This window comes from Methylobacterium sp. J-048, from assembly GCF_022829515.1.
Taxonomy (GTDB): Bacteria; Pseudomonadota; Alphaproteobacteria; order Rhizobiales; family Beijerinckiaceae; genus Methylobacterium.
Window position 1 is genome coordinate 1 of the sequence record NZ_JAKSYL010000077.1, and the last position, 56,810, is coordinate 56,810.

General features: G+C 68.7%; 48 protein-coding genes and 1 pseudogene (1 of these 49 running past the window's edge). 27 read left to right on the plus strand and 22 right to left on the minus strand.

Annotated features, from left to right (window positions below; all coding sequences use genetic code 11):
- Positions 1-234, minus strand: a pseudogene (locus MKL09_RS04450) (hypothetical protein); the annotation flags it as partial.
- Positions 235-280: 46 nt separating this feature from the next.
- Between MKL09_RS04450 and thrB the strand changes: the two are divergent.
- On the plus strand, positions 281-1,246 hold the full coding sequence (gene thrB, locus MKL09_RS04455) for a homoserine kinase (RefSeq protein WP_244018316.1): 966 nt from the start codon (positions 281-283) through the stop codon (positions 1,244-1,246).
- 7 nt (positions 1,247-1,253) lie between these two features.
- Positions 1,254-1,727 (plus strand): ribonuclease HI, encoded by a 474-nt coding sequence (gene rnhA / locus MKL09_RS04460; RefSeq protein WP_244018318.1) that lies wholly within the window; start codon positions 1,254-1,256, stop codon positions 1,725-1,727.
- Between the two features lie 23 nt (positions 1,728-1,750).
- Here rnhA and MKL09_RS04465 read toward each other — a convergent pair whose 3' ends face one another.
- The 8 genes from MKL09_RS04465 to MKL09_RS04500 form a co-directional block, all read right to left on the minus strand.
- Positions 1,751-2,038 (minus strand): type II toxin-antitoxin system RelE/ParE family toxin, encoded by a 288-nt coding sequence (locus MKL09_RS04465; RefSeq protein WP_244018320.1) that lies wholly within the window; start codon positions 2,036-2,038, stop codon positions 1,751-1,753.
- The gene (locus MKL09_RS04470; protein WP_244018322.1) at positions 2,035-2,322 is read right to left on the minus strand and encodes a CopG family ribbon-helix-helix protein; all 288 of its coding nucleotides are present in this window, start codon (positions 2,320-2,322) and stop codon (positions 2,035-2,037) included. Before MKL09_RS04470 ends, MKL09_RS04465 begins: the two co-directional genes overlap by 4 nt.
- Positions 2,323-2,445: 123 nt before the next feature.
- The gene (gene zwf / locus MKL09_RS04475; RefSeq protein ID WP_244018324.1) at positions 2,446-3,972 is read right to left on the minus strand and encodes a glucose-6-phosphate dehydrogenase; all 1,527 of its coding nucleotides are present in this window, start codon (positions 3,970-3,972) and stop codon (positions 2,446-2,448) included.
- 151 nt (positions 3,973-4,123) lie between these two features.
- Positions 4,124-5,617, minus strand: a complete 1,494-nt coding sequence (locus tag MKL09_RS04480; protein ID WP_244018508.1) for an efflux transporter outer membrane subunit — start codon at positions 5,615-5,617, stop codon at positions 4,124-4,126.
- Positions 5,618-5,862: 245 nt separating this feature from the next.
- Positions 5,863-9,297 carry an efflux RND transporter permease subunit gene (locus tag MKL09_RS04485; protein ID WP_244018326.1) on the minus strand — a complete coding sequence of 1,145 codons (3,435 nt, stop codon included), beginning with the start codon at positions 9,295-9,297 and terminating at the stop codon, positions 5,863-5,865.
- Positions 9,294-12,419 (minus strand): MdtB/MuxB family multidrug efflux RND transporter permease subunit, encoded by a 3,126-nt coding sequence (locus tag MKL09_RS04490; RefSeq protein ID WP_244018328.1) that lies wholly within the window; start codon positions 12,417-12,419, stop codon positions 9,294-9,296. Before MKL09_RS04490 ends, MKL09_RS04485 begins: the two co-directional genes overlap by 4 nt.
- 22 nt (positions 12,420-12,441) lie before the next feature.
- Positions 12,442-13,836 carry an MdtA/MuxA family multidrug efflux RND transporter periplasmic adaptor subunit gene (locus MKL09_RS04495; RefSeq protein ID WP_244018330.1) on the minus strand — a complete coding sequence of 465 codons (1,395 nt, stop codon included), beginning with the start codon at positions 13,834-13,836 and terminating at the stop codon, positions 12,442-12,444.
- 212 nt (positions 13,837-14,048) lie between these two features.
- On the minus strand, positions 14,049-14,228 hold the full coding sequence (locus MKL09_RS04500) for a hypothetical protein (RefSeq protein ID WP_244018332.1): 180 nt from the start codon (positions 14,226-14,228) through the stop codon (positions 14,049-14,051).
- Between the two features lie 332 nt (positions 14,229-14,560).
- Between MKL09_RS04500 and MKL09_RS04505 the strand changes: the two genes are divergently transcribed.
- The 5 genes from MKL09_RS04505 to MKL09_RS04525 all read left to right on the plus strand — a co-directional run bounded on the left by MKL09_RS04505 (position 14,561) and on the right by MKL09_RS04525 (position 21,794).
- Positions 14,561-15,715 (plus strand): aminotransferase, encoded by a 1,155-nt coding sequence (locus tag MKL09_RS04505; RefSeq protein WP_244018510.1) that lies wholly within the window; start codon positions 14,561-14,563, stop codon positions 15,713-15,715.
- A gap of 81 nt (positions 15,716-15,796) precedes the next feature.
- Positions 15,797-16,303 (plus strand): DUF4112 domain-containing protein, encoded by a 507-nt coding sequence (locus MKL09_RS04510; RefSeq protein ID WP_244018334.1) that lies wholly within the window; start codon positions 15,797-15,799, stop codon positions 16,301-16,303.
- Positions 16,304-16,652: 349 nt separating this feature from the next.
- Positions 16,653-17,861, plus strand: coding sequence for an ABC transporter permease (locus MKL09_RS04515; protein ID WP_244018336.1), 1,209 nt, complete (start codon positions 16,653-16,655; stop codon positions 17,859-17,861).
- Positions 17,862-18,250: 389 nt separating this feature from the next.
- Entirely contained in the window at positions 18,251-18,802 is a 552-nt protein-coding gene (locus tag MKL09_RS04520) for a MucR family transcriptional regulator (RefSeq protein ID WP_244018338.1), read from the plus strand.
- A gap of 208 nt (positions 18,803-19,010) precedes the next feature.
- Complete coding sequence (locus MKL09_RS04525; RefSeq protein ID WP_244018339.1) at positions 19,011-21,794, plus strand: EAL domain-containing protein; 2,784 nt, start codon at positions 19,011-19,013, stop codon at positions 21,792-21,794.
- 72 nt (positions 21,795-21,866) lie between these two features.
- Here the strand turns inward: MKL09_RS04525 and MKL09_RS04530 are convergent, their stop codons facing one another.
- On the minus strand, positions 21,867-23,309 hold the full coding sequence (locus MKL09_RS04530; protein WP_244018341.1) for an FAD-linked oxidase C-terminal domain-containing protein: 1,443 nt from the start codon (positions 23,307-23,309) through the stop codon (positions 21,867-21,869).
- Positions 23,310-23,510: 201 nt separating this feature from the next.
- Between MKL09_RS04530 and MKL09_RS04535 the strand changes: the two genes are divergently transcribed.
- Complete coding sequence (locus MKL09_RS04535; RefSeq protein ID WP_244018343.1) at positions 23,511-24,536, plus strand: SIS domain-containing protein; 1,026 nt, start codon at positions 23,511-23,513, stop codon at positions 24,534-24,536.
- A 216-nt stretch (positions 24,537-24,752) separates the two neighbouring features.
- Here the strand turns inward: MKL09_RS04535 and MKL09_RS04540 are convergent, their stop codons facing one another.
- Both MKL09_RS04540 and MKL09_RS04545 read right to left on the minus strand, forming a co-directional pair.
- Positions 24,753-25,541 carry an SHOCT domain-containing protein gene (locus MKL09_RS04540; protein WP_244018345.1) on the minus strand — a complete coding sequence of 263 codons (789 nt, stop codon included), beginning with the start codon at positions 25,539-25,541 and terminating at the stop codon, positions 24,753-24,755.
- 99 nt (positions 25,542-25,640) lie between these two features.
- The gene (locus tag MKL09_RS04545; protein WP_244018347.1) at positions 25,641-26,240 is read right to left on the minus strand and encodes a nitroreductase family protein; all 600 of its coding nucleotides are present in this window, start codon (positions 26,238-26,240) and stop codon (positions 25,641-25,643) included.
- A gap of 520 nt (positions 26,241-26,760) precedes the next feature.
- On the opposite strand from MKL09_RS04545, the gene MKL09_RS04550 reads away from it, so the two are divergent.
- A complete protein-coding gene (locus MKL09_RS04550; RefSeq protein WP_244018349.1) occupies positions 26,761-27,828 on the plus strand; it encodes a glycosyltransferase family 61 protein in 1,068 nt (355 codons plus the stop codon).
- Positions 27,829-28,015: 187 nt separating this feature from the next.
- Here the strand turns inward: MKL09_RS04550 and MKL09_RS04555 are convergent, their stop codons facing one another.
- Together MKL09_RS04555 and MKL09_RS04560 are read right to left on the minus strand one after the other, a co-directional pair.
- Complete coding sequence (locus MKL09_RS04555) at positions 28,016-28,966, minus strand: UDP-glucuronic acid decarboxylase family protein (protein WP_244018351.1); 951 nt, start codon at positions 28,964-28,966, stop codon at positions 28,016-28,018.
- A 243-nt stretch (positions 28,967-29,209) separates the two neighbouring features.
- On the minus strand, positions 29,210-30,277 hold the full coding sequence (locus MKL09_RS04560; RefSeq protein WP_244018353.1) for a GSCFA domain-containing protein: 1,068 nt from the start codon (positions 30,275-30,277) through the stop codon (positions 29,210-29,212).
- Positions 30,278-30,367: 90 nt separating this feature from the next.
- Between MKL09_RS04560 and MKL09_RS04565 the strand changes: the two genes are divergently transcribed.
- Positions 30,368-31,402 carry a WcbI family polysaccharide biosynthesis putative acetyltransferase gene (locus MKL09_RS04565; RefSeq protein WP_244018355.1) on the plus strand — a complete coding sequence of 345 codons (1,035 nt, stop codon included), beginning with the start codon at positions 30,368-30,370 and terminating at the stop codon, positions 31,400-31,402.
- A gap of 113 nt (positions 31,403-31,515) precedes the next feature.
- On the opposite strand, the gene MKL09_RS04570 is transcribed toward MKL09_RS04565, so the two are convergent.
- Positions 31,516-31,908 carry a response regulator gene (locus MKL09_RS04570; protein WP_244018357.1) on the minus strand — a complete coding sequence of 131 codons (393 nt, stop codon included), beginning with the start codon at positions 31,906-31,908 and terminating at the stop codon, positions 31,516-31,518.
- Between the two features lie 424 nt (positions 31,909-32,332).
- Between MKL09_RS04570 and pal the strand changes: the two genes are divergently transcribed.
- The 6 genes from pal (at position 32,333) to glmM (ending at position 39,828) form a co-directional block, all read left to right on the plus strand.
- Positions 32,333-32,827, plus strand: coding sequence for a peptidoglycan-associated lipoprotein Pal (gene pal, locus MKL09_RS04575; protein ID WP_244018359.1), 495 nt, complete (start codon positions 32,333-32,335; stop codon positions 32,825-32,827).
- Between the two features lie 172 nt (positions 32,828-32,999).
- Positions 33,000-34,004 carry a tol-pal system protein YbgF gene (ybgF, locus tag MKL09_RS04580; RefSeq protein WP_244018361.1) on the plus strand — a complete coding sequence of 335 codons (1,005 nt, stop codon included), beginning with the start codon at positions 33,000-33,002 and terminating at the stop codon, positions 34,002-34,004.
- Positions 34,005-34,110: 106 nt separating this feature from the next.
- Positions 34,111-35,133 (plus strand): tRNA lysidine(34) synthetase TilS, encoded by a 1,023-nt coding sequence (gene tilS, locus MKL09_RS04585; protein WP_244018363.1) that lies wholly within the window; start codon positions 34,111-34,113, stop codon positions 35,131-35,133.
- 147 nt (positions 35,134-35,280) lie between these two features.
- A complete protein-coding gene (ftsH, locus tag MKL09_RS04590; RefSeq protein ID WP_244018365.1) occupies positions 35,281-37,203 on the plus strand; it encodes an ATP-dependent zinc metalloprotease FtsH in 1,923 nt (640 codons plus the stop codon).
- Positions 37,204-37,615: 412 nt separating this feature from the next.
- Entirely contained in the window at positions 37,616-38,362 is a 747-nt protein-coding gene (locus tag MKL09_RS04595) for a sulfite exporter TauE/SafE family protein (RefSeq protein ID WP_244018367.1), read from the plus strand.
- Positions 38,363-38,484: 122 nt separating this feature from the next.
- Positions 38,485-39,828, plus strand: a complete 1,344-nt coding sequence (gene glmM, locus MKL09_RS04600; RefSeq protein ID WP_058192390.1) for a phosphoglucosamine mutase — start codon at positions 38,485-38,487, stop codon at positions 39,826-39,828.
- A 70-nt stretch (positions 39,829-39,898) separates the two neighbouring features.
- Here glmM and MKL09_RS04605 read toward each other — a convergent pair whose 3' ends face one another.
- The gene (locus MKL09_RS04605) at positions 39,899-40,231 is read right to left on the minus strand and encodes an MmcQ/YjbR family DNA-binding protein (protein WP_244018369.1); all 333 of its coding nucleotides are present in this window, start codon (positions 40,229-40,231) and stop codon (positions 39,899-39,901) included.
- Between the two features lie 223 nt (positions 40,232-40,454).
- On the opposite strand from MKL09_RS04605, the gene MKL09_RS04610 reads away from it, so the two are divergent.
- The 3 genes from MKL09_RS04610 (at position 40,455) to MKL09_RS04620 (ending at position 42,823) form a co-directional block, all read left to right on the plus strand.
- The gene (locus MKL09_RS04610) at positions 40,455-41,441 is read left to right on the plus strand and encodes an outer membrane protein (RefSeq protein ID WP_244018371.1); all 987 of its coding nucleotides are present in this window, start codon (positions 40,455-40,457) and stop codon (positions 41,439-41,441) included.
- 252 nt (positions 41,442-41,693) lie between these two features.
- Complete coding sequence (locus MKL09_RS04615; RefSeq protein ID WP_244018373.1) at positions 41,694-42,551, plus strand: outer membrane protein; 858 nt, start codon at positions 41,694-41,696, stop codon at positions 42,549-42,551.
- A gap of 26 nt (positions 42,552-42,577) precedes the next feature.
- Positions 42,578-42,823 carry a hypothetical protein gene (locus MKL09_RS04620; RefSeq protein WP_244018375.1) on the plus strand — a complete coding sequence of 82 codons (246 nt, stop codon included), beginning with the start codon at positions 42,578-42,580 and terminating at the stop codon, positions 42,821-42,823.
- A 93-nt stretch (positions 42,824-42,916) separates the two neighbouring features.
- Here the strand turns inward: MKL09_RS04620 and MKL09_RS04625 are convergent, their stop codons facing one another.
- The 3 genes from MKL09_RS04625 to MKL09_RS04635 all read right to left on the minus strand — a co-directional run bounded on the left by MKL09_RS04625 (position 42,917) and on the right by MKL09_RS04635 (position 44,491).
- On the minus strand, positions 42,917-43,525 hold the full coding sequence (locus MKL09_RS04625; RefSeq protein WP_244018376.1) for a hypothetical protein: 609 nt from the start codon (positions 43,523-43,525) through the stop codon (positions 42,917-42,919).
- On the minus strand, positions 43,510-43,839 hold the full coding sequence (locus MKL09_RS04630; RefSeq protein ID WP_244018378.1) for a hypothetical protein: 330 nt from the start codon (positions 43,837-43,839) through the stop codon (positions 43,510-43,512). The genes MKL09_RS04625 and MKL09_RS04630 overlap by 16 nt, the downstream gene beginning before the upstream one ends.
- Before the next feature lie 103 nt (positions 43,840-43,942).
- Positions 43,943-44,491: an HNH endonuclease gene (locus tag MKL09_RS04635; RefSeq protein WP_244018380.1), complete on the minus strand. Its 549-nt coding sequence runs from the start codon at positions 44,489-44,491 to the stop codon at positions 43,943-43,945.
- 613 nt (positions 44,492-45,104) lie between these two features.
- Between MKL09_RS04635 and MKL09_RS04640 the strand changes: the two genes are divergently transcribed.
- Both MKL09_RS04640 and MKL09_RS04645 read left to right on the plus strand, forming a co-directional pair.
- Positions 45,105-47,774 (plus strand): DUF3772 domain-containing protein, encoded by a 2,670-nt coding sequence (locus MKL09_RS04640; RefSeq protein ID WP_244018382.1) that lies wholly within the window; start codon positions 45,105-45,107, stop codon positions 47,772-47,774.
- A gap of 89 nt (positions 47,775-47,863) precedes the next feature.
- Entirely contained in the window at positions 47,864-48,373 is a 510-nt protein-coding gene (locus MKL09_RS04645; protein WP_244018384.1) for a CAP domain-containing protein, read from the plus strand.
- A gap of 99 nt (positions 48,374-48,472) precedes the next feature.
- On the opposite strand, the gene MKL09_RS04650 is transcribed toward MKL09_RS04645, so the two are convergent.
- Both MKL09_RS04650 and MKL09_RS04655 read right to left on the minus strand, forming a co-directional pair.
- Positions 48,473-49,306, minus strand: a complete 834-nt coding sequence (locus tag MKL09_RS04650) for a flagellar motor protein MotB (protein WP_244018386.1) — start codon at positions 49,304-49,306, stop codon at positions 48,473-48,475.
- 1 nt (position 49,307) lies between these two features.
- A complete protein-coding gene (locus MKL09_RS04655; RefSeq protein ID WP_244018388.1) occupies positions 49,308-50,081 on the minus strand; it encodes a motility protein A in 774 nt (257 codons plus the stop codon).
- Between the two features lie 281 nt (positions 50,082-50,362).
- On the opposite strand from MKL09_RS04655, the gene MKL09_RS04660 reads away from it, so the two are divergent.
- From MKL09_RS04660 to MKL09_RS04685, 6 genes are all read left to right on the plus strand, one after another.
- Positions 50,363-52,141 (plus strand): glucan ABC transporter ATP-binding protein/ permease, encoded by a 1,779-nt coding sequence (locus MKL09_RS04660; protein ID WP_244018512.1) that lies wholly within the window; start codon positions 50,363-50,365, stop codon positions 52,139-52,141.
- Positions 52,142-52,291: 150 nt separating this feature from the next.
- Positions 52,292-53,008 (plus strand): DNA polymerase III subunit epsilon, encoded by a 717-nt coding sequence (dnaQ, locus tag MKL09_RS04665; protein ID WP_244018390.1) that lies wholly within the window; start codon positions 52,292-52,294, stop codon positions 53,006-53,008.
- A 109-nt stretch (positions 53,009-53,117) separates the two neighbouring features.
- A complete protein-coding gene (locus MKL09_RS04670; protein WP_244018392.1) occupies positions 53,118-54,425 on the plus strand; it encodes an alpha/beta hydrolase family esterase in 1,308 nt (435 codons plus the stop codon).
- Between the two features lie 95 nt (positions 54,426-54,520).
- Positions 54,521-55,402 (plus strand): TIGR01459 family HAD-type hydrolase, encoded by an 882-nt coding sequence (locus tag MKL09_RS04675; protein ID WP_244018394.1) that lies wholly within the window; start codon positions 54,521-54,523, stop codon positions 55,400-55,402.
- A gap of 34 nt (positions 55,403-55,436) precedes the next feature.
- Entirely contained in the window at positions 55,437-56,261 is an 825-nt protein-coding gene (locus tag MKL09_RS04680; protein WP_244018396.1) for a 2-keto-4-pentenoate hydratase, read from the plus strand.
- A gap of 218 nt (positions 56,262-56,479) precedes the next feature.
- The gene (locus MKL09_RS04685) at positions 56,480-56,734 is read left to right on the plus strand and encodes a hypothetical protein (protein ID WP_244018398.1); all 255 of its coding nucleotides are present in this window, start codon (positions 56,480-56,482) and stop codon (positions 56,732-56,734) included.
- Between the two features lie 9 nt (positions 56,735-56,743).
- Here the strand turns inward: MKL09_RS04685 and MKL09_RS04690 are convergent, their stop codons facing one another.
- A protein-coding gene (locus MKL09_RS04690) for a response regulator (protein WP_244018400.1) crosses the window boundary here: on the minus strand, positions 56,744-56,810 show its final stretch. It continues 638 nt past the right edge of the window; 67 of the gene's 705 nt are visible here — the last part of the coding sequence; its start codon lies off the right edge, out of view; the stop codon is at positions 56,744-56,746.

The window sequence follows — 56,810 nt, forward strand, 5'->3', positions numbered from 1 at the left end:
CCCGCTTCCGCGCGAGCTGCGCAGCGAAGCCGCCGAGTAGGTTCTTCCAACCCACACCCTCATCCTGAGGTGCCCGGAGATCGAAGATCGGCGGGCCTCGAAGGAGGGCTCCAGATCCCGCCCCGATCCCTGGAAGCCTCCTTCGAGGCTGCGCGATCGAGGATCGCGCAGCACCTCAGGATGAGGGGCATGGGTGGGAAGCCTGGGATCGACGTCGGCTTCGCCGACGTTCATCGGCGATCCCAACGCCCAGAAGAATCCCGAACCCGAGCGCGAACACGTGGCCGTCTACACCGAGGTATCCGACGCGGCGCTCTCCGAGTTTTTGTCCGCCTACGACATCGGCAGCCTGCTCTCTTTCAAGGGCATCGCCGAGGGCGTCGAGAATTCCAACTTCTTCCTCCACACCACCCAGGGCTCCTATATCCTGACCCTCTACGAGAAGCGGGTGCGGGCGGGCGACCTGCCGTTCTTCATCGGGCTGATGGAGCACCTCTCGGCCCGCGGCCTCGCCTGCCCGCAGCCGGTGCGGGATCGGGCCGGCACGGCGCTCGGCCAGCTCTGCGGGCGGCCGGCCGCCATCGTCAGCTTCCTGGAGGGCGTCTCGGTCAAGACACCCGGCGTCGGGCATTGCCGGGAACTGGGCCGGGCGCTGGCCGAACTCCACGCCGCCGGCGCCGATTTCGGGATGATGCGCGCAAACAGCCTCTCAGTGGAATCCTGGCGCCCGCTCTTCGCGCAGGCCGAGGCCCAGGCCGATTCGGTCGAGCCCGGGCTGGCGGAGCGGACCCGCGCCGACCTCGCGCTCCTCGAAGCCTCCTGGCCCAAAAACCTGCCGGGCGGGGTGATCCACGCGGACCTGTTCACCGACAACGTGTTCTTCATCGGCGACGCCCTCTCGGGCCTGATCGACTTCTACTTCGCCTGCACGGACGCCTTCGCGTACGACCTCGCGGTGTGCCTCAACGCCTGGTGCTTCGAGGCCGACGGCCGCTTCCACCGGGACATGGCGGCGGCGCTGATCGCCGGCTACGAGGCGGTGCGGCCGCTGGAGCCCGCGGAGGTCGCGGCGCTGCCGATCCTGTGCCGGGGCGCGGCTTTGCGCTTCATGCTGACCCGCCTGGTCGATTGGCTGAACGTACCGCCCGGCGCCCTGGTGAAGCCCAAGGACCCGCGGGAGTTCGATCGCCGGCTCACCTTCCACCGCCAGGCGCGGGACGCGCGCGATTACGGGCGGCAGGCTTGAGGATGGAATGAGCGACGACGTGACCGAGACCGCGGCCGAGCCGACGCGGGTGAAGATCTACACGGACGGCGCCTGCTCGGGGAATCCCGGCCCGGGCGGCTGGGGCGCGATCCTGATCTTCGGCGACACCCAGAAGGAACTGTCGGGCGGCGAAGCCTTCACCACCAACAACCGCATGGAGATCCTGGCGGCGATCGAGTCCCTGGAGGCGCTCAAGCGCCCCTGCCGGGTCGACCTGTTCACGGACTCGCAGTACCTGCGCCAGGGCGTCACCAGCTGGATCCACAATTGGAAGGCCCGGGGCTGGCGCACCGCCGACAAGAAGCCGGTGAAGAACGAGGACCTCTGGCGCCGGATCGACGCCGCCCGCGAGCGCCACGAGGTGGCTTGGCACTGGGTCAAGGGCCATGCCAGCGACCCGCTGAACAACCGGGTCGACGCGCTCGCCGTGGCGGCGATGCTGCCGTTCAAGCGGCGCTGAGATCAGTTTGGAGATCCCGGAACTCAGCTCGACCGGGGCGGCCATTGCAAGGCGGCGTGCAAGACCCGAAGCATCCGCACGGAGACATCATCGACGTCGTAGACGATGATGTACCTGCGGTGGACGATCAACTCCCGAGTGCCTGCGACACGTCCCGGCCGGCCGAGTGCGGGATGCTTCACCGAGCGGGCGGACGTCTCGGTGAACCGCTTATCGAACGCGATGGCAGCCGCTGGATTGTCGGCCTCAATGTAATCGTAGACGGCGTCGCGGTCCTGAAGCGCTTCAAGCGTCCAGATCAACGCCTTCATTTCGAGGCATCGAGCCGTCGCTGTGTGGTTGCCCGCCTGGCCGCGAACCGCGCTTCGACCTCTTCGGCGGCGATCACACGGCCGCTATTGGCGGACTTCAACCCGATCTGAACTTGCCGGCGAAACCACGCGTCGTGCTCGGTTTCGTCCCGCTGCTGTTGGACGTAGGCTTGCATGAAGTCACGCAACAGCTGGGCGCCGTTACGGTCGCGATCTTGTGCGACCTGAGAGAACTCGTTCTTCAGTGTCTCATCGACCTGAAAGGTGAACGTCGCTTCGCCCAAAGTCGCCGTCCCTCTGCTCGACGGGATCTCTCCAAGATAGCCGGAGGCTAGCACGACACGATCGGTCGGAAAACGGCCGGATCCGACCACATGATCGTCAGATCCGGCATGGCTCTCCGATTCTCAATCCGTCTTCCCGTCGAGGCCCAGCCAGTGGCGGCCGTCCCGGGCCAGGAGCTCGTCGGCTTCCTTCGGCCCGGTGCTGCCGGCCGGATAGGGCTTCACGTCCGCCTGCGGCCAGCCCTTGAGCAACGGATCGACCGCCGCCCAGCCGGCCTCGATGTTGTCGGCCCGCTGGAACAGGGTCGCGTCGCCGATCATGCAATCGTACAGCAGGGTCTCGTAGCCGACATTCGGCTGGTCGGCGAAGAAGTCCTTGTAGCGGAACGCCGCGCTCACCCGGCCGATCTTCATCTCCGGGCCCGGGACCTTCACGTTGAATTCGGTGCCGACCCCGTGGTCCGGGTCGATCATGATCCGCATCACCGTGGGGCCGAGATCGGCGTTGGGCGTGTCCTCGAACATCTTGAACGGGGCCGGCTTGAACAGCACGGCGATCTCGGTGCGCCGCCCGGTCATGCGCTTGCCGGTGCGGACGTAGAACGGCACCCCGGCCCAGCGCCAGTTCTCGATGTTGAGCTTCAGGGCGATGTAGGTCTCGGTGACTGAATCCTTGGCGACATGCGGCTCGTCGCGGTAGCCCGGGACGTCGCGCCCCTCCGACGTGCCGGCTTTGTACTGGCCGCGCACCGCGTCCTCCGGGGGGATCGGCCGGACGGCCTCGGCGAGCTTGGCCTTCTCCGAGCGCACCGCCTCGGCGTCGAAGGAGTTCGGCGGCTCCATGGCGACCATGCAGAGCAGCTGGAACATGTGGTTGGGCACCATGTCCCGGAGCGCCCCGGTCGGCTCGTAGAAGCCGCCGCGCTCCTCGACGCCCACGGTCTCGGCCGCGGTGATCTGGACGCTGTCAATGTATTCCCGCCGCCAGACCGGCTCCAGCAGGCCGTTGGCGAAGCGGAACGCCATGATCGACTGGACCGTCTCCTTCCCGAGGAAGTGGTCGATCCGGTAGAACTGCGTCTCGTCGCCCTGCTTCAGGATCCGGGCATTGAGCTCCCGGGCGGAGGCGAGGTCGGAGCCGAACGGTTTTTCGATCACCACCCGGCGGAAATCGCCGTTCTCCTGTTTGAGCAGCCCGGCCTGGCCGAGCCCGTCGACGATCGTGCCGAAGAACCGGGCCGCCACCGCGCAGTAGAACACCGCGCTGCCGCTGACCTTCTCCTTGACCGCCGCAAAGGTCTCGGGCTTCTCGAAATCGCCCTTTAGGTAGTGCAGCCGGTCGCGGATGAAGCCCCAGCTCTTCGGGTCGATGTGGTCGGCGTGGAATTCCGAGGTCGGGTCCTTGCTGAACGCCTCCATGGTCTTGGTGAGGCTGTCCCGCAGGGACTCGTCGGTGCCGTCCGAATGGTCGACGCCCAGGATCGAAAAACCCTCCGGCAGGAGCCCGGCTCCCGCGAGGTTGTAGAGTGAGGGCATCAGCAGGCGCTTGGTCAGGTCGCCGCCCGCCCCGAAGATCACCAGCGTGCAGGGCGGGGCCGGCTTGGTGCCGCTGGCCGCATCGTCCTTGAGGGCTATCGTCTGCTCGGCCATTCCTGGCTCCCATCCGGCTGCGGTGCAGCAAATCGGCGTGACAACCCGCCGTAGCAATGCCCGTTCCGGCTCCAGGGGGGAGCCCGGCCCGAAATCGGGATCCCAAAGGGCTCGGCCCTTTGGCGGGGCCTCGGGGCGGAGCCTCGATAAGCTACTCGTCCACGCGGACGGCCTGGCCGCCCTGGTCGATCGGCAGGGTCGGGCCCTTCAACTCGGCATCGCTCGGCAGGGAGCGCACGTCCCAGCCGCCGCCGAGCGCCCGGATCAGCGTGACCGCCGCGGTGAAGCGGTTGAGCCGGACCTGGAGGGCGTTGATCTCGTTGGAGACGAGCAGGCCCTGCGCGGTCACCACGGTGGTGAAGTTCTGCGTGCCGGCCCGGTACTCGTTCAGCGTGATCTCCACGGCCTTACGTGAGGACTCGACGGCGGCGTCCTGGGCGCCTTGTTGCAGGCCCAGGATGCGCAGGGCCGCCATCTGATTCTCGACCTCCGCCAGGGCGGCGAGCACCACCTGCCGGTAATTGGCCACCGCGGCGTCGTAGCCGGCCTCGGCCGAGCGGACGGCCGCCGTGCGGGCACCGCCGTCGAACAGGACCTCGGTTCCCGCCGCCGTCGTCGACCAGACCTGGTTGGCGGCCGAGAACAGGCCATTGCGGGTCAGCCCGGACACGCCGCCCTGGGCCGAGATCGTCACCGTGGGGAAGAAGGCCGCCACGGCCACGCCGATCCGTTCGCTCTGCCCCTGCACCAGGCGCTCGGCCTGGGCCACGTCCGGACGCCGCTCGAGCAGGTCGGACGGGATCCCGACCGGCACGGGCGGCGGGTTGCGGGCAATGCCGGCCACCGGGATCGAGACCTCCGAGGGCGGGCGCCCGATCAGGGTGGCGATGGCGTTGACGTACTGGACCCGGGTCAGCCGGATCGCGATGGCCTGGGCCTCGATGGTCTGGACCTGGGTCTGCGCGGTGATCACGTCGGAGCGGGCCGCCACCCCGGCCGCGTACTGGTTCTCGGTGATGCCGAGCGTCTTCTTGAAGTTCGCGACGTTCTCGTCGAGCACCTTCTGGAGGGCGTCGGCGTAGCGGACGGTGAGATAATCGGCGGCGATTTCGGCCTGGATGGTCAGGCGGGTCGAGGCGATCGTGGCGGCGTCGGCCTGGGCCAGCGCCGCCTCGCTCTCGATGTTCCGGCGGGTGCCGCCGAACAGGTCGAGCTCCCAGCTCGCCTGGCCGAGCAGCGAAGCACTGGTGCGCACGGTGCTGCCGCTGCCGGTCCGGGTGATGCTCGGGGCTCCGACCACCGTCGGGTACAGGGCGGCCTGGGCCGAGGCGACCAGGGCCCGCGCCTGCCGGTAATTCGCCACCGCCTGCCGGAGGGACTGGTTGTCGACATCGACAAGGCGGATCAGGCGATCGAGGGTCGGGTCCCTGAACACGCGCCACCAGTCGCCGCGCTCGACCGCGTCGTTGGGCCGGGCCTCGCGCCAGCCCTTTTTCCGCGCCACCACGACGGCCGGGCTGTCCTCGCGCTGGCCGCCTTCCTTGTAGGCGAGCGGCGTCTCCACGGAGGGGCGGGTGTAGTCGGGGCCGACCACGCAGCCCGTCAAGGCGGGGATGAGGGGGAGGAGGAGGAAGGCGCGACGCAGCCCTCGCGCGCCTCTCCCTCCCCCCTCTGCGGGGGAGGGTGGGCCGGCCGTCAGGCCGGGTCGGGAGAGGGGAGCGACGGTGCCGAAGAGGTCGCGACGGGCGACACGTCCTGAACCGTCGCGCTGCCCCTCTCGCGGGACTTCGTCCCGGCCCCCCCTGCTGCGCAGGGTACCCTCCCCCGCAGAGGGGGGAGGGAAAATTGTGCGCGCGGGTGCCGCCGGTGTTTCACGTGAAAACGGACGCATCACTCTCCGGCCGGCAGTGCCGCTGCGCCGCCGGGCCCGGCGCCGCGGCGGCGGGCGAGCACCCGGTGCCGGAGGCGGTCGAGGGTCAGGTAGACGACGGGGGTGGTGTACAGGGTCAGGAACTGGCTCACGATCAATCCGCCCACGATGGCGATGCCGAGGGGCCGGCGCAGCTCGGCCCCCTCGCCGGTGGCCAGGATCAGCGGCACGGCGCCGAGCATCGCGGCCAGCGTGGTCATCATGATCGGCCGGAAGCGCACGAGACAGGCCTCGCGGATCGCGTCCACGGGATTCGCGCCCCGGGTCCGCTCCGCATCGATCGCCACGTCGATCATCATGATCGCGTTCTTCTTCACGATGCCGATCAGCAGGAACACCGCGATCAGCGCGATGATCGTGAATTCGGTGCCGGTGACCAGCAGGGCCAGCACCGCGCCGACGCCGGCCGACGGGAGGGTCGAGAGGATCGTCAGCGGGTGCACGAAGCTCTCGTATAGGATGCCGAGCACCGCGTAGACCGCCAGGATCGCGGCCAGGATCAGGAGCGGCTGGCGCGAGGCCGAGGCCACGTAGTTCTTGGCCGCGCCGGCATACTCGCCGTGGATCGTGGCCGGCAGCCGCAGGGATGACGTCGCCCGGTCGATCGCCTCGGTGGCGTCCGACAGGCTCTTGCCCGGCGCGAGGTTGAACGAGATCGTCGTGGCGACGAACAGGCCCTGGTGGCTCACCTGCACGGGGGCGCTGCCGGGCTCGATCCGCGCGAAGGCCGAGAGCGGGATCATGGTCTCCTTGGCGGCCGAGACCGGCGCGCTCGAGGAGGCGCCGCCCTTGCTCGCCGCGATGGCGTTGGAGGAGGCGTTGCGCGCGGAATCGGACGCGATCGCGGCGGCGTTCGAGGACGCATCGGCCGTGCTGGTGGCGGCCGCCGCGGCGGCACCGGTCGACGCACCGCCGACCGCCCCCGTGGCGGTGGTGGCCCCCGTCGGGGCTGCGGCGGCGCTCCCCGGGCTGCTGGTGCCAGTGGCCGCGTTGGTGTTGACGCCGCCCGCCGCCGCCACGGTGCCGGCTACCGCGTTGGTGGTGGCCGAGCCCGGGGCGTTGCCCCCGGAGGTCGAGACGAAGATCTGCTTCAGCGTCTCGGGGGATTCCAGGTAGCGCGGGGCGATCTCCATCACGACGTGGTACTGGTTCAGGGGGTTGTAGATGGTCGAGACCTGGCGCTGCCCGAAGGCGTCGTAGAGGGTGTTGTCGATCTTGTTCGGGGTGATGCCGTAGCGGAACGCGGTGGCGCGGTCGATCACCACCCGGGTCTCCAGCCCGCCCTCTTGCTGGTCCGAGGTGACGTCCGCGAAGGTCGGATCCTTCTGCAGGGCGGTGACCAGCTTCGGGGCGGCGGCGAACAGCTCCTCGGCGGTGTCGCCCTGGAGGGTGTACTGGTACTGGGCGAAGCTCTGGCGGCCACCCATCTGCAGGTCCTGGCGCGGGAAGACGTAGAGCCGCGCGCCCGCGACTTGGGCCAGCTTCGGACGCAGCCGCGCCATCACCTCCGAGATCGGCGCCCGCTCGCCGATCGGCTTCAACCCGATGAACACGTTGGCCGAGTTGGTGCCGCGCCCGCCCGTGAATCCGACGACGCTCTCCACCGCCGGATCCGCGCCCACGATGGTGGTGGCCTGCCGGAGCTTGGCCTCCATCGACTGGAACGAGATGCGCTGGTCGGCCTGGATGCCGCCCATCATCTGCCCGGTATCCTGCTCGGGGAAGAAGCCCTTCGGCACGATGACGTAGAGGTAGACGTTGAGCCCCACCGTGGCGAGCAGGCTCAGCAGCACCATGCGCGGATGGGCCAGCGCCACGGAGAGCGTCCGGGCATAGCCGTCGAGCAGCCAGGAGAAGCTGCCTTCGAGGCCGCGGATCAAAACGTTCGGCCGGCGTCCCGCCGGGCGCCCGTGCCCCTCGGCCCGTAGCAGCCGCGCACACATCATCGGTGTCGTCGTGAGCGACAACACCAGCGAGATCAGGATCGACAGCGACAGGGTGACGGAGAATTCCTGGAAGATCCGGCCGATCAGGCCGCCCATCAGCAGGATCGGCAGGAACACCGCGATGAGCGAGAGGCTCATCGAGATCACCGTGAAGCCGACCTCCCGGGCGCCGATCAGGGCCGCCTGCAGCCGCGGCTTGCCCTCCTCGATGTGGCGCTGGACGTTCTCCAGCACCACGATGGCGTCGTCGACCACGAAGCCGGTGCCGATGATCAGGGCGGTGAGCGACAGGATGTTGAGCGAATAGCCGAGCAGGTACATCGCCGAGAAGGTGCCGATGATCGAGATCGGCACCGCCACCGCGGGGATCAGGGTCGCCCGGCCGGAGCGCAGGAAGCCGAACACCACCAGGATCACGAGGCCGACCGCCACCAGCAGCGTCTCCTCGGTGGCCGCGAGCGACGCCCGGATCGTGGCGCTGCGGTCGCCGGTGAGCTTGATGTCGATGCCGCCCGGCAGGGCCGCGGTGAGCTGCGGCAGCGCCTTCTTCACGGCGTCGATGGTCTCGACCACGTTGGCGCCGGGCTGCTTGTAGACGAACAGCAGCACCCCGGCCTTGCCGTTGACGATGCCGAGGTTGCGCTTGTCCTCGACGCCGTCGAGCACCTGGCCCACATCCGTGAGCTTCACCGCGGCGCCGTTGCGGTAGGCCACGATGATGTCGCGGTAATCCTCGGCCTTGCGGCCCTGGTCGTTGGCGTAGAGCTGGTAGCGCCGGCCCCCGGCATCGATCTCGCCCTTGGGCGAGTTGGCGTTGGCCGAGGCGAGCGCCGCCCGGATGCCCTCCAGGCCGATGCCGTAGTTGAACAGGGCGGTGGGATCGAGCTCGACCCGCACCGCCGGCAGGGACGAGCCGCCGATATCGACGTTGCCGACCCCGGGCAGCTGCGACAGCTTCTGCTGCACCACGGTGGCGGCCGAATCGTAGACCTGGCCGCGGGTCAGCGTCTCCGAGGTCAGGCCCAGGATGATGATCGGCGTGTCGGCGGGGTTGAACTTCCGATAGGTCGGATTCTGCCGGAGCGAGGCCGGCAGGTCGGCGCGCGCCGCGTTGATCGCCGCCTGCACGTCGCGGGCCGCCCCGTCGATGTCGCGGTTCAGCCCGAACAGCAGCACGATCCGGGTGGAGCCGAGCGCGTTCGTGGAGGTCATCTCGTTGACGTCCGCGATGGCACCCAGCCGCCGTTCGAGGGGCGCCGCCACGGTGGTCGCCATGGTCTCGGGCGAGCCGCCCGGCATCTGCGCCTGGACCAGGATCACCGGAAAGTCGATCTGCGGCAGCGGCGCCACCGGCAGCTTCAGGAACGCGAACAGGCCGGCGAGCAGCACGCCGATCGTGAGCAGCGTGGTCGCGACCGGCCGGCGGATGAACGGCTCGGAGATGTTCACGGCAGCGCCTCGCCGCCCGCGACATCCGGCGCCCGCCGCCCGGCGATCCGGCGTTCCAGCCGGTCGAAGGCCAGATAGATCACCGGGGTCGTGAACAGGGTCAGGATCTGGCTGACGATCAGGCCGCCGGCGATGCAGATGCCGAGCGGCTGGCGCAACTCCGAGCCGACGCCGGTGCCGAGGATCAGCGGCACCGCGGCGAACAGGGCGGCCAGCGTCGTCATCAGGATCGGACGGAAGCGCAGCAGGCAGGCCTGGAAGATCGCCTCCCGGGGATCGAGCCCGTCCTCGCGCTCGGCCTGGAGCGCGAAGTCGATCATCATGATCGCGTTCTTCTTGACGATGCCGATCAGCAGCACGATGCCGATCACCGCGATGATGTCGAGGGACAGGCCGAACAGCATCAGGCCGAGCAGCGCCCCGATGCCGGCCGACGGCAGGGTAGACAGGATCGTGATCGGGTGGATGAAGCTCTCGTAGAGCACGCCCAGCACGATGTAGACGGTGATGATCGCCGCGAGCACCAGGAACAGCTCGTTGCTGAGCGCCGACTGGAACACGAAGACCGAGCCCTGCGGCACCACCCGGAACGAGGGCGGCAGGTCGATCGCGGCCTTGGCCTGCTCGATCGCCTCGACCGCCTGCCCGAGGGCCGCCCCGGGTGCGAGGTTGAACGACACCGTGGTGGCGGGGAACTGCCCGAGATGCGAGATCAGCAGGGGCGCCCGCCGCTCGCTGATCCGCGCCACCGCGGAGAGCGGCACTTGGCCGTTGGTCGCCGTCGAGGACGGCAGGTAGATCGTCTCGAGGCTGCGCACGGTCGTGTGCAGGGTCGGGTCGGCCTCGAGGATCACCCGGTACTGGTTGGACTGGGTGAAGATCGTCGAGATGATCCGCTGGCCGAAGGCGTCGTAGAGGGCGTTGTCGATGGTCGCCGGCGTGATGCCGTAGCGGCCCGCGGTGGGCCGGTCGATGGTGACGTAGGCGGCCAGGCCTTGAGCCTGATGATCGCTCGCCACGTCGGCGACCACGGGGGATTTCGCCAGGGCCTCGGTGAAGCGCGGCACCCAGGTCTCGAAATCGTTCAGGTTCGGGGTCTCGAGGATGACCTGGTACTGAGTCGCCGAGACCGCGGTGTCGATGGTCAGGTCCTGGACCGGCTGCATGTACAGGCGCATGCCGGGCTCGGCCCGGGTCGCCGCATTGATCCGCCGGATGATCGCGCCGGCCGACTCCGTCCGCTGGTCGCGCGGCTTGAGGTTGATCAGCATCCGGCCGGAATTGAGCGTGACGTTCTGACCGTCGACCCCGATGAACGAGGACAGGCTGGCGACGTCCGGATCCTGCAGGACGAGCGCGGCCATCCGCTGCTGGCGCTCGGCCATGGCGCCGTAGGAGACGGACTGGTCGGCCTGTGTGATGCCCTGGATCACCCCGGTATCCTGCACCGGGAAGAAGCCCTTGGGGATGACCACGAACAGGTAGACGGTCAGGACCAGGGTCCCGAGGGCCACCAGCAGGGTCAGGCCCTGATGGTTCAGCACCACCTGGAGCGCGCGGCCGTAGGCGGCGATCGTGCCGTCGGTGGCGCGCCGGCCCGCGCGGGCGAACACGCCCTCGCGGCGGCGGATCTGGGCCTCGGGGGCGTGCTTGAGCAGGCGCGCGCACAGCATCGGCACCAGGGTCAGGGAGACCACCGCGGAGATCACGATGGTGGCCGCCAGCGTGATCGCGAATTCGTGGAACAGGCGCCCGACCACGTCGCCCATGAACAGCAGCGGGATCAGCACCGCGATCAGCGAGACGGTGAGCGAGATGATGGTGAAGCCGATCTCGCGCGAGCCCTTCAGGGACGCCTCCAGGGGCGAATCGCCCGCCTCGACGTGGCGGGCGATGTTCTCGATGACCACGATGGCGTCGTCGACCACGAAGCCGGTGGCGATGGTCAGCGCCATCAGCGACAGGTTGTCGAGGGAGAAGCCGTAGAGGTCCATCACCGACAGGGCGCCGATCAGCGACAGGGGCACCGACAGGCTCGGGATCAGCGTCGCCGACAGGCTGCGCAGGAACAGGAAGATCACCAGCACGACCAGCGCGATCGCCAGCCCCAGCTCGAACTGCACGTCATCCACGGAGGCCCGGATCGTGGTGGTGCGGTCGGTGAGTGGCACCACCGCGACGGCGGACGGCAGGCTCGCCTGCATCTGCGGCAGCAGCGCCTTGATCTTGTCGACGGTGGCGATGACGTTGGCGCCCGGCTGGCGCTGGATGTTGAGGATGACCGCCGGCGTCCCGTCGGCCCAGGCGCCGAGCTTGGTGTTCTCCGGCCCCTCGACCACGTCGGCGACCTCCGAAAGCATCACCGGGGCGCCGTTGCGATACGCGATGATCGCCGCTTTGTAGGCCTTCGGGTCGCGGATCTGGTCGTTGGCATTGATCGCGTAGGATTGCTTCGGCCCGTCGATCGAGCCCTTGGGAGTGTTGACGTTGAGGTTGGTGATGGTGGTGCGCAGGTCGTCGATGTTCAGCCCGTAGGCGGCGAGCGCCCGGGCGTTGAACCGCACCCGCACGGCCGGCCGCTGGCCGCCCGAGATGCTGACGAGGCCGACGCCGGCCACCTGGCTGATTTTTTGGGCCAGGCGCGATTCGGCCAGGTCCCGGACCTGGGTCAGCGGCATGGTCTTGGAGGTCAGCGCCAGGGTCAGGACCGGCGTGTCGGCCGGGTTGACCTTGGCGTAGATCGGCGGCGCCGGCAGGTCCGACGGAAGCAGGTTGCCGGCGGCGTTGATCGCCGCCTGGACCTGCTGCTCGGCGATGTCCAGCGGCAGGTCCAGGTTGAACTGCAGCGTGATGACCGAAGCGCCCGCGGAGGATTGCGAGGTCATCTGGTTGAGGTTGGCGAGCTGGCCGAACTGCCGCTCCAGCGGCGCCGTGACCGAGGAGGTCATCACCTCGGGGCTCGCGCCCGGATAGAAGGTCTGGATCTGGATTGTCGGGTAGTCGACGGCCGGGAGCGCCGAGACCGGCAGGTTCAGGTACGAGACGCCGCCGACGATCAGGATCGCCAGCATCAGCAGCGTCGTGGCGACCGGACGGAGGATGAAGAGGCGGGACGGGTTCATGGCAGGCGCACCATGGCCGAGCTCACTGTGCCGACCGGCGCCCGTGCCGGCGGCCGCCCTCCGGAGCCGCCGGAGGGGCGGTCTCGGCTGCCCCGTTCGGCCCGTCAGCCGGCTTCGCACCCGGCTTGTCGTCGGCCCCCGTGACCGCGCCGGTCGCGCCCGAAGCCTGCGCCCCGTCGGTGATCCGGACTTCGGCGCCGTCCTTGAGCCGGTCGGTGCCGTCGGTGACGATCCGGTCGTCCGGCTTCAGGCCGGAGGCCACGACGGTGTTGGTCCCGTCGGTCTCACCGGTCTTGATCGGCCGGACCGTGACCTTGGCGTCCCCGTCCATCAGGTAGACGTAGGTGCCGGGGGTGCCCTGCAGCAGGCCGGAATTCGGCACCAGCGTCGCCGCCCGCACCGTGTCGACGGTGAGCTTGGCGTTCACGAACTGGTTCGGGAACAGCTCCTCGTCGGCGTTGTCGAACAGGGCCCGCAGCTTCACCGTGCCGGTGGTCGTGTCGATCTGGTTGTCGACCGTGTCGAGGGTGCCGACCGCGATCTGGTGGGCGTCGCCGCGGTCGTAGGCGCGCACGGCGAGCTTGGCGCCGGCCCGGACCTGGCGCATCACCCGGGAGACGTCGTCCTCCGGCAGGGTGAAGATCACCGAGATCGGATGGAGCTGGGTCACCACCACGATCGCCGTGGAGGCGGCCGAGATGTAGTTGCCCTGATCGACCTGCCGCAGGCCGACCCGCCCGTCCACCGGCGCGGTGATGTGGGTGTAGGCGATATTGAGCTTCTGCTGATCGACCAGCGCCTGGTCGGCCGCCACCGTGCCCTCGTTCTGCTTGACCAGGGCGGCTTGCGTGTCGACGTTCTGCTTCGAGATCGAATCCTGCCGGTTCAGCGTCTGGTAGCGCTGCAGGTCGAGCTTCGAGTTCTGCAGCAGGGCCTGGTCGCGGGCGAGCTGGCCCTGGTACTGGGCGAGCAGCGCCTCGTAGGGCCGGGAATCGATCAGGGCGAGCTCGTCGCCGGCCTTGACCGCCTGGCCCTCGCGGAACTTCACCGCCATCAGGTAGCCGCTGATCTGCGACTTCACCGTCACAGTGGCGAGCGGCGTCACGGTGCCGAGGCCCTGGAGCACCACCGGCATGTCGCCGGTGGTGACCGCGGCGATGCCCACGGCCTGCGGCATGTCCCCGCCGCCGTGCCGGCCGCCGCGGCCGCCGCCCTTGTGGGCCGTGGCCGGCTCGGCGGCCTTGTCGGTGCGCGCCTCGTACCAGCGATGGCCGATCGCCCCGGCGCCCGCCAGCAGGGCCAGGATCACGAGCCAGCGGATCGGCCGGAAGCGCCGCGTGCGGACATCGCGCGCCGGCGCCTCGCCGGGCTGGTAGGCGCGTGCCCTATCGGTGCGGATCGGTGAACTCTCGTTCATGCCTGACTAGAGCACATGCCGGACGCCTGCGCGACCGGCGGTACCCTATCCCTCGCTGTGCACGCCCCCATGGCGCATGTCCCGGCCGCCCGATGCTTCGCGGCCCGGACGGTCGCATCGGCCTAAGCGGCTATACGGGCCGGATGGCGTCGGGCCGCTGCGGCATATTCCGTCGCCGGGCAGGTGCTGGATGCCCGGCCAATGTGCCGTCACTAGGGCGCCGAGGTTTCAGCCGTGTTGCTGGGCTCCGCGGCGGACGGATCCGGTGCCGCATAGGCCTTCAGCACCGCGCGGAACGGCGCGTCCACGGGCGCGACCGGCAGGCCGAGCCGGAGGGCAAGGCCGGTTCCGGCGATCAGCAGGGCGAGGAGGAGGCAGCGTGTCGTCCGCATGGTCGCATCCCGTCAGCCGGACCCTTACCAGGCCGATCGGCCTCCTTCATGCGAAAAGGGCCACCGATCCGGAGATCGGTGACCCTTTGACGAGGACCGGAGCGGCATCTCGCTGACGGAGCGAGGGGGCAAAGCCCCGCCGGCTAGAGCGCCGCTCCGGCCGTGAGACGAACCTACGTTACGACTGATGAATGTCAACATTCGTCAGCGGCCCGATCCGCCGGGACGGCCGGGTCTGTGCGGCCGCGCACATTCCGTACGCCGCCGACCCCATGCTACATCCTGGCGATGCTCCCATCGTCTGCTGCGCCCGAAGCGGCGTCCCGCCCCGCATGAACCCGGTCTTCGCCGCCCTTCCGACCACGGTGTTCGAGACCATGTCGCGGCTCGCCCGCGCCCACGACGCGGTCAATCTCGGGCAGGGCTTTCCCGACGATCCGGGACCGGCGGACGTGCGCGAGCGCGGCGCCCGGGCGTTGCTCGAGGGCTGGAACCAGTACCCGCCGATGATGGGGCTGCCGGCCCTGCGCGAGGCCGTGGCCGCCCATTACGCCCGCCACCAGGGCCTCGCCCTCGATCCCGAGACCGAGGTGATGGTGACCTCCGGGGCCACGGAAGCCCTGGCCGGCGCCCTGTTGGCCCTGATCGAGCCCGGCGACGAGGTCGTGCTGTTCGCGCCCATGTACGACGCCTACCTACCGCTGGTGCAGCGGGCCGGCGGCGTGCCGCGGATCGTATCCCTGCAGCCGCCGTCCTTCCGGCTCGACGAGGCGGCGCTCGCCGCCGCGTTCGGCCCGCGCACCCGGGCGGTGGTGCTGAACAATCCGCTCAACCCGAGCGCGACCCTGTTCGCGGCGGACGACCTGGCACTGCTCGCCCGGTACTGCACGCGCTTCGACGTCACCGCGATCTGCGACGAGGTCTGGGAGCACGTGGTCTTCGACGGCGCCCGCCATCAGCCGCTGATGGCGCTGCCGGGGATGCGCGCGCGGACGGTCAAGATCGGCTCGGCGGGCAAGATCTTTTCGCTCACCGGCTGGAAGGTCGGCTTCGTGATGGCCGATGCCCGGCTGATGCCGGTCCTGGCCAAGGCGCACCAGTTCCTCACCTTCACCACGCCCCCCAACCTGCAGGACGCGGTGGCCTACGGCCTCGCCAAGCCGGACCCGTGGTTCGAATCCATGCGGGCGGGCTACGCCGCCTCCCGCGACCGGCTGGCCGGCGGCCTGCGCGACCTCGGCTTCCGGGTCCTGCCGGCGCAGGCGACGTGGTTCCTCAACATCGACATCGCGGGCCTCGGCTACGCCGACGACGTGGCCTTCTGCGAGGCGCTGGTCACCCGCCACGGCGTCGCGGCGATCCCGGTGAGCGCGTTCTACCCGGACGGCTCCGTGCGCAGCCTCGTGCGCCTGTGCTTCGCCAAGGCCGACGCCACCCTGGATGCGGCCCTGGAGCGGATGCAGGGCCTCGCCGGGGGTGCGGCATGATGGTCGCAGGCGCGTTCCTTGCGGGGATCCCCCGGGGGGGCCACGTCGTTGGTCGTAATGGCTCTCCGACGGATCCCCGCGATGGATTTCTCCCAGGCTTCCCGGACCGGTCCCGCCGCCGGCGCCAAGACCTTTCCCGGTGCCAAGACTTTTCCCGGCGGCGCCTCTGGGCGCCTGCCGCCGTTCCTGTCGACGGATCTCGACCGGGAAGCCAGCCTCGCCCGGCTGGAGACCCTGGCGCATTTCATGGACACGGCCTTCGTGATCCCGGGGATCAACCGGCGGGTCGGGTTCGACGCGCTGATCGGCCTCGTGCCGGTGATCGGCGACGTGGCCGGCATGGTGATCTCGTCGTTCATCGTCTACGAGGCCAAGCGCCTCGGCGCGCCGCGCTGGCTGGTGGCCCGGATGGGGCTGAACGTCGCCTTCGACGGGCTGCTCGGCGTGGTGCCGCTGGCGGGCGACCTGTTCGACGCCGCCTTCAAGGCCAACCGCCGCAACGTCCGCCTGCTGCGCCGCTGGATGGAGCGCACCGGCGGCGTCCGCCCGAACGAGATCGAGGGCACCGCGACCCGCCTCGACGCCTGATTCTGTTTCGAGCGTCGCGATCGGATGAGGCTGGTCTTGGCCTCGTGCTCGTCCCCCTCCGCGCGGGGCACGCGCTCGCCCTCCCCCCTTTGCGGGGGAGGGTGACCCCTGCGTCTGCAGGGGTCGGGAGAGGGGAACCCGGTTTCCGGAAGAGACGCAGCAGGGGTGCGCGCAGGCGCTTTCGCCTGCGCCGTCGCCCCCCTCTCCCGACCCGCTTCGCGGCCCACCCTCGGCAAAGGGGGGAGGGAGTCGTGCGTGCATTTGACCGCAGCCCGAATCCATTGGCGACGTGTGAACGTCATCGCTCCTGCGGCAGAGAGCGTCTTCCAGTTCGACAGGGGCCGCGGCCATGAACGAGATCGCGCGCCCCGGCGAGAGCGAGGTCGTCCCGATGCCGGGCGCCCAGCCGATCGTCCTGCGGCCCGATGAGGCCGTCCCGCTCCCGGCCCCGGTCTCGGATGGCCACGGCCGGCTGTCGCCGCTCGCCCGGCGCCGGCTCGACAATTTCCGCCGCAACCGCCTCGGCTATGGGTCGTTCCTGCTCTTCGCCGCGCTGTTCGTCCTCAGCCTGTTCGCCGAGTTCATCGCCAACGACCGGCCGATCGTCCTGTCCTACAAGGGCGAGTGGCTGGTCCCGGTGCTGGTCGACTACCCGGAGGAGACATTCGGCGGCTTCCTGGCGGTCACCGATTTCCGCTCGCCCGAAATCCGCAAGGAGATCGCCGAGCACGGCTGGGCGCTCTGGCCGCCGATCCGGTTCTCCTACGACACGATCAACGAGGACCTGCCCACCCCGTCGCCGTCGCCGCCGACCTGGATGCTCTCGGACGCCCAGTGCAAGCCGGTGGCCGAAAAACTCGGCGGCGCGACCTGCGCCGACATCCCGTGGCACTGGCTCGGCACCGACAACACCACCCGGGACGTACTGGCGCGGGTGATCTACGGCTTCCGCATCTCGGTGCTGTTCGGGCTGATCCTGGCCGCGGTCTCCTCGGCGATCGGGGTCGTGGCCGGCGCCGTGCAGGGCTATTTCGGCGGCTGGGTCGATCTCGCCTTCCAGCGGTTCATCGAGGTCTGGGGCGGCATCCCGACCCTCTACCTGATCATCATCATCTCGGCCTTCATCGCGCCCGGCTTCTTCGTCTTGCTCGGAATCATGCTGCTGTTCTCGTGGGTGGCCCTGGTCAGCGTCGTGCGCGCCGAGTTCCTGCGGGCACGCAACTTCGAATATGTCCGGGCCGCGCGGGCCTTGGGCCTGTCGAACCTGCGCATCATGACGGTTCATCTGTTGCCGAACGCCATGGTGGCGACGCTGACCTTCCTGCCGTTCATCCTCAACGGCTCGATCACCACCCTGACCTCCCTGGACTTCCTGGGCTTCGGCCTGCCGCCGGGCTCCCCCTCCCTCGGGGAACTGCTCGCTCAAGGCAAAGACAACCTGACGGCGCCGTGGCTCGGGCTCACCGGGTTCCTGGTCATCGCCGTGATGCTGAGCCTGCTTGTGTTTGCCGGCGAAGCAGTTCGTGACGCGTTCGATCCCCGCAAGTCCTTCGCCTGAAGCCGGATCCGGCCTTGAACCCACAGGCGATCGACGATCCTGCAAAAATATTTTGCGTTTTCACGGCAAGACCGATGAGCGGCCGGGAAAGTCGCGCCAAAACACTCCGGGGCAGCCGTTGATCTAGGGCGTAACGGTCTCTCCCGACAACGAAAACCCGGTTCCGGGCCCGCCGCAGCATTCGTTGCCCGGGCCAGGATAAAGCGCTGCGCAAGTGCCGGAATAACGGCGCCAATGCAACTTCAACCTGTAACCGTGACCGGTCGATGTAGACCTGAACTTTCAATCGATCACAGGGAATTGTATGAGTCACCTTGCTTTTTTCGGTGACTGTTTTAACTCGCAGCAAGAGGTTACCTCAACGAGCGTCAAACCCAGGGAAAGCGAGAATGTCCGAAGAAGCGCCGGCATCCCAAGTGCACTATATCGAACGGACCGTGGACGTCGTCGCGGCCTATGTCGCCAACAACTCCCTGCCCCCCACCGAATTGCCGTCGCTCATCGCGAGCATCCACGACGCGCTCAATTCGATCGCCTCCGGACCTTCCACCTCGGCTGGAGACACTGTCGATCGGCCGACCTCGGCCCAGATCCGCAAGTCGATCCGGCCCGATGGTCTGATCAGCTTCATCGACGGCAAGTCGTACAAGACGCTGAAGCGCCACCTGACCAAGCACGGCCTCGACCCGCAGGCCTACCGGGAGCGTTACGGCCTGCCGGCCGATTACCCGACGACCTCGGCGAACTATTCGGCGCAGCGCTCGGCCCTGGCCAAGAGCCTCGGCCTCGGCCAGCCCAGCCGGTCCCAGCAGGCCGACAAGGAGTCGGACGCCGAGACCGATCTGGAGCCGACTCCCGCCCCGGCTCGCGGCCGCCGCAAGACCGAGTCCGCCCCGGCCGCCAAGAGCCGCTCCAGCCGCAAGGCCGTCGAGGCCGCCTGAGGCTTCGGCCGCACCTTCCTCTGCGCCGTCAGGTGCGGAGGGAGGTGCGCGTGATCCCTTGGCCCGCCTGCTGGATCGACATTCCTATCGGCGCGAAGCACGCACCCGACACGATTGTAAAAACGCCCGCCAATCTCCGCATCGACACAATAACTCGTTAACGGAGACACTATAGCGCTGTTATAGAGCGTTATTCGAGCGTGTCCTGGTGGGTTCAAAGTCTGATATTCCGCTCGTCGCATGGGCGACCCGGTGCAGCTGGCGGCGCGCCTTCGACCTGCGCACCTGGGCGGCGCTCGGGCTTGCGCTGGTCATCACGGGCTCGGCCGCCCTGTTCATCGCCCATCTGGAGACGCGGGCGGTCGAGGACAATGAGCGCAGCCTCGGCGGCCTCGCCACGATCCTGTCGGACCAGGCCGACCGGGCCCTGCAGGCGATCGAGTTGGTCCAGGACGCCGTGCTGGCCGAGTTCCGCACGGCGGGAATCGCCACGCCCGAGCATTACGCCGACGCGGCTTCCCGGCCGGCCATGCACGCGGCCTTGCAGACCTGGATCGCGGCGCTGCCGCAGGCGAACGCCATCACGCTGATCGACCGGACCGGACGGCTGCTCAACTTCAGCCGCTACTGGCCGATTCCGACCGTCAACATCGCCGACCGGGACTACTTCAAGGCGCTCTCCGCCGACCCGGACCTGCAGCGTTACGTGGGCCGGCCGGTCGCGAACCGGGGCGACGGCGCCTGGACGATCTATATCGCCCGGAAGGTCGCGGCCCCGGACGGCACGTTCCTCGGCCTGATCCTGGGCGCGGTGGAACTCGGTTATTTCCAGGGCCTGTACGACCAGACCGCTCCGGCGGACGACGCCGTCGTGTCGCTGTTCCGCAACGACGGCATGCTGCTGGTCCGGCACCCGCAGCTCGAAGGGACGATCGGCCGGATCTTCCCCCGGGCCGGCGCATCCCTGATCACCGCACGGACCGCGCTGGGCGGCGTCACGCGCACCGTCAGCCCGATCGACGGCCAGGATCGGCTCATCGCCGCCCGTGCCCTGAAGAACTACCCGCTGGTCCTCAGCGTCAGCCGCACCGCCGAGGCCTGCCTGGCGGCGGCGCGCCAGCAGGCGGCCATCGTGGGCGCGGCGGCGATCCTGCTGGATCTCGGCCTGCTCGGGCTGGTGCTGCTCGGCCGGCGGCAGGCCCGCGCCCAGGAGCGGCTCGCCCAGTCCGAGGCCGCCCGGGCCGCGGCCGAGGCGCGCGAGCGCGGCGAGCGGGCCTTGCGCCTCCAGGATGCCCGGTTCGGCATCGCCCTCGACAACATGGTCCAGGGCCTGTGCCTGTTCGACCGGGACGGCGCCCTCATCGTCATGAATGCGCGCTACGCCGAGATGTACGCGGTTCCCGAGCCTCTGCGCCGGCCCGGGACCGCGCTGCCCGCCCTCCTCGATCACCTGGCCGACCCGCGCCACGGCCTCGGGGCCGCGGCGGCCGGCGCCCTGGTGGCGGCCTGCGAGCGCACCGCCGCGCAGGGTCACCCGGTCTCGCTGACCTGCGATTTCGCCGACGGCCGGGCGGTCGACGTGGTCCACGCCCCGATCCCCGGCGGCGGCTGGCTCTGCACCCACGAGGACGTCACCGAGCGGCGCCGGAGCGAGGCCCGGGTCGCCCACATGGCCCGGCACGACGCGCTCACCGGCCTGCCGAACCGCCTGGTCCTGAAGGAGCGCATGGACGCGGCGCTCGCCCGCTGCGACGCGCGCGCGCCGGCGACCGTGCTGTGCCTCGACCTCGACGGCTTCAAGACCGTCAACGACACCTATGGGCATCCGGCCGGTGACGCCCTGCTCTGCGCGGTGGCGGCCCGGTTCGCCGCCACCGTGGCGCCCGACGACCTCGTGGCCCGGCTCGGCGGCGACGAGTTCGCCATCGTCCTGGGGACGGCCGCCCTGCCGGCGGACGCGGCGCGCCTGGCCCGCTGCCTGGTCGCGGCGCTCGAAACGCCGGTGATCGTGAACGGCCACAGTCTCGCGATCGGCACCAGCATCGGCATCGCGAGTGCCGACGACGCGTCCGGCACCGCCGCCACACTCCTGCGGCAGGCCGATATCGCCCTGTACCAGGCCAAGGCTGCCGGGCGCGGCACCTGGCGCTTCTTCGACCCGGCCATGGATGTCGAGATCCAGCGCCGCCGGCAACTCGGGGCCGACCTGAGCCGAGCCCTGGCCGAGGGCCAGTTCACCCTGCATGTCCAGCCGATCGTCGGGGCGCACAGCCAGGCCCTGCACGGCTTCGAGGCCCTGCCGCGCTGGCACCATCCCGAGCACGGCGATGTCGGCCCGGCGGAGTTCATTCCGCTGGCCGAGGAGGTCGGGCTGACCAGGCCGCTGGGTGCCTGGATCCTCGCCGCCGCCTGCCGGGGGGCTGCCGCCTGGCCGGATTCGGTCCGGGTCGCGGTCAACCTGTCGCCCCAGTACTTTGCCGACGATGGACTCGAGGCGGACGTGCGCGCGGCCCTCGCCGACAGCGGCCTCAGCCCGGACCGGCTCGAACTCGAGATTACCGAAGCGGTCCTGCTGCAGGACAACGCCGCGAACCTGTCGCTCCTGGGCGCGCTCCGTGCCGCGGGCGTGCGGATCGCCATGGACGAGTTCGGGACCGGCTATTCGAGCCTCGGCACCCTGCACCGGTTCCCGTTCGACCGGCTCAAGATCGACCCGGGCTTCGTGCGCGGCCTCGCGCGCGACGGCGGCAGCGTCGCGATCCTGCGGGCCATGGTCTGGCTCGGGCGGGCGCTGAAGATCGATGTCCTGGCCGAGGGGGTCGAGACCCCCGAGCAGGCCCGGATCCTCCGCGAGGAAGGCTGCCACGAGCTGCAGGGCACCCTGTTCGGCCGCCCCGCGCCGGTGGCCGACCTCGCCGCGATCCTGGCCCTGACCTCGGGCAGTCTGCGCAAGACCGAGGCCGGGCAGGCCCGCGACGGCGTGGCCGCCTGAGGGAGCCCCGGTCTCTCAGGGGCTCCGCCCCCGAACCCCGCCAAAGGGCTGAGCCCTTTGGGATCCCGGGACTCAGGCCGCCTTGGCTTCCAGCCGTCCCTCCAGCGGGAAGACCTTGGCGGGGTTGAGCATCCAGTCGGGGTCGAACACGGCTTTCACCCGCATCTGCTGCTCCAGGTCGGCCTGGGTGTACTGGAAGCGCATCAGCTCGCGCTTCTCGATGCCGACACCGTGCTCGCCGGTGAGGCAGCCGCCGACCTCGACGCAGAGCTTGAGGATCTCGTCGCCGGCGGCCTCGGCCTTCTGCAACTCGCCCGGCTTGTTGATGTCGAACAGGATCAGCGGGTGCAGGTTGCCGTCGCCGGCATGGAACACGTTGGCCACCCGCAGGCCGTGGCCGGCGCAGATCGCCCCGATGCGCTCCAGCACCGGCCCGAGCTGCCCGGTCGGGATGGTGCCGTCCATGCAGATGTAGTCGGAGATCCGGCCCGTGGCCCCGAAGGCCGACTTGCGGCCCTTCCAGATCGCGGCGGATTCCGCCTCCGAGCGGGAGACCCGCAGGCTGGTCGGCCGGAAATCCCGGGCGATCGCCTCGATGCGGGCCAGCATCGCGTCGCATTCGGCGTCCGAACCCTCGACCTCGATGATCAGCATCGCCTCCGCGTCGCGCGGGTAGCCGGCTTTCGCGAAATCCTCGGTGATCAGGATCGCCTCGCGGTCCATGTACTCGATCGCCACCGGGATGATGCCAGCCGCGATGATCGCGGCGACGCAATCGCCCGCATCCTCGACCTTCGAGAAGCCGACCAGCACCGGACGCGCGCCCTCGGCCGCCCGCAGGATCCGCACCGTCGCCTCGGTGACGATGCCGAGCTGGCCTTCCGATCCGCAGATGAGGCCCAGGAGATCGTAGCCGGGGCTGTCGAGGTGCTGGCCGCCGACCTCCACCACGGTGCCGTCGTTGAGCACCAGGGTGACGCCCAGCAGGTTGTTGGTGGTCACGCCGTATTTCAGGCAATGGGCGCCGCCGGAATTCATCGCGATGTTGCCCGCAATGGTGCAGGCGAGCTGGCTCGACGGGTCGGGGGCGTAGAAGAAGCCCTCATGGGCGACCGCGCCCGAGATCGCCAGGTTGGTGAGCCCACTCTGCACCCGGGCGGTGCGGTTCTCGAAATCGAGGTCCAGCACCTGGGTCATCTTGCCGACCCCCAGGATGATCGCGTCACCCTGCGCGATCGCCCCGCCGGCCAGCGACGTGCCGGCCCCCCGGGGCACCACACGGACGCCCTCGGCGTGGCAATAGGCCATCACGGCCGCCACCTCCCGGGTGGTCGAGGGCAGGACCACGGCCAGCGGCATCTGCCGGTAGGCGGTCAGCCCGTCGGTCTCGAAGGCCCGGCGCTCGTCCTCGCTGGTCACCAGCGCTTCCGGGGCGACCAGGGGCGCGAGGCCCGCCAGGATCGCCTCCCGCCGGGCGAGGATTTTGGGGTCGGGCTCGGGGAAGCGGATGGTCATGGGGCTCGGGCCCTCTCTCGATCTGGCGTATCGGGAGCATGGACCCGCTGGAGCGGGCCTTCAACCGTCCGGCGGACAGAGTGGGGCGGCATGTCGTCCCGGCGTCACATTTCAACCATGACGGCTCCCTAGCGTCGAAAACCTCGCTTCGCATCGCCGCTCGCGGCGCCGGATCCGCCCGACGGGTCCAGAACGGAACCGATGAACGCTCCCGCCTCCAGCGCCCTGCGCGACGACCTTTACGATTCCGCGGCCGCGAACCTCGCCACCACCCGCGATGTCGGGATCCGCAGCCTGCAGCTGGGCATCGCCGCCCTGCAGGAGACCAGCGCGGCGTTCCAGGGCCGGCTCGGCGTGGCCTTCGAGGAGGCGGTGCAGACCATCCTGCAGAGCAAGGGCCGGGTGATCGTCAGCGGCATCGGCAAGAGCGGCCATATCGGCCGCAAGATCGCCGCGACCCTGGCCTCCACGGGCACCCACGCCTTCTTCGTCCACCCCACCGAGGCGAGCCACGGCGATCTCGGCATGATCGCCCGCGACGACGTGATCGTCGCCCTGTCCTGGTCCGGAGAGACCGCGGAGCTGTCCGACCTCGTCGGGTTCAGCCGCCGCTTCTCGATTCCCCTGGTCGCCATCACCCGCAACGGCGCCAGCACGCTCGGCAAGGCCGCCGACGTGCTTCTGGAGCTGCCGCGGGTGCGCGAATCCTGCCCGCACGACCTCGCCCCGACCTCCTCGAGCCTGATCCAGCTGGCGCTCGGCGACGCCCTGGCGGTGGCGCTGCTGGAGCGGCGCGGCTTCACCTCGGCGCGCTTCCACACCCTCCATCCCGGCGGAACGCTCGCGGCCCGGCTCAAGACCGTGCAGCAGGTGATGCACGGCCCCCAGGACATGCCGCTGGTCTCCGACACCGCCCTGATGTCCGAGGTGCTGATCGAGATCGCCGCGCGCCGCTACGGCTGCGTCGGCGTCACCGACGCCGCCGGCCGTCTGGTCGGCATCGTCACGGACGGCGACCTGCGCCGCCATATGGGACCCGAGATCCTCGACACCCCGGTCTCGGCGATCATGACCCGCGAACCGATCACCGTGGAGCCGCACAAGCTCGCCCAGGCCGCCCTGGAGCTGATGAACCGCCGGCTGATCACCGCGGTCTTCGCGGTCACGGACGGCCGGCCTGTGGGCATCGTCCACGTCCACGACCTGCTGCGCGCCGGCATCGCCTGAACGGTCGGTATCCGGCCGGCTTAAACCGAGGATACTCCCATCCAACCCCCTCATCCTGAGGTGCCGAAGCGGAGCGGAGGCCTCGAAGGAGGCTTCCAGGGATCGCGCGGCAGGCTGGAAGGCTCCTTCGAGGCTCGCTTCGCTCACACCTCAGGATGAGGGCGTTGGTAGGATTGTCGAAATTTCGATAGCCAGTGAATTTGGCGGGTCAAAATATTACAGTCGCGCCAGCAGCTCCGCCTTCTTGTCCGAAAATTCCCGCTCGGTGAGCACGCCCCGGGCGTGCAGCTCCGCCAGCCGCTCGATCGTCGCCAGCACGTCGCCGGACGGTGACGCCTCCGGCTTGGACGCGGCCGGCTGCGGGGGGGAGGCCGGCGGTGCGGCCGGATCGACCTGCCGGGGGGCGGCCGTCTCCGCCTCGATCCGGCGCAGGCGGTCGAGGGCCACGACGCCCCGCGGTCCGGTGAAGTCGAGGCTGCCGTTCGCCTGCGACACCCCGGAGATGTGGTGCTCGCCGGTATCGTAGAGCGCGATGCCGGAGCCCGATTCGATGGCGAGCCGCCGCGTGTCCGGGAAATAGGCGTAGCGCATGCCGTTCTGCGAGCCGGTGCTCGCCGGAGCCCCCAGGCCGGCGGGCCACCACTCGCCGCCGCCGCGCCGCGATTCAGGGCCGGCCTCCGAGAACCCGCCCGCGGGCAGCGCTGCGGAGAGCTCGGTGCAGAGGGCGTCGACGCGGGCCTTCAGGCCGTCGTCGAACATCCGGCCGACCATCACCATGCCGCCGGAAAACCACTGGCCCATCCCGCCGAGATCGGGATGGTCGAACTGCGCCATCGTGCCGTGCCCGCGCTCCAGCGCCTGGACCAGATGGCGCACCGCGTCGAGGCTCACGCCGTGGCGCTCGGCCACGCTGCGCAGGCCCGAGGCATGGTCGAACCCGCCCTCGTCCAGGAACGAATCGGGGGCGGCGGTGCCGCCGGGCGGGACCGAGGGTTTCGGGTCCATGGGCGAGCTCCGATCGTCGCCGGCGGCCATGATGGCCAGGGCCGGCGCTGTTGCGCTGCCGACACAATCCCTGGTCGTATGCTCCGGTTCCGGATTCCCTCAGGTGCCGGACTGGGGGAACGGGCCGGCGATGACGAAGTCGGCGATCGGCCGGCGGCCGTTCGGAGCCTCGCGCGGCCGCTGCTCCTCGGTGAGGTCGGCCTCCGCGACCTTGCGGCCCACCGCGAAGGCGGCCTCGACCCGGTGGTTCTCGGGCAGGCGCAGCACCTCGGGGGCGCGGACATGGTCGAACCCGGTCATGCCGTGGGCGTGCCAGCCCTGGCGGAACGCCTGGAGCTGGAAGGCCAGCGAGGCGGTCCCGGTATCGAACGAATGGCTGTAGGACGGCTTCAGTTCGTCGCCGACCTTCATGAGCCCGTTCGAGACCAGGAACAGGATCGCGCCGGTGCCCGAGACCCATTTCTGGTTGCCGGGTACGAGCAGGCCGAAGAACGTGTCCCAGTTCGCGTCGCCCCGCAGCGCGTAGAGGAAGCGCCAGGGCTGCGAATTGTATGCGGAGGGCGACCAGCGCGCCGCCTCGATCATCCGCAGCAGCTCGGCTTCGGGCAGCGCCTCGCCCGTGAAGGCGCGGGGCGAGTGCCGCGCCACGAAGATCGGATCGATGTCGTGGTCGGGCTGGCGGGACGGGGGCAGGCTCACGGGAATCGACTCCGGCACGGTTACGCTTCGGGTAGCGCCGACACTGCCCGAAATGCTTGGCTGGTGGCAAACCCAGGCCACGCATTGCAGGGCCGCCATTCCCGTAGCGGAACGTCCGATCCTCGATCCCGAACTCCAAAGGATATCGCCTCGATTCAATCGTGTCTCCGAGAGATCTGTGTTGGGAATTAGTTTTGATCTCACGTTGGGAGTATTTAGCCGGTCTACAAACAGGTCTAGGTCGTGATCTAATTTTTAAGCTGATATTTTCGCGCTTGAAGGCCGAACGATGACAGCGCTGCCCAAGCAGTTTAAGTCGTCACGGTTTCCTCTCGTGTACAGACTTTCTTCTACGCCTTGCGTTCAACGTGTGCACCCGTGTAGAATTAATACGTCTTAGTTGCCAACATTACGTTGAGTGGCTTTTGATGCACTGTTGCGATCAAAGAGAACGGGTTACAGTTCTCTCGAATAAGAAACTAAATCGTGCGTAAATTAAAGCTCTTGAGGAAGACCAATCATGAATTTAAACAATGTTACCGGACACACGGCGGAGTCAATTTCTGAGACGTTCCGACTTAATTTTGTGCGATGGAATGATAGTAATGAATCTTGGATAGGCAACATTGCCTACGATATTCTTAGATCTGCTTCTATTGCTGGATCGCCTGCGATGCCGGGATTTGTCGAAGGTGAAACGTTCCACGTCCACGCCGAAGCGTTTTCCTATTTTGATCATTCGATCGTATCGGGGATCCAGGATTGGTATGCCCAAGCCCGCGCGATGGCTGCGCATTGGTCCTTGCAACATGGCCGAACTGAGCCGATCGAGCTGCCGGGAACGTGGTGTTTCGTAGCTCAACCTTGGAGTAATGTCTTCTGGCACTGGATATGCGAAGGTCTCGTCAAAATTTCGGCTTTCGAAGCTGCGGGCTTCACGGGCGGCTACATAGTCCCAGGTGGGGTGGGATTCGTTCGGAGATCGCTTGAATTGCTCAACATTGACCCATGTCGATTGCATTACTGCAGCGTACCTTACGCACACATAGAAAAACTTATCGTGCCGCATCGGTTTCGCGCACAGATCGACCTGCGGAATCACTTGGACGCGGTGGATTGGCTGAGGACGCACCTTGTATCCGGACAGTCAGCCGACGAACCACTTAAAATCTATGTGGCGCGGCGGGATAACCGTAGTATCGTCAACGAGGACGACCTCCTTACACTGTTGACGGAACACGGTTTTCGGCACGTTTCCATGGAAAACCTGGACTTTGCAGACCAAATTGCGTTGGTGTCGCGAACGGGTATTTTTGCCGGCCCCCATGGGTCCGCCTTTGCCCACACCATGTTCATGCCGCGCCGGTCATCGATAGTAGAAATATTTTCACCGACTTATGTGAATCCATGTATGTTGACGACATCTATGCATCTCAACCAAGACTACGCGATGGTTGTGGGCTATACCGATGCCGCAATAGGTCAACCGCGCGACTCCCCGATTCTAGCAAATATTGAGCTTGTAAAACTGTCACTGGAACGGGCAGAAGCTTTGGCTCAGTATTATAAATCGCGACGGGTAATATAGTCAGATTTCCGAGATGGAATGATCTTTCCCTGCTTGATTCCCGAGTTCGCCTACAAAAAACTAGAACAATGATGGATTCTTTCCATGGTCCGCAAGATTGCGGCGGGAACTTTGCAGGCGACTTCGGGAATGACTTTTCTTAATAGGGGCTGTGCAGAAACTATAGCCGACGACGTATATAAAATGCCTATTCAACGAACTCCCTGAAATAATTAATTGTTCTTGTTAGGCCTTCCTGTAGATTTATCGTTGGTTTCCAAGCAAGGGTTTGCTCAGCCTTTGTGATGTCCGGCCGTCTTTGCCGCGGATCATCCGTAGGCAGGGGGCAATAAATTAGCCGTGAAGATGAATCTGTTAGTTTTAGTATTAGATCTGACAGTTGTACAATCGTGAATTCTTCTGGATTACCAATATTAATCGGCCCTGTCACGTCGCTAGGACTAGACATAAGTCGGATAAATGCTTCAATCAAATCATCGACATAGCAGAAGGATCGGGTTTGTTTGCCGTCGCCATAAATCGTTATGTCTTTTCCTTGGAGGGCTTGCATGATGAGATTTGAAACAACCCGGCCATCGTTTGGAAGCATTCGCGGGCCATAAGTATTAAAAATACGCGCTACTTTGATCTGCAAATTATGCTGACGATGATAATCGAAAAACAAAGTTTCCGCGCAGCGCTTACCTTCATCGTAACATGAGCGGAGACCGATCGGGTTGACATGGCCCCAGTAACTCTCCGTCTGAGGGGTGAATTCAGGATCACCATAGACTTCTGAAGTAGATGCTTGAAAAATCTTCGCCCTTATTCTTTTTGCGAGGCCAAGCATATTTACTGCGCCCAAGACGCTAGTTTTGATTGTTTGTACCGGATCGAATTGATAGTGTATGGGTGAGGCGGGGCAGGCTAAATTGTAGATTTCATCAACTTCGACATATAGCGGAAAGGTTATATCGTGACGCATCAGCTCGAAGCGTGGGTTTTTGAGGAGATGAACGACGTTTTCGCGCGCGCCTGTGAAGAAATTGTCGACACACAAAACCTCGTGCCCATCGTTAAGGAGCCGCTCGCAGAGATGCGAACCAAGGAACCCACCTCCCCCTGTGACTAGGATTCGTTTGATTTTTCTACGCCGCAAAGCAATAATCCTTTTCTAAAGTAAAATTAAGCAACGTTATTTACTTACGTATTGTCGATATGGCCAAGTAAATCGAATGAACTTGTCCGCAATCGAACATAACACGTTGTTGGGCCGGTCACCCCTTTAATATATCACGCAGGGCCGTCCAACCGATCGAAAATTCAATCAGACCCGCAGGGGGCAACCCAAGCAGGTCTGTTCAAGATCCGCACGCCGCAGAGAGCGCGCGCTGCAGACGTTTCACGCCACGCTGCGCTCGATCTCCTCCTCGTCGCAGATCACGCCGGCATTACCCTCGAACTCGGCCGCGAGGTCCACGGGGGCGTGGGTCGGGGCCGCGGCGGCGCGGTCGCGCGCGAAGGTCGAGAGGAACAGCCGCATGACGTGGCGCACGCCCGCGTCGTTGATGGTGCGCTGGTCCTCGTTGTAGTAGCGGCCGGCATTCACGTTGCTGGTGACGATGTCGTAGGCGGGGAAATACACCGCCCGCGGATCGCCCCGGCCGACCACCTCGCCGGCGGCCACCCGCAGCACCGACTTGGAGTAGCTGTTCGACTCCATCACGTGCCGGTCCATGTATGTCGCGATCATCGGCACCGGCGAGACCGTGAAGATCACCCGGGCCTTGGGATTCACGCTCCAGAGCCGGTCCAGGAAGCCATTGAGGTCGCCCAGGACCTCGCCCGCACCGGCATTGACGCACTCGTACAGGTCCGGATCGAAGGTCCCGCCCGCGACCCCGGGGGCGAGCGGCAGCGCGGCGCCGTCGGCCCGCCAGCGCCAGCCCTCGGTGAGGCCGAGCGTCAGCACGAACACGTCGAGGGTCTCGAACAGGCGGCGCACCTCGGCCAGGTGCGCGTCGCGGGCCGCGATCACCTCGGCCTCGCTCGCAAATCCCGCCGGCTCGACGGTGGGGCGGAACGGGTCGACGTAGCGGCCGTCGTCGCGCAGCCACGCCTTCAGCTCCGGCTCGAATTGGCCGTAGGCCCGGTCGAACAGCTGCACGAACTGGCGCGTGTAGTAGAGGTTGCCGTACCGGGCCGAGAAGGTGCCGAACTGGCGGGCATTGGCCTCCTCGGCGCTCATGCCGGGCGGCGGCGGCTCGGTCAGGTAGTAGTTGAAGCCGGCGCCGCGCACCGCCTCGGCCACCCTTTGCGCGAAGCAGGAGCCGCCGGTGGCGACCTTGTCGGTCGGCCCGATCGCGAACGTGTCCTTCGGGTGCGGATTGACCGCGAAGGGCGGCACGTTGGTCACGACCTTGCGCCAGAATCGCTCGGCCGGTAGACCCGTATACGGATTCAACGCCATCTTCGAACCCTCTTCTTCACGACGGCAAGATCTTCACGACGGCGTGCGCCCTCGGGGATGCCGAGCCGTCCGCTGACACCGGCACGCGACGTGGCCCTGAACGATCTGCCCCGGCGCGCCCGCAGCGCGTTGTCCCTGTCGACCCCCAGTTGGGCGCCCACCTGGGCGACACCATGGCGAAACCGCGCGCGCGCCGCCACCACGCGCGACGGGCCGGCCATCGCGGTGCTGGGCAATTGCCAGGCCCGGGGCATCGCCCAGGCGATACGCCTGCTCGCGCCGAAGAGCCCCGTGCGCTACCTGCCCATGGGCTCGCTCAAGCGCGACCACGGCCATGTCGACGGCCTGATCCGGACGCTGCGCTCCCACGACCACGTCTTCTCTCAGGTCTTCCCGGGCGGCCTGATCCCGGGCGGCGATATCGCGACCGTTCGAGCGGCCGATCCGCGGCTCAAGCTGTTCCCGTCGATCGTGTTCTCGGCGTTCCATCCGGACATGGTCTATGTCGGCCAGGCCTCGGACCTCGCGGCGCTCAAGCTCGCGCCCTCGCCGATGGGGCAGTACCACTCGGCGATCGTCCTCTGCGCCCACCGGCTCGGCCTCGATGCCGGGCGCACCGCCGGCCTGTTCCGCGAGGACGTGTTCCGGCGGCTCGGCTATCTCGACCATTGGGATCCGGCCGTGCACGAGCTGGTCGGGTCCGCCGCCGCCCTGGGCTTCGGCCTCGACCGGGAGGTGACCCGGTGGGCGCGCCGGGGCGCGTTCATGCACGTGATGAACCACCCCAAGGCGTTCGTCATCGGCGACATCGCCCGGCGGCTGCTGCAGGAGGGCGGGCTCGCGCCCCAGCCCGTGGAGATCGAGGATTACCTCGGCGACGAGCTGGCCCAGGACGTGGTCTGGCCGCTCTACCCGGCGATCGCGGAGCATTTCGGGCTGACCGGCTCGTTCCTGTTCAAGATGAAGCCCCGAGGCGAGGACTTCCCGACGCTCTACGACCTGCCGGGCTTCATCGCGGCGAGTTTTTCCATCTACGACGCGATGCCGGCCGGCGATCTTGCCTGCCAGCGGGTGGATGCGTGGCTCGCCGCGCCCGAGATCGTCGCGCTGTTCCGGGCCGGTTAGAGCGCTCGCCGCCGAAGTGGACACCGGTTCGGCGCAAGCGAGCGCGTCATATCAATGACTTAGAGGCGAGCCCGATTGCAACGCGATCGGGAACGGCTCTAATCGCGGCCGGCTCAGCCCGCCGCGCAGAGCGGCGCGTCGCTCAGGCCCTCGACCATCATCCGGACCAGCCGGTTGACCGCCTGCACCTGGAACGGCTTGCGCAGGAACAGGCTGCCCGGGACGCCCCGGCCGCCGCTCGAATCGGTCGAGGTGTAGACCACCGGCCGGTCGGCATGGATCGCCCGGAAGGCGTGGGCCACGATCCAGCCGTCGATCAGCCCGGGCAGATGGATGTCGGTGAACAGCCAGTCGATCTCGTGGCCGCGCGTCCGCAGGAGCGTCAGCGCCGCCTCCCCCGTGGAGGCCTCGATCACCCGGATGCCCTGCGTCTCGCACAGGCTCGCGATGATCTCGAGGAGCAGGTAGCTATCCTCGACGATGAGGACGCACTGGGCGGGGTGCATGCGGAGGGTCCGGGGATCGCACGAAGTCTTTGATCGGAAGCGCTCGCTTGCGCCGAACCGGTATCCACGTCGACGGCGAGCGCTTCATGCGAATCAAGAACCGACAGGGTTGAGGATCTCTTAAAAGCCGCCGCGAAACCGGTATCCGGTGCTGTTGCATCGCGGCAACCGGCGGGGCGGAAATGGCTCCGCGCGACAGCCTCCTTGCACGATTGCCCCGGCATGGCCGCAATCCGGGCGCGTCAGCATTCGCGAGCGTGCGGCAGCGCACGCCGCCGACCGGCGCGGGCTCGCAGGACGCTCCGCGGCGCCGGCCTGAACCGTCGCTTAACCATCCGCGCCTATCACCGGCGCTCAGGACTACGCGGACCCGCCTCGAAGACCAGCAGCCGGCCTTCGGCACCGCTCGAGGAGTTGAACGATCATGCCCCAGCGTTTCCGCGCACTCGCCCTCGGCCTTTCTGTCTGCGCCGCCCTCGGGCTCGGCGCCTGCAGCAACGACAAGGACCTCGCCGACGCCTCCGCGTTCGGGGCAGGGGCCGCGACCCCGGGCAGCGCGCAGGACTTCGTCGTCAATATCGGCGACCGGGTCTTCTTCGAGTCGGATTCCACCGACCTGACGCCCACCGCCACCGCCACACTCGACAAGCAGGCGGCCTGGCTGCAGCGCTACCCGCGCTACACCTTCATCATCGAGGGCCATGCCGACGAGCGCGGCACCCGCGAGTACAACTTCTCCCTGGGCGCCCGCCGGGCCCAGTCGGTCAACGACTACCTGGCCACACGGGGCATCGGGGCGAACCGGATGCGCACCGTCTCCTACGGCAAGGAGCGCCCGGTGGCGGTGTGCAACGACATCTCGTGCTGGTCCCAGAACCGCCGCGCGGTGATCGTGCTCGACCGCGGCGCCGGGGCGTAAGTCTTCGCGGATCCGGCACCAAGCCACGTCCGCCTGCCGGTTCCTTCGAAGAACCGGCAGGCATTGCCGCGAAGAATTGGCCGGCCGCGGCTTCGACCTTTCCGCGCCGCAGTTTTGCCGCGGACCGGCGCATCTGATAGGGCCTCGCGCTTCCATCGGACCGCAGCCCATCATGCCCGCCCGCCTTCGCACACGCCTCGCGCTCACCACGATCCTCGGGGGCCTGCTCCTCGGTCATCCGGCCGCCGCGCAGGATGCCTCGGAACTGGTGGTGCGCCTGGGGCGCATCGAGAATCAGTCCCGGATCATGGCCGGGCAGATCGAGACCCTCCAGTACGAGAACCGGCAACTGAAAGAGCAGCTGCGCAAGTTCCAGGAGGATGTCGAGTTTCGCCTGAACGAGGGCAGGGGCGGCGGGAAGGCCGCTCCCTCGGCGGCGCCGGCACAGGCCCCATCGGGTACGGTCAACGGCGGCAACCCGGGCTCTGGGCGTCCGGGCAAGCGCGGCGACGCGTTCGATCCGGCGCAGGCTCCCGGCGCTCCCGGGGCGCCGATGCCGCTCGGCAGCACGCAGCCCTCTCCACCCCTGCCCCCGCGGGAGGCCGCCGAGGCGGCCCCTGTACGGCCGCAAGCTCTGCCCCGGCCCCCGATCGAGGATGAGGATCCGGATGCCGAGGGTGCCGCTCCCGGCTACGACGAGCCTGTGGACCTGCGCCCGCCCGCCCGCACCGGTGCGATCCCGGTCCCGGCGCCCCGCCCGGCCGAGAGTGTCGCCGCGACCCGGACGGGCGACCCGGCCGCCGATTACGACGCCGCTGTGGAGCTGTACCGCTCCAAGCAGTACGAGCAGGCCGAGATGGGTCTGCGCCAGTTCATCCAGTCGCATCCGCGCGACAACCGGATCGCCGGCGCGACCTACTGGCTGGGCGAGAGCTACCTGGCCCGGGGCCGCAACCGCGAGGCGGCCGAGCAATTCCTGAAGGTCTCCACCGACTATGCCCGCTCATCCCAGGCGCCGGACGCGATGCTGAAGCTCGGCGTCACGCTCAACGCACTCGGAGCCCGCGAGCAGGCCTGCGCGACGCTCGCCGAGCTGGACCGAAAATTCCCCAATGCCGGCACCAACGTCCGCCAGGGCGTTGCCCGGGAGCAGAAGCGCGCCCGCTGCGCGGCCTGATCGGGATCCCAAAGGGCTTGAGCCCTTTGGCGGGGTGTCGGGGCAGAGCCCCGATGGACCAGGGCTCTGCCCTGGACCCGCAAAAGGTCCCGGACCTTTTGAATCCATGACTGGTCTGCCGGACGACCCGGTTCTCCGCGCCCTCGGGCCCTGGCTCGGCCGGTCCGACCGGGGCGTGCTGCTGGCCGTCTCGGGCGGCCCTGATTCGAGCGCCCTGATGCACGCCGCCGCGGCCCTCGGTGCGTCCGTACAGGTCGCCACCGTCGATCACGGCCTGCGCCCGGATTCCGGCCCGGAGGCCGAGGGGGTCGGCCGGGCAGCCCGGGCGCTCGGCCTGCCGCACGCGATCCTGGCCTGGGCGGGGCCAAAGCCCGGCGCCGGCTTGCAGGACGCGGCCCGGACCGCCCGCTATCGGCTGCTGACCGCGCATGCGGAGGCGATCGGCGCCGGCCTCGTGCTCACCGGTCATACCCAGGATGACCAGGCCGAGACCGTGCTGATGCGGCTTGCGGCCGGCAGCGGCCCGGCCGGGCTCGCCGGCATGCGGGCCGAACGAGCGCTCGCCCCCGGCATCACCCTCGGGCGGCCGTTCCTGGCCCTGCCGAAGGCGACCCTGACGGCCTGGTGTGAGACCCGCGGCATCCCGCATGTCCGCGACCCTGCCAATGCCGATCCGCGCTTCGCCCGCGCCCGGCTGCGCGCCGCCTGGGCCGCCCTGGAGCGCGAGGGCCTGAACCCGGCGCGTCTCGCGCGCCTCGCCGAGCGGGCCGCCCGGGACGACGACGCCCTTCGGGGCGCGGCCGAGCAGGCCTTTGCGGCGGCTCTGCTGCCGGCAAAGAATACCGACGGTGCCGCCTTGCGCCTCGACGGCGCCGTGCTGGCGGCTCTGCCGGAGGCCACCGCCCTGCGCTGCCTCGACGCCGCCCTGGTCCGGGCTGGCGCTGCGCCGCGCCGGCTGGAGCGCCTCGAATCCTTGGTGCTCGGGGCGCTGCTGCCGGCCCTGCGCCGCCGGGAGCCGATCCGGCGGACCCTGGCGGGGATTTTGGTCGCCGCGGATGCGGCCGGCACCGTGAGCCTCGCGCCCGCGCCGCCCCGGCGTCCCAGGTCGGCGGACAGGACCATGGATTGAAGAACGGATGTTCCCCTCGCCGCAGGGGGGACCGGCTTACTTGGCAAGGAAGCCCCCCCCGCCTACATTGGCGAGGTGTGCACGGATGGACCGGCAAAGCCGCGCGATGTGTCCGTCTAGGGGGCCGCACGCACCAAGGATCGATCGATGAACCCGAATTTTCGCAACTTTGCCTTGTGGGTCGTCATCTTCCTGCTGGTGCTGGCCCTCGTCACCCTGTTCCAGAACCCGGGTCACCGGGGCGGCGGCAGCGAAATCGCCTACAGCCAGCTCCTCAACGACGCCGATTCCGGCAAGATCCAGTCGGTTGTGATTTCCGGGCAGGACGTGTCCGGCACCTATGTCGGCGGCGGCAATTTCACCAGCTACGCCCCCAACGACCCGAGCCTGGTCTCCAAGCTCCAGGGCAAGGGCGTGACGATCACCGCCCGTCCGCCGTCGGACAACACCCCCTGGTTCATCCAGCTGCTCGTGAGCTGGCTGCCGATTCTCGTCTTCATCGGCGCCTGGATCTTCCTGAGCCGCCAGATGCAGTCCGGTGCCGGCCGCGCCATGGGTTTTGGCAAGTCGAAGGCGAAGCTCCTGAACGAGGCCCATGGCCGCGTGTCGTTCGATGACGTCGCCGGCGTCGAGGAGGCCAAGGAAGACCTCCAGGAGATCGTGGAATTCCTCCGCGACCCCCAAAAATTCCAGCGCCTCGGCGGCCGGATCCCCCGCGGCGTGCTGCTCGTCGGCCCGCCCGGCACCGGTAAGACCCTGATCGCCCGGGCGGTCGCGGGCGAGGCCAACGTGCCGTTCTTCACCATCTCGGGCTCCGACTTCGTCGAGATGTTCGTGGGCGTCGGCGCCAGCCGCGTGCGCGACATGTTCGAGCAGGCCAAGAAGAACGCTCCCTGCATCATCTTCATCGACGAGATCGACGCGGTCGGCCGTCATCGCGGCGCGGGTCTCGGCGGCGGCAACGACGAGCGCGAGCAGACCCTGAACCAGCTCCTCGTCGAGATGGACGGGTTCGAGGCCAACGAGGGCGTCATCATCATCGCGGCGACCAACCGCCCCGACGTGCTCGACCCGGCTTTGCTGCGTCCGGGCCGGTTCGACCGCCAGATCATGGTGCCGAACCCGGACGTCACCGGCCGCGAGCGCATCCTTCGGGTCCACGTCCGCAAGGTGCCGCTGGCTCCCGATGTCGACCTCAAGGTGATCGCCCGCGGCACCCCCGGCTTCTCGGGCGCCGACCTGATGAACCTCGTCAACGAGTCGGCCCTGCTGGCCGCCCGTCGCGGCAAGCGCATCGTCACGATGCACGAGTTCGAGGACGCCAAGGACAAGGTCATGATGGGCGCCGAGCGGCGCACCCTGGTGATGACCGAGGACGAGAAGCGGCTCACCGCCTATCACGAGGGCGGCCACGCCATCGTGGCGTTCAACGTCCCGGCCACCGACCCGGTGCACAAGGCGACCATCATCCCGCGCGGTCGGGCGCTCGGCATGGTCATGCAGCTGCCTGAGCGCGACAAGCTCTCCATGAGCTTCGAGCAGATGACCTCGCGGCTGGCGATCATGATGGGCGGCCGCATCGCCGAGGAGATGACCTTCGGCCGGGACAAGGTGACCTCGGGCGCCCAGTCGGACATCGAGCAGGCGACCCGGCTCGCCAAGATGATGGTGACCCGCTGGGGCTTCTCGCCCGAGCTCGGCACCGTGGCCTACGGCGAGAACAACGACGAGGTCTTCCTCGGCATGTCGATGGGACGGCAGCAGACCGTCTCGGAATCGACCGCCCAGAAGATCGACGCCGAGGTCCGCCGCCTGGTCGAGACCGGCCTGGAGGAGGCCCGTCGCATCCTGGCCGAGCACAAGGACGACCTGGAGGCACTGGCCCAGGGGCTGCTCGAATACGAGACCCTTTCGGGCGACGAGATCCGCAACCTCCTGAAGGGCCAGCCCCCGATCCGCGACGGCGGCGACGTGCCCCCGGCCCCGGCCCGGGGCTCCTCGGTCCCCTCCGCCGGCCGCGGCCGCCCGAAGGAGAGCGACGGCGGCCTGGAGCCCCAGCCGCAGGCTTGAGCCGGGCTGTGAGTTGAGACGAGAAGGGCGCCGCGAGGCGCCTTTTTTTGTTGGGTTTTTGGGTCTTGGCCTCCTGTCGGATAGGCGCTGTGGCCGCGTGCGTATCTCCCTCCCCCGCAGAGGCTAAGATGTTCACACAACCCTGGCCGAGACGCGCTCTCCTCCCCGCAAGGGGGAGGGGAAAAGCGCCTTTCTTTCAGAACCTTGGCGCTCGGGAGAGAAGTGTGAATCCGGTAGCCCGCAGAGGGGGGAGGGAAGGCGCGTGGCAGTTCCGGACCGAGCATCCCGCCGGCCCCGCATGACATTCCGCCCCGGCTGTCCAGGATCGCCTCCCGAAAGCTCGGCCGGTGGCTCGGCTCTCGGCGGCGAATCGGAAAGACCGGGGCCGGGATCTGTCTGAGTCGCGCACCCGATGGCGTTGTCCGTGTATCTCGTCGTCGGTCTTGGGGCCGCGGTCGCCGGCTTCGTGCAGGGTCTGTCGGGCTTCGCGTTCGGGCTGGTGGCCCTGTCGTTCTGGGCCTGGGTGATCGACCCGCAGCTCGCCGCCGTGCTGGCGGTCGCCGGGTCTCTCACCGGCCAGGTCGTGGCCGCCGTTACGGTCCGGCGCGGCTTCGACCGGGCGCGCCTGGCGCCGTTCCTGCTGGGCGGGCTGGCCGGCATTCCGCTCGGGGTGATGCTGCTGCCCCACCTCAATGCCGACTGGTTCAAGCTGGTGCTCGGCACCCTGCTGGTGGTCTGGTGCCCGGCGATGCTGCTGACCAAGGACCTGCCGCGGATCACCACGGGCGGACGGCTGGCGGATGCCGCGGTCGGGCTGAGCGGCGGCCTGCTCGGTGGGCTCGGCGGCTTCACCGGCACGCTGCCGACCCTGTGGTGCGTCCTGCGCGGCTACGAGCGGGACGTGCAGCGCACGATCATCCAGAACTTCAACCTGGCGATGCTCGCCGTCACGATGCTCGTCTATCTCGGCTCCGGCCTCGTGACCCGGAGCGCCCTGCCGATGCTGGCCGTGGTGCTGCCGGCCATGCTGATCCCGGTCCTGCTGGGCACCCGGGTCTATGTGGGTTTGAGCGAGACCGCCTTCCGCCGGGTGGTGCTCGGGCTCCTGACCGTCTCGGGCGTCACGCTGCTGGCGGCGGCGCTCCCGCGGGTGCTGTAAGGCACCGCCCCATTTCGACCGTCTTTGTCGCGGAGCACCCGGGGCAATCCAATCTGCTAAGGTCTGTCGGGCTACCCTGTCGCCGCGTTGGCCGGACGAGAGGCCCGGCACCGGAGATCCTGATGGCGCGCAAGTATTTCGGAACCGACGGCATCCGGGGCCGGGCCAACGGGGTGATCACCCCGGAACTCGCCCTCAAGGTCGGTCAGGCGGCGGGCCTGGTGTTCCAGCGCGGCGACCACCGCCACCGGGTGGTGATCGGCAAGGATACCCGTCTGTCGGGCTACATGATCGAGACCGCGCTGATCGCCGGCTTCACCTCGGTGGGCATGGACGTGCTGCAACTCGGCCCGGTGCCGACCCCCGCGGTGGCGATGCTGACCCGCTCGATGCGGGCCGATATCGGGGTGATGATCTCGGCCTCGCACAATGCCTTCGAGGATAACGGCATCAAGCTGTTCGGGCCCGACGGGTTCAAGCTCAACGACGCGATCGAAGGCGAGATCGAGGAATTGATCGACGCCGAGCTGCACACGCGGCTCGCCGGCTCCGCCGATCTCGGCCGGGCCAAGCGGATCGAGAGCGTGCATGCCCGCTACATCGAGTTCGCCAAGCGCACCCTGCCCCGCCATGTGACGCTCGACGGCTTGCGCGTGGTGGTCGATTGCGCCAACGGCGCCGCCTACCGGGTCGCCCCCGAGACCCTGTGGGAACTCGGCGCCGAGGTGATCGCCATCGGCACCGAGCCGGACGGGTTCAACATCAACCGGGATGTCGGCTCCACCGCTCCGGCGGCGCTGGTCGCCAAGGTGCGCGAGCGCCGGGCCGATATCGGCATCGCGCTGGACGGCGACGCCGACCGGGTGCTGATCGTCGACGAGAAGGGCCACGTGGTCGACGGCGACCAGCTGATGGCGGTGGTCGCGCGGTCCTGGCAGGAGGACGAGCGGCTGACCCAGCCGGGGCTGGTGGCGACGATCATGTCCAATCTCGGCCTGGAGCGCTTCCTCGGCGGCCTCGGCCTGACCCTGGCCCGGACCGCGGTGGGCGACCGCTACGTCCTCGAGCACATGCGCGAGCACGGCTACAATCTCGGCGGCGAGCAATCCGGCCACATCATCATGTCGGACTACACCACCACGGGCGACGGCCTGGTGGCGGCCCTGCAGCTCCTGAGCGTGGTGCAGCGCCAGGGCCGGCCGGTGAGCGAGGTCTGCCACTGCTTCGACCCGCTGCCGCAGATCCTCAAGAACGTCCGCTACCGGACCGGCCAGCCGCTCAGCCAGGACAGCGTGGTCAGCGCGATCGCCCAGGCCCGCGCCCGCCTGGGCAATGGCGGCCGCCTGGTGATCCGCCCCTCCGGCACCGAGCCGGTGATCCGCGTGATGGCCGAGGGCGACGACCGCGGCCTGGTCAACGAGGTGGTTGACGAGGTGGTGGAGGCGGTCACCAAGGTCGCGGCCTGAAGTCCGGGATCCCAAAGGGCCCGCGGCCCTTTGGCGGGGTTCGGGGGCGGAGCCCCTGATGACTGGACGATCACGCGTAGGCGGCGCGCAGCACAGCCGGGGCTGTCATTCGCCACGCCGCCAGCAGGGCGGCGCGCAGGGGCTCCTCCTCGCAGAGGTCGAGGTCGAGATTGGTCCAGCCGCGCCGGCCCCAGGCGCCGTCGAGCGGCGTGAACAGGTCCGGGTCGGCCTCGCACAGGTCCGCCTGATCGGCCGGGGCCAGGCGCAGCACCACCCGGGCCTCCTCGACCCACAGGGTCGCGAACACCCGGCCCCCGACGCGGAAATCCGGGTTGCCGCGATGGACGCCCGCCACCGTCTCCGGCAGCATCAGCGCCAGGATGCGCACGTCCTCGGGCAGCACCGGCTCAACCCGGCCCGCGGGCGGATGTGTTCGCGATCGTACCGAGCGGTGCGGCCAAGACTTGCACATCCTTTGCTGAGCTGCGGTCTTGTCGGGCTGTAAGCAGGCCGCAAGGCTAACATTTAACGTTAAGCCGGATTTAAGACGTTCGATCCATCCTTCACCACGTCATCCGAGCCGGCTTGCCAAGCTTCCGGCACATGAGTCCAGTGAAGGAATACCCATGGCCCGCTCCAAGCTGAACGCTTTGGTGCGCAGCCTGACGCTCGCAGCGAGCGTCGGCGCGCCCTGCCTGGCCGCTGCCGCGGACCTGCTGCCCCCGCCCCCGCCCCCCCCACCCCCGATCGAGGTCGGCGGCGGCTGGTACCTGCGCGGCGACGTCGGCGCCAGCGTCTACACCCGCCCGAAATACACCGAGGCCTACGATTACACCGGCTACCCGGACGCCAACCGCTCGTTCGGCAACGAGGTCGGCGGCGGAGGGTTCGCGGGCGTCGGCGTCGGCTACCAGTTCACCCCGTTCCTGCGCGGCGACGTGACCGGCGAGTACCGCTACTCCACCGGCCTGCGCGGCAGCGAGTATTACAAGGGCCCCGAGTTCGACAACGGCCTCGGCTCCTACGGGGTCAACAAGTCGAGCAGCAACTTCGATTCCGCGGTGGTGCTGGCCAACGCGTATTTCGACCTCGGCACCTGGTACGGCATCACGCCGTTCGTCGGCGGCGGCGTCGGCTACGCCTTCAACCACGTCTCGGGTTATTCGACCAACCAGCAGTTCACCAGCCCGAGCTACGCCTACGATTACGGCCACCCGATCTACGATTGCAGCTGCGGAGCGCCTTCCTACAACTACGCGCCGGTCTACGACAGCAACGGCAACCCGGTGTACAATACCAACAGCGGCAGCAAGTTCTACAAGAGCAAGACCAGCGGCAGCTTCGCCTGGGCACTGCATGCCGGTCTCGCCTACGACGTGAGCGACGCCCTGAAGATCGAGGTGGCCTACCGCTACCTCAACCTCGGCAAGGCCGAGACCGGCCCGGGCTTCGTGCCGTGCTGCACCGGCAGCCTGCAGGCGATCAAGGTGAAGGACATCGAGGCGCACGACGTGAAGATCGGCCTGCGCTACTACCTCGGCGGCCTGGTCGCGGCGCCGCTGCCGCCGCTGATGCCGGAGCCGATCCCCGGCCCGCTGGTCCGCAAGTACTGAGTCTTTTTCCAACGCCCTGACGACCGACGGCGCGGATGCTCTCCGCGCCGTTTTTTTGTCCTGCGCCGGGGTTCATCGCGGGACGAGATGGATCGGAGATCGGAATTGCCCGGGCGAATAGGTCTAACCAAGTGTTGATGATCGAATCGGGATATCCGGAGAGCCCCAAAATAACGGACGCTTAAGGTTACCCATCTATCACTGCATCGAGGCCCGAGCCGCCGTCCGTCTCGCAGTTCCAGGACGATCCCGATGCGTACCGTCACCTTGCCGCTGCTGGCGATCCTCGGCCTCTGCGGCGCGAGCACAGCCCGGGCCGCAGACCTGGACTATGATTACCTGCGCGGCGCCGATTACGACCCGGTCCCCGCCCCGGTGGTGGACTGGAGCGGCGTGTATGTCGGCGGCCATGGGGGCTATACGTCCGCGGCGCTCGGCTTCAAGAACGCGCTCCAGCCGCTCGTCTACCAGCGCTCCCACGACACCACCGCAGAGAGCGACTTTCGCGCATCGACCCTGCTCAGTCCCCAATCCAAGCGTGTCGGTTCCGGCAGCTTCGGCGTCTATGCCGGGTACAACATTCAATACGATAGCTTCGTCTTCGGTATCGAAGGTGACTACACGAATTTCGGCCGCATGGGCTATTCTCGCGACAGTATAAATATCTCGAGAACAAACTCTGCGAACCTGCTGGAAGACTTGTACCTCAGCGGCACGTCGGCGACGCGGATCAACGATTACGGAACACTGCGCGCCCGCGTCGGATACGCAGCCGACAATTTGATGCCGTACGTTACGGGGGGCCTCGCCATCGGTCGCGCGCGCGCCGCGGACTCGCTGGTCTATTACGATTCCGGCTTCGATGTCAGCGCGTACAACGCGAACCTTGCGGGAACAAAGACTTTCGTGAATACCTTCGGCAGCTATTACAACGATCCAAAATCGAAGACCAAGGTCGTCGCCGGCGTGGCCCTGGGCGCTGGCCTGGAATACGCGATCACGCCGAACATCTTGCTGCGGGCTGAATATCAGTATGTGCTGTTCAATCAGTTCGACGGGCACAAGGTCAACCTGAACACGGTCCGGGCCGGCGCCGCGGTCAAGTTCTGATGCGGCGCGGCGTCGGGAGGCTTGCGATGCTCGACCCGAGGGGATTGCGAGCGCTCACGCTCGGCCTTCTCGTCGGGCTCGCCCTCGTCCCCGCCCCAGCCTCGGCCTGGCCCGAGGATCGCGGCTTCGACCCGCCCCGCCTTCGGCGTGCCGTCCGCGCACCGCCCGACCTGGCGGCGGTGCCGCCGCCCGTAATCGTCCGGGGTTACCTGCCACGCAACCATAACGTCCCGATGTACAACGAGCCGCCCCGCCGGGGGCCGGCTTGGTAATCAGATCAAGCGGCTTTTCAAGGCAGGCTTGAGCGCCATCGAAGCGGCAACCGCCCGAGAACGCAGCCGCCCGCAACGTCATCGGATCGGATCTTACGGCGTCCAGGAACTGCCGGTCGCAGCCGGCTCGTCGCTGCCGTCCGGAAGATCGGTGAGGACGCGCGAGTCTGCAGGGCGTCGACCCGGCGCGGTCGGATGCGTCATCGCCTGGATGACGGCGTCGGCCGATGGGATGACACCGACGCGTGCGAGCCCCCGCAGGAGGCCAACCGTAGAGAGCAGATGCACATTCGGCGGCTTGTTGATCACGCGCACGTCCCGGTCCTCGAAAAGGAGCAGGACCGGGGCGCCATCGCGGACGTAGTGTTTCAGGCCGTCATCCGACGACAGGAAGTCGGCGATGGCCAGTTCGCCGGCGTTGCGCTTGGGCTTCAGGCCCTGCTGACGGCGTTCAAGTTCCATCTGCCAGATATCCGTCGTGACGCGGATGAACCGGGAGCGGTGCTGCGCGATGAAAGCCTGGACGTCGCGATCCTTCCGGTAATGGACTGGGTCGCTCGTGACCTCGTCGTAGATGGCATCGACGACGACGATGGGCATATCGAGGTCCAGCAGCAGGGTGAGTGCATCGGCGACCCAGAGACTGTTGAATGGACCCGAATCCGGGATGATCAGGGTGCAACGTCTCACGTGGACGTCCACAGCCGCTCGAATGCGGCGGCCTGCTCCTGGACGAGGTGCTCGGGTGGGCGCGGCGGCGTGAGGCCGTGGTCGCCGAGGACTACGAGCAACGCCGCGTAGTCACGCAAGCCGAGCGCCTCGATCGCCTCCCGGCGTGTGATCATGCCAGCGGCGAAATCCACGAGGGGATCGGGGATCTTCTTCGCCGGGCCCGCACCGATCACAGCTTCCAGATGCGCGCGGACGATGGCGGTGACGCTGGTTCCATGGCGGGCCGCATAGGCCTCAGCTTCGTCGACCAGACCTTCGGGCAGGTTGAACGTCGTCTCGGGCATCGGATGCCTCCACGGCATCACAGATATATCCGAGTGCGACGTGAAGCCAGTTGCGGACGCCCCGCCGACGAAGGGCCACGCCCGGATGCAGGCCGCCGAGCCCTCAGCTCTCCAGCTCGCTGTCCCAGTACAGGTAGTCGAGCCAGGTGTGGTGGTACTGGCGGTGGTCGAACTCGGGCTGGCGATGGTGCAGCTCGTAGCGGGTCGGCCGGCGCGGCTCGGTGGCGAGCGGCATGTCCGCCTCATGCGGGGTGCGGTTGGCCTTGCGCAGGTTGCAGGGCGAGCAGGCCGCCACGACGTTCTCCCAGCTCGACAGGCCGCCCCGCGAGCGCGGAACCACGTGGTCGAAGGTCAGGCCGCCCGCCGGCAGCCGCAGCCCGCAATACTGGCAGCTGAACCCGTCGCGCAGGTAGATGTTGTAGCGGGTGAAGGCCGGGCTGCGGGCCAGCGTCACGTAGTTCTTCAGCGCCACCACGCTCGGCACCCGCAGCGCCCGCGACGGCGAGCGCGCCTCGACATCGTAGCTCGCCACCAGGGTGACGCGGTCGAGGAACAGAGCCGTGAAGGCGTCCTTCCACGACCACAGGGACAGCGGATTGTACGAGAGCGGCCGATAATCCGCGTTCAGGACGAGGGTTTGGAGATCCATCATCGGCGCGACTCTTCGGACTATCTCTGACGCGGGTAACGCGCGGGAACGCGCCGGCGCCCCACCGGCCCATCCGACCCGGCCAGGGGCCGGTGCAGGACAGGCCGGCGGACGGGACGTCGGCTCGGCGGGAGAGGCGGAAGGAGCAACAGGGCGGCGGGCCGGCGCGCGGGGGCGCCAGTCGGAGCGGTAGCAACCGGAACGCGGCCGGGCCGGACCGGCACCAGAGCCGGCCGAACCCTTTCGCGTGACAACGAAAAGGCCCTGTCCATACGGTGTTCATCTAATCCCACCGTGACACCCTTGTGAAGCTTTTCCAGCAGGGTCCCGGGGACGCACCCACAGCGGGGCCCTGGCCGGCCGATCCGGGCCAGGGTGGGCAGGGGCACGGTTTCGCCCTATTGGAAGCCCACAGCGCCCGGCCTCGAGAGGCGTGCCGAATCGCCTTGCGATCAGGCGCGCCCCTCAGGCTTCGATTCCACGCGCTCGCCGACGCCGAACCGATGTCCCCTTCGGCGACGAGCGCTCGAGAAGGCCCGCGCGGTTCCCGATGACCGCCGGTCCGCCGATGCCGGGCTCCGACCGCGCGCCCGGCGCGCCCGACGAGAGGTAGCCTATGATCCGCACGCCTGTGCGCTCCCGGAAGCTCAACGCCGCGCCGCGCCGGCCCGCCGCGCTGGCCCTCGTGGCCGCGCTGATGCTGGCGATCCCGGCAGCCGCGCCGCCTGCGGCCTGGGCTCAAGGCGCAGCGCCGGCCGGGCAGCCCGCGGAGTCCAAGCCTTCTGATGCCAAGCCTTCCGATGCCAAGCCGGCCGACGCGAAGGCGCCCGACACTGCCAAATCCGGCGAGGCCAAGCCCGCGCCGAAACCCGAGATGTCCGAGCAGCTCAAGGCGGTCCGGGCCCAGCTCGACGCCGCCAAGGCCGAGCTCGAGGCCCGCGAGAAGCAGCTGGGGCATACCGACCTGACCGCCGCGGATCTGGCGGCGATTCGCGACAGCGCCGGGACCGTCACCGAGGAGATCCGCGCGCTGATCACCCGGCTCGACACGCCGCTCGAGGCGGCACGCGAGCGGCTGGCTCAGCTCGGGCCGAAGCCCAAGGACGCCCCGGAGAGCTCGGACGTCGCCGAGCAGCGCGTCGAGCGCGAAGCCGCGGTGGCGCGGATCGACGAGACCCAGCGGCTCGCCCGCTCGCTGCAGGTGCAGGGCGACCAGATCATCGACCGGGTCTCGAACCGCCGGCGCGAATCGTTCACCCGCGACCTGTTCCAGCGCTCGCAGCCCCTGGTCAGCCCGGGCCTCTGGGCCAAGGTCATGGCCGACGTGCCGCGGGACACGCGCTCGCTGCAGAGCGCCGTGTCCGATATCGGGCTGCTGTTCTCGCGCAACGGCAGCATCGGCAACCTGCTGTTCCTGGGGCTCGCCTTCGGGATCTCGATCGCGCTGTATTTCGGACGGCGCAACATCGCCCCCCGGGCCGCCCGGCGGGACGCGGCCACCACCGAACCGTCGCGGCGCGCGACCCTGCTGGCCGCCTGGCGGGTGATCCTGCTCGGCACGGTGCCGGCGGTGGCGGGCTCCTACGCGGTCTACTACGCGCTGGACGCCACCAACCTGCTGCCCTCCCGGCTGCTGCCGGTGGCCGCCGCGATCCTGGGCGGGCTGGCCTTCATCGCCTTCGTGGAGGCCCTATGCGACGGGCTGCTCAGCCCCGACAAGCCGGCCTGGCGCCCGGCCCCGGTCGGCGACGCGGCCGCCATCCGGCTGACCCGGCTGGCGGTCGGCATCGCCACGGTGCTCACCGTGGTGAAATCCGTCGAAGCGCTGAATTCCGGGATCTCGGCGGCCCTGCCGATCTCGATCGCGACCCGCGGCATCGGGGCCGTCGCCACGGCCCTGATCCTGGCGATCGGCCTTCACCGGTTCGCCGATACCGAGCAGGAGGAGGAGGCCTGCTTCGGCCCCTACGTGCCGACCAAGACCACCACGGGCATCGGCGGCCCGGCCCGGCTCATCGGCTGGGCCGCGGTGGCGCTGATCGGGGCCGGTGCGCTGGTCGGCTACGTCGCCTTCGCGGCCTTCTTGATCGACCAGCTGATCTGGGCCGGGGGCGTGCTGGTGCTGCTCTACCTGCTGGTCCAGAGCGTCGACACCTTCATCGGCCGGGCGCTCACCGACGAGTCTCGGCTGGCCACCACGCTCCAGGCCAATACCGGCCTGCGCAAGCGCTCGCTGACCCAGATCTCGGTCCTGGCGACGGGGGCCGCCCGGGTCGTGCTGATCCTGGTGGCGGCGCTGCTCGTGCTGGCGCCCTGGGGGCTCGATTCCACCGACATCGTCTCGTCGATCCGGCAGGCCTTCTTCGGCTTCAAGGTCGGGGACGTGACGATCTCGCTGTCGAGCATCGCGTTCGGCGTCGGCATCCTGGTGCTCGGCGTGTTCGTCACCCGGGCGGTGCAGCGCTGGCTGGAGCTGACCTACCTGCCGGCCACCGACCTGGACGCCGGCCTGCGCAACTCGATCACCACGATCGCGGGCTATTGCGGCTTCCTGCTCGCCCTGGCGCTGGCCTTCTCGTATCTGGGCCTCAGCCTGGAGAAGCTGACCATCGTGGCCGGCGCCCTGTCGGTGGGTATCGGGTTCGGCCTGCAATCGATCGTCAACAACTTCGTCTCCGGCCTGCTGCTGCTGTGGGAGCGCCCGATCCGGGTCGGCGACCAGGTGGTGATCGGCGATTCGGAGGGCATCGTGAAGCGCATCTCGGTGCGCTCCACCGAGATCCAGACCTTCGACCGCTCGTCCGTGATCGTGCCCAACTCGAACCTGATCTCCGGGGTGGTCAAGAACCGGGTGCGCGGCGACCGCTCAGGGAGGGTCAGCATCACGGTGAGCGTCCTGCGCAACCAGGACCCGGTGCGGGCCGCCGAGATGATCGTCGGCTGCGCGCAGGCCCATGCCGACGTGCTGCGCGACCCGGCGCCCCGGGTGGTGTTCAAGAAGATCGGCGACCCGTTCCTGGAATTCGAGCTTTTGGTCTGGATCGTCGATGTCAGCCTCGGCCAGAAGGTCCAGACCGACCTCAACTACGCGGTGTTCGCCATCCTGTCGGAGGCGGGCTTCATCCCGCCCCTCGGCCCCGGCGCCAGCATCGTCACCGTGCAGGGTTTCGAGGCGATGCAGGCCGCGATGGGCGAGATCGCCAGCCGGTTCGGGCAGCCCGCCCCGGAGCCGGCCGAGCCGGCCCAGCCGCAGCGCGACCGCGGCCTCCGGAGCGCGGGGGGCTGAGCCCCGCACGCGCCTGGTCGCGCAATCGCGCCGCGCTCCCTATATCGCCCGAGCGTCCGAGCCGGATGCGGGAGCGTGGATCTGGAAACGTGGGCGGACGCAACCTGAGACGAGGCCTGCTCGCGGCGGCCGGCCTCCCGGCGCTGGCGCTGCTCGGCGCCTGCGCCACCGAGGCGCCGACCAATGCGGCCCTGCCGAGCATCTACCTGCCGCTGGCCAGCCAGAACGCCCATATCGACACCGATGCCGCCCGGGACATGATCTCGTCCTATCGCCGCAACCGCGGCGCCGGGCCGCTCACGGTGGATCCCGACCTGCAGCGGCTGGCCGAGGCCGAGGCCGCCGCGATGGCGCTGGCCGACCGGCCGAGCAAGGCGCAGACCGTGAAGGCCGCAGTCGGTCGGCTCGGCTACGCCGACGTGAACGCCAACCTGTCGGCCGGCTACCACACCCTGGCCGAGGCCTTCTCCGGCTGGCGCGAGAGCGCCCCGCACGAGGCCACGATGCTCGATCCGCGGGCGACCCGGATGGGGATCGCGACCGCCTACGCGCCGGGCTCGAAGTACAAGGTCTACTGGGCGCTGCTCACCGCCAAGTAGAGCGCGGCGCCAGCTGAAAGACAGGTTCGCAGGGCTCTGCCCTGCACCCGCAAAAGGTCTCGGACCTTTTGAGACCATGACTGTCCGCGATGGATCGCCCTACGGCAGGCCCTTCACGTTCGGCACCGGGGGGGCCTCCTTCATCAGCGTCACCGTCACCCGGCGGTTGGCCGCGAGGTAGGGGTTGTCGGGAAACATCGGCTCGGTGTCGGCCTTGCCGGAGACCGAGGCGAACCGGTCGTCCGGCAGCCCCGAGCCGGCCAGAAGCTCCCGCACGCTGATCGCCCGGCCGGCCGACAGCTCCCAGGGGGGCGCGGATGGGCGCTGGCCCGGCCTTTCGGTGGCGGTGAAGCCCGTGACGGCGATGCGGTTCGGCATCTGGCGCAGGGTCGGGGCGAGCTTCTCCAGCAGGCGCCGGGTGCGCTCGTTCGGGCGGGTCGAGCCGTCCGGGAACATCGAGCGCCCGTCCTGGTCGACGATCGACAGGTCGAGGCCCTGCTCGGACCGGACGATCACGACGTTCTTCGACAGTTCGGCGATGTCCGGCATGTCCTGCAGCGCCTGCCGCAGGGAGGCCGCCGCGAGGCCGAAATTGTCCGGCTCGCCGGTCTCGGTCAGGCCGAATTCGCTGCTCTGGTCGCGCCGGGGCGGCGTCGTCCGGTCGGTGGCCGTCTCGGGCGGGATATTGCGCAGGTACTTCACGTGGTCGGCGGCCGGCAGGCCCTCGGATTCGAGGATGCCGGCGAACTTCGATTCCTTGTTCACCCCGAAGGCGTCGCGCATCGAGCCGGCGACCACCTGCATTTTCTTCTGGTCCTGCGTCGAATAGGCCGCGACCATCACGAAGAAGCTCATCAGGAGCGCCATCAGGTCGGCGAAGGTCACGAACCAGCCGTGGCCGCCATGCGCGGCGCCGCGCTTCCGTCTGGCCATATCAGGCGGCCGATTCCATCAGCGCTTCGCGATGGTTGTGCGGCAGGTAGGCGACCAGCATCTCGCGCACCAGCGTCGGGCTCTTCTGGTCGCGGATCATCAGGATGCCGTCGATGATCAGGGAGCGGGAGACGTCCTCCTCCTCGAGCTTGACGTGCAGCTTGTCGGCGAGCGGCAGGGTGATCAGGTTGGCGATCACGGCGCCGTACAGCGTGGCGAGCAGGGCGGTCGCCATGGCGGGGCCGAGCTTCGACGGGTCGGACATGTTGGCGAACATCGCCACCATGCCGAGGATCGTGCCGATCATGCCCCAGGCCGGGGCGCAGTCGCCGTAGGCCCGGTAGACCTTCGAGCCCTCGTCGAGATGCATCAGGAAGTTGTCGCGGTCCCGCTCCATCGTGTCGCGGATGAAGTCCCGGTCGTAGCCGTCGGCGATGTAGCGGGCTCCTTGAGCCAGGAACGGGTCGGAGATTTCCATGTTCTCCAGCGCCATCGGGCCGGACTTGCGGACCACGTCGGCGAGCTTGGTGATCTCCTCGATCAGCTCCTGCGGCTTCACCGAGCGCATCATGAAGGCGAAGCGCAGGCCCATCGGCAGGCCGTGCACGATCACCGAGAACGGGAAGCGGATCATCGTCGCCGCGGTGGCGCCGCCGAACACCACGACCACCGCGTGCTCCGACGCGTAGGCCCCGAAATGGCCGCCATCGAGGATGATCAGCCCGACCACGACGCCGAGGCCCGAGAGGAGGCCGAGTGCGGTTGCGAGATCCATGGCTCTGGGCGCCCGATGCGAAATCGTAAAAAAGCGGTCCCAGCGGTCGCTTGCGGCCGGGTTATTCACAGCGGTAGGAAATCTTGCTGAATGAACCGTAAAGGCGATGGCTTCGACCCTGTCGAGGGCCGTCATCGCCCGTTCAGGCGCGCCCCGGCATAAGCCGTGTCGTGTGAGGGGTTTGGCGGCGGGATCAGCGAGATCCGCCCGCCGCAAGGACCTTAAGAAGTAGCGCGAGACCCGGACACACGGGCCGCGCCGGGGGTGTCGGAGCTGTCGTGATGGTTCGTCTGTACGGGCGGGTCCTGGGTTTCCTGAAGGCGGAACGGCGGCTGGCCATCGGTCTGGCTGCCACCAACGTCGTGCTGGCGATCGCGGCGTTCGCCGAGCCGCTGCTCATGGGCCGGATCATCGATCAGCTCACCCACCTCAAGCGCGGCGGCAACGCCATGACCACCATGCTGCCCCTGCTGGCGGCTTGGGTGGCGTTCGGCTTCTTCACCATCGCGGCGGGGGTGTTCATCGCGCTCCACGCCGACCGGCTGGCCCACCGCAACCGCCTGTCCTCGATGGCGAGCTATTTCGAGCACGTGCTCGACCTGCCGCTCGCCTTCCACTCGGCCAACCATTCCGGCCGGGTCCTGAAGGCGATGCTGGAGGGCACCAACGGCATGGCCTGGCTGTGGCTCGGCTTCTTCCGCGACCACCTCGTCGCCCTGGTCTCCCTGGTCGTGCTCCTGCCGATGACCCTGTTCATCAACTGGCAGCTCGGCTCGATCCTGGTCGTGCTGGTGCTGGCCTTCACGGCGCTCACCACCTTCGTGATGCGCCGGACCGAGACCCTCCAGGGTCAGGTCGAGGCGTTCAATTCCGGCCTCGCCGCCCACGCCTCCGACGCGCTGGGCAACGTCGCGGTGATCCAGTCCTTCACCCGCGCCAAGGCCGAGAAGGACGCGATGCGCGGCATCATCACCAACCTGCTCGCCGCGCAGATCCCGGTCCTGTCCTGGTGGGCGCTCGCCAACGTGGCGACCCGCGCCTCGGCGACCATCACCATGACGGCGATCTTCGTCACCGGCATCTGGCTGTACCAGGCCGGCACCACCACGGTGGGCGAGGTCGTGGCCTTCATGAGCCTGGCCACCGCCTTCGTGGCGCGCCTCGACCATGTGGTCGGCTTCGTCAACGGCCTGTTCCAGCAGGCGCCCAAGATCGCCGAGTTCTTCGAGATCTACGACACCGTGCCAGCCGTGGCCGACCGTCCGCATGCCCGGCAGGTCGCCCGGTTCGAGGGCGAGGTCACCTTCGACGAGGTCGCCTTCTCGTATGACGGCCGGCGCAAGGCGCTGGACGGCGTCTCGTTCTCGGCCCGTCCGGGCGAGACCGTGGCTTTGGTCGGCACCACCGGCTCGGGCAAGTCGACGACGCTCGGCCTCCTGCACCGCAGCTTCGATCCGGCCTCCGGGTCGATCCGGATCGACGACATCGACGTGCGCGACATCGGCCTCTCGTCCCTGCGCCACAACATCGGCGTGGTGTTCCAGGAGCCGATGCTGTTCGCCCGCTCGATCCGCGAGAACCTTCAGGTCGGCCGGCCCGACGCCACCGATGCCGAAATGCTCGACGCCCTGGAGCGGGCCCAGGCCGGTGCCTTCATGGCGCGCCAGCCGGACGGGCTCGACACGGTGATCGGCGAGCGCGGCCGGTCGCTCTCCGGCGGCGAGCGCCAGAGGCTCTCGATCGCCCGGGCGCTCCTGAAGAACCCGCCGATCCTGATCCTCGACGAGGCGACCTCGGCCCTGGACGCCGCCACCGAGCGCAAGCTCCAGGGCGCTCTTGAGGCCGTCATGGAGGGGCGCACCACCTTCGTGATCGCCCACCGGCTCGCCACGATCCGCAACGCCGACCGCATCCTGGTCTTCCACGAGGGCCGGATCGTCGAGGCCGGCACGTTCGACGCGCTGGTCGCCCAGAACGGCCGCTTCGCCGAGCTCGCCCGCGCCCAGTTCATGGCCGCCGAGGCCGACGAGACCGAGGGTCGCCTGGCCCTGGCAGCGTGAGGGACGGGCGCCGGTCCGCCGGCGCCCAAGGAAGTCTCAACCTTTCGGGAGACAAAGTCTTCCGTAGGCGGTCACCCGCCTCCCGGGAGCCCCGTCCGACCGGGCGGGCCCCTGGGGGCGAACCTGTTCCGGACCTCTGAGTCACAAAAAATGCTGCGTGAGATCGTCCTCGACACCGAGACCACCGGCACGGAGGCACGCAACGGCGACCGGCTGATCGAGATCGGCGCGGTCGAGCTGCTCAACCACATCCCCACGGGGCGGACCTTCCACCGCTATTGCAACCCGCAGCGGGCGGTCTCCGAGGGCGCGTTCAACGTCCACGGGCTGTCGGACGCGTTCCTGTCCGACAAGCCGCTCTTCGCCGGGATCGTGGGCGAGTTGCTGGCCTTCCTGGCCGACGGGCGCCTGGTCATCCACAACGCGCCCTTCGACGTCGGCTTCCTCAACATGGAATATGCCCGGCTCGGGGCCAACGCGCCGCCGCCGATCCGGCTGGAGGACGTGGTCGACACCCTGCCGATGGCAAGGCGCAAGCACCCGGGCGCGGCCAACAATCTCGACGCCCTGTGCAACCGCTACGGCATCGATACCAGCCGGCGCACCAAGCACGGCGCGCTCCTCGACGCGCAGATCCTGGCCGAGGTCTATGTCGAGCTGCTCGGTGGGAAGCAGACCAGCCTGGGACTCATGGACGCGCAGGCCGGCCCGGCGGTCCAGGCCGTCGTCCAGGCGGCTCCGGTGGCCGCCCGCCCCTATCGAAGCCGCCTTACGGATGAGGAGCGAACCCGTCACGACAGCTTCCGCGCGAGCCTCGGTGCAGCGCCGATCTGGGCCGATTACATCGGCGCCGACGACCCGGCCTGACCGGCCTTGCCGCATCGCACATCGGCCTCTATTGCGTCGCACCATATGCCGATCGTTGCGCCATCCCGGCCGCGGCACGGACGCTGATGTGACCAAGCGCGCACCCATCATGGATCCCTTCAGCAAGCTGAAGGCACTGCAGGACGGCGCGCGCAATCAGGCCGCCGGCTCGCCCTTCGCCGACATGATCGAGGCCACCCGCCTGACCAGCCTCGGCCGCCTGGACGAGGCGACAGCCCTGATCCAGCGCAGCTTCGGCGGCTACACGGCTGCGCCGCCCGCGGAGACGCCGGCACCCCAGGCTCCGCTCCACCGGCAAGAGGCTCCGCTCGAATCTCCTCGAGACGCCCGGCGAGAAGCCCCGCCGAAGGCCCGAAGCGAGACGCGCGCCGAGACCGCCCGCAACCCGATCGCCGAGCCGGCGGTGCGCGTCCGCAAGGTGGTCGGCAAGGTCGTGCGCGGCCTCGCGCCGGTGCTGAAGGGGTTCGGCCAGCCGCGCCGCGCGCCTGCGCAGCCGTCGGCACCCCGGAAACCTCCGGGCGAGAGCCGCTTCGTCGCCCTCAGCCACGCCGAGCCGGCCGGCAGCCGCGACTACAAGCTGTTCATCCCGGGCGATCCGGCCAAGCCGGCGCCGCTGATCGTGATGCTGCACGGCTGCATGCAGAACCCGGACGATTTCGCCGCCGGCACCGGCATGAACGCCCTGGCCGAGCGCGAGGGCTTCTTCGTCGTCTACCCGGCCCAGAGCCGGCAGGCCCATGTCCAGCGCTGCTGGAACTGGTACGAGCCGCGCGACCAGCGCCGGGAATCCGGCGAGGCGGCGATCATCGCGGGCCTCACCCGGGCCGTGATGGCGGCGCACACGATCGACCCGGCCCGGGTCTACATCGCCGGCATGTCGGCGGGGGGCGCGGCCGCCCTGAACATCGCCCGGGCCTATCCGGATCTCTACGCCGCGGTGGGCGTGCATTCGGGCCTTGCCGCCGGCTGCGCCCGCGATCTCGGCTCGGCGCTGATGGCCATGCAGGTCGGGGCGCCGGGTCTCGGCGCCCCAGGTCTCGGCACCGCGGCGTCGTTCGGCGCCTCGTCCGCCGGGCAGCGCATCCCCACCATCGTGTTCCACGGCGAGGAGGACGGCACCGTCAGCGTGCGCAACGCCGACCAGGTGCTGTCCCAGGCCAACGTCGCCGGCCTGACCGCCCGGTCCGAGACCTTCGAGGGCCGCGGCCACCCCTTCACCCGCACCCGCTACCGGGACAGGACCGGCCGGGTCGTGGTCGAGGATTGGCGGGTGCGCGGCGCCGGCCATGCCTGGTCGGGCGGCCGCCCGGAGGGCAGCTACACCGATGCCGACGGCCCGGACGCCTCGCGGGCGATGCTCGACTTCTTCGCCGAGCACCGGCTCGGGCCGCGGTAAATCGGCGGACGTGGGGCGAGCCTGGAGGCTTGCAGGGCGCTGCCCTGCACCAGCAAAAGGTCCCGGACCTTTTGAAACCGTGACCGGATCCATCCATGACCGCACCGATCCCGACCCTCGACGGCCTCGCGCAGGTGGCGGAGAGCTACGACCTGCTCCTCTGCGACGTCTGGGGCGTGCTGCATGACGGCCAGAAGGCCCATGTCCCGGCCGGCGAGGCGCTGATCCGGTTCCGCGGCCTGCCGGGCGCGCGGCCGCGCCGGGTGGTCCTGGTCTCGAACGCGCCGCGGCCCGGGGACGGCGTCGGCCGCATCCTCGACCGGTTCGGGGTGCCGCGCGAAGCCTACGACGCGATCCTGACTTCGGGGGACCTGACCCGGGAGCTGATCGCCGGACACCCGGGCGCCCGGATCCGGCATCTCGGGCCGGAGCGCGACCTCGGCATCTTCAAGGACCTCGACCTCAGCCTCGTCCCGGAGGAGGAGGCCGACCTCGTGGTCTGCACCGGCCTGTTCGACGACCGCAGCGAGACCGCCGACGATTACCGCGACGAGCTCACACGCCTCGCGGCCCGGCGTCTGACGCTGATCTGCGCCAATCCCGACCTCGTGGTCGAGAGCGGCAACCGGCTGATCCCCTGCGCGGGCCTGCTCGCGGCGGCCTATGCCGAGCTCGGCGGCACCGTGATCTATGCCGGCAAGCCGCACCGCCCGGTCTACGAGGCGGCTTTGGCCAAGGGCGCCGAACTCGGCGGCGCGCCGGTCGACCCGGGCCGGGTCATGGCGATCGGCGACGCGATCCGCACCGATATCGCCGGCGCCAGCGGCTTCGGCATCGCCAGCCTGCTGGTGGCGCGCGGTATCCACGCCGAGGAACTCGGCGTCTCAGCCGAGCATCACCGCCTCGGCGACGTGGCCGAGTGGCTCGGCCGCCAAGCCGTGCATCCGGATGCGGTGATCGAGCGGCTGGTCTGGTAGAGCGTCGGCCTCGGCCGCCATGCTACAACCGGGGATGGCCGATCCCGTCCCCGCCGCCACCCATGCCCGTACCATCCTGGCGGCGCATGAGCATCGCCGCCAGATCGCGCCCCTGACCGGCTGGGATGCCGGCCTGGACCTGCCCGCCGCCTACCTTGTGGCCGGGGAGGTCCGGCGCCTGCGCGTGGCGAGGGGCGAGCGACCCGTGGGCCGCAAGATCGGCTTCACCAACACGACGCTCTGGGACGCCTACGGTGTCCACGCGCCGATCTGGGGCCATGTCTACGACACGACCCTGCACGCGCGCGCCGCCTTGACCGGGCCGGTCCCGCTCACTGCCCTGGTCGAGCCGCGGATCGAGCCGGAGATCGTGTTCGGGCTGGCCCGGGCGCCCAAGCCCGGCATGGATGAGGCGGCCCTGCTCGGCTGCCTCGCCTGGGTGGCACAGGGGTTCGAGCTGGTGCAATCGCTGTTTCCCGGCTGGCGCTTCGCCGCTCCCGACACGGTGGCGGCCTTCGGGCTGCACGGCCTGCTGGTGCTGGGCGAGCGGGTGCCGATCGCCCCGGATGCGGCGCAGGGCTGGATCGGCGTGCTGGCGGACTTCTCCATCGAACTCCTCCGGGACGGCGCGGTCGCCGACCGGGGCAGCGCCCGCAACGTGCTCGGCGGCGGCCCGCTCGCGGCCCTCGGGCACCTGGTCGATGTGTTGGCTAACGATCCCGGGAGCCCTCCGCTCGCAGCCGGCGAGATCGTGTCCACGGGCACGCTGACCGACGCGCTGCCGGTCGTCTCCGGACAGGTCTGGACGACCCGGCTGTCCGGCCTGTCCCTGCCGGGTCTCGACCTCGCCCTGGCCTGACCGCGCCGGCGGCCGGGAAATCCTGTTCGGTCACCGGATTTCGACACAAAGCCGCAGGGTAATTCTGCCAAACCTGCTTAGGGTGCGGGCGAACGGGACCCGGCGAGACGGTCGGCATCCCGCGGCACGCGCTTCGCTTGGCGCCGCGTGTCGTCACCTGTGTCCGGTCGCGGCTTCGGGCATTGGTGATGGTTAGCCGACATGCCACATGCTGAGCCATGCCTGGACGCACGCGGAGCCGCTACACGACCTTCCTGGTTTCGGTGACCGCCGAGCGATCCGGCGGCCGCGGCCGGTCGAGTCCGAAATCCGCGCCCTTGGTCTACGCGGTGATGAAGCCCAATGCCGAGGCGGCGCTGCAGGCGGTCCGCACGCTCACCGAGGCGCCGGTCGCGGTCGCCATCGTGGGCAGCCTGTCCACCCGGGTGTCCAAGGGGCTCAAGCTGAAGCCCGGCGAGCCGCGCCCGGTGTGACGCGCCGGCTCAATCCACCGCCAGCCGGTAGCCGACGCCGCGCACGGTCTGCAGGAAGACCGGGTTGGCCGGATCG

What these genes read in the sequence shown, in the direction of transcription:
- MKL09_RS04680 (WP_244018396.1), top strand. Translation starts at nt 55,437, where the DNA reads ATGGCCGATCCCGTCCCCGCCGCCACCCATGCCCGTACCATCCTGGCG.
- ftsH (WP_244018365.1), top strand. Translation starts at nt 35,281, where the DNA reads ATGAACCCGAATTTTCGCAACTTTGCCTTGTGGGTCGTCATCTTCCTG.
- MKL09_RS04530 (WP_244018341.1), bottom strand. Translation starts at nt 23,309, where the DNA reads ATGACCATCCGCTTCCCCGAGCCCGACCCCAAAATCCTCGCCCGGCGG.
- MKL09_RS04515 (WP_244018336.1), top strand. Translation starts at nt 16,653, where the DNA reads ATGAACGAGATCGCGCGCCCCGGCGAGAGCGAGGTCGTCCCGATGCCG.
- MKL09_RS04465 (WP_244018320.1), bottom strand. Translation starts at nt 2,038, where the DNA reads ATGAAGGCGTTGATCTGGACGCTTGAAGCGCTTCAGGACCGCGACGCC.
- rnhA (WP_244018318.1), top strand. Translation starts at nt 1,254, where the DNA reads ATGAGCGACGACGTGACCGAGACCGCGGCCGAGCCGACGCGGGTGAAG.
- MKL09_RS04490 (WP_244018328.1), bottom strand. Translation starts at nt 12,419, where the DNA reads ATGAACCCGTCCCGCCTCTTCATCCTCCGTCCGGTCGCCACGACGCTG.
- MKL09_RS04660 (WP_244018512.1), top strand. Translation starts at nt 50,363, where the DNA reads ATGGTTCGTCTGTACGGGCGGGTCCTGGGTTTCCTGAAGGCGGAACGG.
- MKL09_RS04630 (WP_244018378.1), bottom strand. Translation starts at nt 43,839, where the DNA reads ATGCCCGAGACGACGTTCAACCTGCCCGAAGGTCTGGTCGACGAAGCT.
- MKL09_RS04595 (WP_244018367.1), top strand. Translation starts at nt 37,616, where the DNA reads ATGGCGTTGTCCGTGTATCTCGTCGTCGGTCTTGGGGCCGCGGTCGCC.
- MKL09_RS04675 (WP_244018394.1), top strand. Translation starts at nt 54,521, where the DNA reads ATGACCGCACCGATCCCGACCCTCGACGGCCTCGCGCAGGTGGCGGAG.
- MKL09_RS04655 (WP_244018388.1), bottom strand. Translation starts at nt 50,081, where the DNA reads ATGGATCTCGCAACCGCACTCGGCCTCCTCTCGGGCCTCGGCGTCGTG.
- MKL09_RS04495 (WP_244018330.1), bottom strand. Translation starts at nt 13,836, where the DNA reads ATGAACGAGAGTTCACCGATCCGCACCGATAGGGCACGCGCCTACCAG.
- ybgF (WP_244018361.1), top strand. Translation starts at nt 33,000, where the DNA reads ATGCCCGCCCGCCTTCGCACACGCCTCGCGCTCACCACGATCCTCGGG.
- dnaQ (WP_244018390.1), top strand. Translation starts at nt 52,292, where the DNA reads ATGCTGCGTGAGATCGTCCTCGACACCGAGACCACCGGCACGGAGGCA.
- tilS (WP_244018363.1), top strand. Translation starts at nt 34,111, where the DNA reads ATGACTGGTCTGCCGGACGACCCGGTTCTCCGCGCCCTCGGGCCCTGG.
- MKL09_RS04685 (WP_244018398.1), top strand. Translation starts at nt 56,480, where the DNA reads ATGCCTGGACGCACGCGGAGCCGCTACACGACCTTCCTGGTTTCGGTG.
- MKL09_RS04500 (WP_244018332.1), bottom strand. Translation starts at nt 14,228, where the DNA reads ATGCGGACGACACGCTGCCTCCTCCTCGCCCTGCTGATCGCCGGAACC.
- pal (WP_244018359.1), top strand. Translation starts at nt 32,333, where the DNA reads ATGCCCCAGCGTTTCCGCGCACTCGCCCTCGGCCTTTCTGTCTGCGCC.
- MKL09_RS04520 (WP_244018338.1), top strand. Translation starts at nt 18,251, where the DNA reads ATGTCCGAAGAAGCGCCGGCATCCCAAGTGCACTATATCGAACGGACC.
- MKL09_RS04560 (WP_244018353.1), bottom strand. Translation starts at nt 30,277, where the DNA reads ATGGCGTTGAATCCGTATACGGGTCTACCGGCCGAGCGATTCTGGCGC.
- MKL09_RS04640 (WP_244018382.1), top strand. Translation starts at nt 45,105, where the DNA reads ATGATCCGCACGCCTGTGCGCTCCCGGAAGCTCAACGCCGCGCCGCGC.
- MKL09_RS04570 (WP_244018357.1), bottom strand. Translation starts at nt 31,908, where the DNA reads ATGCACCCCGCCCAGTGCGTCCTCATCGTCGAGGATAGCTACCTGCTC.
- MKL09_RS04635 (WP_244018380.1), bottom strand. Translation starts at nt 44,491, where the DNA reads ATGATGGATCTCCAAACCCTCGTCCTGAACGCGGATTATCGGCCGCTC.
- glmM (WP_058192390.1), top strand. Translation starts at nt 38,485, where the DNA reads ATGGCGCGCAAGTATTTCGGAACCGACGGCATCCGGGGCCGGGCCAAC.
- zwf (WP_244018324.1), bottom strand. Translation starts at nt 3,972, where the DNA reads ATGGCCGAGCAGACGATAGCCCTCAAGGACGATGCGGCCAGCGGCACC.
- MKL09_RS04615 (WP_244018373.1), top strand. Translation starts at nt 41,694, where the DNA reads ATGCGTACCGTCACCTTGCCGCTGCTGGCGATCCTCGGCCTCTGCGGC.
- MKL09_RS04550 (WP_244018349.1), top strand. Translation starts at nt 26,761, where the DNA reads ATGAATTTAAACAATGTTACCGGACACACGGCGGAGTCAATTTCTGAG.
- MKL09_RS04540 (WP_244018345.1), bottom strand. Translation starts at nt 25,541, where the DNA reads ATGGACCCGAAACCCTCGGTCCCGCCCGGCGGCACCGCCGCCCCCGAT.
- MKL09_RS04510 (WP_244018334.1), top strand. Translation starts at nt 15,797, where the DNA reads ATGGATTTCTCCCAGGCTTCCCGGACCGGTCCCGCCGCCGGCGCCAAG.
- MKL09_RS04610 (WP_244018371.1), top strand. Translation starts at nt 40,455, where the DNA reads ATGGCCCGCTCCAAGCTGAACGCTTTGGTGCGCAGCCTGACGCTCGCA.
- MKL09_RS04505 (WP_244018510.1), top strand. Translation starts at nt 14,561, where the DNA reads ATGAACCCGGTCTTCGCCGCCCTTCCGACCACGGTGTTCGAGACCATG.
- MKL09_RS04670 (WP_244018392.1), top strand. Translation starts at nt 53,118, where the DNA reads ATGGATCCCTTCAGCAAGCTGAAGGCACTGCAGGACGGCGCGCGCAAT.
- MKL09_RS04535 (WP_244018343.1), top strand. Translation starts at nt 23,511, where the DNA reads ATGAACGCTCCCGCCTCCAGCGCCCTGCGCGACGACCTTTACGATTCC.
- MKL09_RS04620 (WP_244018375.1), top strand. Translation starts at nt 42,578, where the DNA reads ATGCTCGACCCGAGGGGATTGCGAGCGCTCACGCTCGGCCTTCTCGTC.
- MKL09_RS04650 (WP_244018386.1), bottom strand. Translation starts at nt 49,306, where the DNA reads ATGGCCAGACGGAAGCGCGGCGCCGCGCATGGCGGCCACGGCTGGTTC.